This is a genomic window from Roseateles sp. DAIF2, from assembly GCF_015624425.1.
Lineage (GTDB): Bacteria > Pseudomonadota > Gammaproteobacteria > Burkholderiales > Burkholderiaceae_C > Kinneretia.
The window spans coordinates 2,402,715-2,459,974 of record NZ_CP049919.1 but is presented as its reverse complement, the minus strand read 5'-3'; the positions used below and the strand labels follow the sequence as shown (position 1 = coordinate 2,459,974).

Annotated in this window: 43 protein-coding genes, 1 tRNA gene and 2 pseudogenes (2 of these 46 cut by a window edge); 18 read left to right on the top strand and 28 right to left on the bottom strand. The window is 70.0% G+C overall.

Annotated features, from left to right (window positions below; all coding sequences use genetic code 11):
• The 5 genes and pseudogenes from G8A07_RS27865 to G8A07_RS11390 all read right to left on the bottom strand — a co-directional run.
• Positions 1-760, bottom strand: a pseudogene (locus tag G8A07_RS27865) (alpha/beta fold hydrolase) (its annotated part extends 32 nt beyond the left edge of the window); the annotation flags it as partial.
• A 123-nt stretch (positions 761-883) separates the two neighbouring features.
• Positions 884-2,335: pseudogene (locus G8A07_RS27860) on the bottom strand (M81 family metallopeptidase); the annotation flags it as partial.
• A gap of 15 nt (positions 2,336-2,350) precedes the next feature.
• Positions 2,351-4,063 (bottom strand): serine hydrolase, encoded by a 1,713-nt coding sequence (locus G8A07_RS11400; protein WP_195797103.1) that lies wholly within the window; start codon positions 4,061-4,063, stop codon positions 2,351-2,353.
• A 19-nt stretch (positions 4,064-4,082) separates the two neighbouring features.
• Complete coding sequence (locus G8A07_RS11395) at positions 4,083-5,423, bottom strand: MFS transporter (RefSeq protein ID WP_195797102.1); 1,341 nt, start codon at positions 5,421-5,423, stop codon at positions 4,083-4,085.
• A gap of 71 nt (positions 5,424-5,494) precedes the next feature.
• Positions 5,495-7,924 (bottom strand): TonB-dependent receptor, encoded by a 2,430-nt coding sequence (locus tag G8A07_RS11390; RefSeq protein ID WP_195797101.1) that lies wholly within the window; start codon positions 7,922-7,924, stop codon positions 5,495-5,497.
• Positions 7,925-8,156: 232 nt separating this feature from the next.
• Here G8A07_RS11390 and G8A07_RS11385 point away from each other — a divergent pair, with 232 nt between their 5' ends.
• From G8A07_RS11385 to G8A07_RS11375, 3 genes are read left to right on the top strand one after another with little or no spacing between them, the layout of a single operon-like run.
• A complete protein-coding gene (locus G8A07_RS11385) occupies positions 8,157-9,839 on the top strand; it encodes a serine hydrolase (RefSeq protein WP_195797100.1) in 1,683 nt (560 codons plus the stop codon).
• Entirely contained in the window at positions 9,836-11,350 is a 1,515-nt protein-coding gene (locus G8A07_RS11380; RefSeq protein ID WP_249937304.1) for a M81 family metallopeptidase, read from the top strand. Before G8A07_RS11385 ends, G8A07_RS11380 begins: the two co-directional genes overlap by 4 nt.
• A complete protein-coding gene (locus tag G8A07_RS11375) occupies positions 11,347-12,504 on the top strand; it encodes an FAD-binding oxidoreductase (protein WP_305798653.1) in 1,158 nt (385 codons plus the stop codon). Before G8A07_RS11380 ends, G8A07_RS11375 begins: the two co-directional genes overlap by 4 nt.
• Before the next feature lie 430 nt (positions 12,505-12,934).
• On the opposite strand, the gene G8A07_RS11370 is transcribed toward G8A07_RS11375, so the two are convergent.
• From G8A07_RS11370 to G8A07_RS11350, 5 genes are all read right to left on the bottom strand, one after another.
• Positions 12,935-15,976, bottom strand: a complete 3,042-nt coding sequence (locus tag G8A07_RS11370; protein ID WP_195797099.1) for a S8 family peptidase — start codon at positions 15,974-15,976, stop codon at positions 12,935-12,937.
• A gap of 25 nt (positions 15,977-16,001) precedes the next feature.
• Positions 16,002-16,652, bottom strand: a complete 651-nt coding sequence (locus tag G8A07_RS11365) for an NF038120 family PEP-CTERM protein (protein ID WP_195797098.1) — start codon at positions 16,650-16,652, stop codon at positions 16,002-16,004.
• A gap of 448 nt (positions 16,653-17,100) precedes the next feature.
• On the bottom strand, positions 17,101-18,087 hold the full coding sequence (gene dgcA / locus G8A07_RS11360) for an N-acetyl-D-Glu racemase DgcA (protein ID WP_195797097.1): 987 nt from the start codon (positions 18,085-18,087) through the stop codon (positions 17,101-17,103).
• Positions 18,077-19,117: a DUF1611 domain-containing protein gene (locus tag G8A07_RS11355; protein ID WP_195797096.1), complete on the bottom strand. Its 1,041-nt coding sequence runs from the start codon at positions 19,115-19,117 to the stop codon at positions 18,077-18,079. The genes dgcA and G8A07_RS11355 overlap by 11 nt, the downstream gene beginning before the upstream one ends.
• Before the next feature lie 38 nt (positions 19,118-19,155).
• On the bottom strand, positions 19,156-20,820 hold the full coding sequence (locus G8A07_RS11350; RefSeq protein WP_195797095.1) for a serine hydrolase: 1,665 nt from the start codon (positions 20,818-20,820) through the stop codon (positions 19,156-19,158).
• 202 nt (positions 20,821-21,022) lie between these two features.
• Here G8A07_RS11350 and G8A07_RS11345 point away from each other — a divergent pair, with 202 nt between their 5' ends.
• Both G8A07_RS11345 and G8A07_RS11340 read left to right on the top strand, forming a co-directional pair.
• On the top strand, positions 21,023-21,604 hold the full coding sequence (locus G8A07_RS11345; protein ID WP_249937303.1) for an RNA polymerase sigma factor: 582 nt from the start codon (positions 21,023-21,025) through the stop codon (positions 21,602-21,604).
• Positions 21,601-22,608 carry a FecR family protein gene (locus tag G8A07_RS11340; RefSeq protein WP_195797094.1) on the top strand — a complete coding sequence of 336 codons (1,008 nt, stop codon included), beginning with the start codon at positions 21,601-21,603 and terminating at the stop codon, positions 22,606-22,608. The genes G8A07_RS11345 and G8A07_RS11340 overlap by 4 nt, the downstream gene beginning before the upstream one ends.
• A 10-nt stretch (positions 22,609-22,618) precedes the next feature.
• Here the strand turns inward: G8A07_RS11340 and G8A07_RS11335 are convergent, their stop codons facing one another.
• The 3 genes from G8A07_RS11335 to G8A07_RS11325 all read right to left on the bottom strand — a co-directional run bounded on the left by G8A07_RS11335 (position 22,619) and on the right by G8A07_RS11325 (position 25,089).
• On the bottom strand, positions 22,619-23,572 hold the full coding sequence (locus tag G8A07_RS11335) for a sensor domain-containing diguanylate cyclase (protein ID WP_195797093.1): 954 nt from the start codon (positions 23,570-23,572) through the stop codon (positions 22,619-22,621).
• A gap of 93 nt (positions 23,573-23,665) precedes the next feature.
• Positions 23,666-24,538 (bottom strand): DNA ligase, encoded by an 873-nt coding sequence (locus G8A07_RS11330; protein ID WP_195797092.1) that lies wholly within the window; start codon positions 24,536-24,538, stop codon positions 23,666-23,668.
• A gap of 38 nt (positions 24,539-24,576) precedes the next feature.
• A complete protein-coding gene (locus G8A07_RS11325) occupies positions 24,577-25,089 on the bottom strand; it encodes a DUF4440 domain-containing protein (RefSeq protein ID WP_195797091.1) in 513 nt (170 codons plus the stop codon).
• A 119-nt stretch (positions 25,090-25,208) separates the two neighbouring features.
• Between G8A07_RS11325 and G8A07_RS11320 the strand changes: the two genes are divergently transcribed.
• Complete coding sequence (locus G8A07_RS11320) at positions 25,209-25,994, top strand: ABC transporter substrate-binding protein (protein WP_195797090.1); 786 nt, start codon at positions 25,209-25,211, stop codon at positions 25,992-25,994.
• Between the two features lie 4 nt (positions 25,995-25,998).
• On the opposite strand, the gene sbcB is transcribed toward G8A07_RS11320, so the two are convergent.
• Positions 25,999-27,444 carry an exodeoxyribonuclease I gene (gene sbcB / locus G8A07_RS11315; protein WP_195797089.1) on the bottom strand — a complete coding sequence of 482 codons (1,446 nt, stop codon included), beginning with the start codon at positions 27,442-27,444 and terminating at the stop codon, positions 25,999-26,001.
• Positions 27,445-27,527: 83 nt separating this feature from the next.
• On the opposite strand from sbcB, the gene G8A07_RS11310 reads away from it, so the two are divergent.
• Entirely contained in the window at positions 27,528-29,861 is a 2,334-nt protein-coding gene (locus G8A07_RS11310) for a penicillin-binding protein 1A (protein WP_249937302.1), read from the top strand.
• A 36-nt stretch (positions 29,862-29,897) separates the two neighbouring features.
• Here G8A07_RS11310 and G8A07_RS11305 read toward each other — a convergent pair whose 3' ends face one another.
• From G8A07_RS11305 to G8A07_RS11295, 3 genes are all read right to left on the bottom strand, one after another.
• Positions 29,898-32,249 (bottom strand): penicillin acylase family protein, encoded by a 2,352-nt coding sequence (locus G8A07_RS11305; protein WP_195797088.1) that lies wholly within the window; start codon positions 32,247-32,249, stop codon positions 29,898-29,900.
• A 96-nt stretch (positions 32,250-32,345) separates the two neighbouring features.
• Positions 32,346-33,350 (bottom strand): NAD-dependent epimerase/dehydratase family protein, encoded by a 1,005-nt coding sequence (locus tag G8A07_RS11300; RefSeq protein WP_213086267.1) that lies wholly within the window; start codon positions 33,348-33,350, stop codon positions 32,346-32,348.
• A 40-nt stretch (positions 33,351-33,390) separates the two neighbouring features.
• Entirely contained in the window at positions 33,391-34,536 is a 1,146-nt protein-coding gene (locus G8A07_RS11295; protein ID WP_195797087.1) for a beta-ketoacyl-ACP synthase III, read from the bottom strand.
• 265 nt (positions 34,537-34,801) lie between these two features.
• Here G8A07_RS11295 and G8A07_RS11290 point away from each other — a divergent pair, with 265 nt between their 5' ends.
• Complete coding sequence (locus G8A07_RS11290; protein ID WP_195797717.1) at positions 34,802-35,779, top strand: GMP reductase; 978 nt, start codon at positions 34,802-34,804, stop codon at positions 35,777-35,779.
• Here G8A07_RS11290 and G8A07_RS11285 read toward each other — a convergent pair.
• The 4 genes from G8A07_RS11285 to G8A07_RS11270 are packed head-to-tail and all read right to left on the bottom strand — an operon-like array spanning position 35,772 to position 38,350.
• On the bottom strand, positions 35,772-36,836 hold the full coding sequence (locus G8A07_RS11285; protein ID WP_195797086.1) for a cell wall metabolism sensor histidine kinase WalK: 1,065 nt from the start codon (positions 36,834-36,836) through the stop codon (positions 35,772-35,774). The two genes, G8A07_RS11290 and G8A07_RS11285, sit on opposite strands and share 8 nt — an antisense overlap.
• The gene (locus G8A07_RS11280) at positions 36,833-37,549 is read right to left on the bottom strand and encodes a response regulator transcription factor (RefSeq protein WP_195797085.1); all 717 of its coding nucleotides are present in this window, start codon (positions 37,547-37,549) and stop codon (positions 36,833-36,835) included. Before G8A07_RS11280 ends, G8A07_RS11285 begins: the two co-directional genes overlap by 4 nt.
• A 4-nt stretch (positions 37,550-37,553) precedes the next feature.
• Positions 37,554-37,856, bottom strand: coding sequence for a 4Fe-4S binding protein (locus G8A07_RS11275; RefSeq protein ID WP_195797084.1), 303 nt, complete (start codon positions 37,854-37,856; stop codon positions 37,554-37,556).
• Positions 37,853-38,350 carry a Spy/CpxP family protein refolding chaperone gene (locus G8A07_RS11270; protein WP_195797083.1) on the bottom strand — a complete coding sequence of 166 codons (498 nt, stop codon included), beginning with the start codon at positions 38,348-38,350 and terminating at the stop codon, positions 37,853-37,855. The genes G8A07_RS11275 and G8A07_RS11270 overlap by 4 nt, the downstream gene beginning before the upstream one ends.
• A 178-nt stretch (positions 38,351-38,528) precedes the next feature.
• Between G8A07_RS11270 and G8A07_RS11265 the strand changes: the two genes are divergently transcribed.
• Positions 38,529-41,345: a valine--tRNA ligase gene (locus tag G8A07_RS11265; RefSeq protein ID WP_195797082.1), complete on the top strand. Its 2,817-nt coding sequence runs from the start codon at positions 38,529-38,531 to the stop codon at positions 41,343-41,345.
• A 6-nt stretch (positions 41,346-41,351) separates the two neighbouring features.
• Here the strand turns inward: G8A07_RS11265 and G8A07_RS11260 are convergent, their stop codons facing one another.
• Positions 41,352-42,329: a D-isomer specific 2-hydroxyacid dehydrogenase family protein gene (locus tag G8A07_RS11260; RefSeq protein WP_195797081.1), complete on the bottom strand. Its 978-nt coding sequence runs from the start codon at positions 42,327-42,329 to the stop codon at positions 41,352-41,354.
• Between the two features lie 81 nt (positions 42,330-42,410).
• Between G8A07_RS11260 and galU the strand changes: the two genes are divergently transcribed.
• Positions 42,411-43,286 carry a UTP--glucose-1-phosphate uridylyltransferase GalU gene (galU, locus tag G8A07_RS11255; RefSeq protein ID WP_195797080.1) on the top strand — a complete coding sequence of 292 codons (876 nt, stop codon included), beginning with the start codon at positions 42,411-42,413 and terminating at the stop codon, positions 43,284-43,286.
• A 63-nt stretch (positions 43,287-43,349) separates the two neighbouring features.
• Here galU and G8A07_RS11250 read toward each other — a convergent pair whose 3' ends face one another.
• A complete protein-coding gene (locus tag G8A07_RS11250; RefSeq protein WP_195797079.1) occupies positions 43,350-43,577 on the bottom strand; it encodes a sulfurtransferase TusA family protein in 228 nt (75 codons plus the stop codon).
• A gap of 51 nt (positions 43,578-43,628) precedes the next feature.
• The gene (gene cysM, locus G8A07_RS11245) at positions 43,629-44,537 is read right to left on the bottom strand and encodes a cysteine synthase CysM (protein WP_195797078.1); all 909 of its coding nucleotides are present in this window, start codon (positions 44,535-44,537) and stop codon (positions 43,629-43,631) included.
• A gap of 78 nt (positions 44,538-44,615) precedes the next feature.
• Between cysM and G8A07_RS11240 the strand changes: the two genes are divergently transcribed.
• Both G8A07_RS11240 and G8A07_RS11235 read left to right on the top strand, forming a co-directional pair.
• Positions 44,616-44,700: transfer RNA gene (locus G8A07_RS11240), tRNA-Leu, on the top strand.
• Positions 44,701-44,880: 180 nt separating this feature from the next.
• Complete coding sequence (locus tag G8A07_RS11235; RefSeq protein ID WP_195797077.1) at positions 44,881-45,462, top strand: rhomboid family intramembrane serine protease; 582 nt, start codon at positions 44,881-44,883, stop codon at positions 45,460-45,462.
• A 4-nt stretch (positions 45,463-45,466) separates the two neighbouring features.
• On the opposite strand, the gene G8A07_RS11230 is transcribed toward G8A07_RS11235, so the two are convergent.
• The gene (locus G8A07_RS11230) at positions 45,467-46,351 is read right to left on the bottom strand and encodes an NAD-dependent epimerase/dehydratase family protein (RefSeq protein WP_195797076.1); all 885 of its coding nucleotides are present in this window, start codon (positions 46,349-46,351) and stop codon (positions 45,467-45,469) included.
• Positions 46,352-46,467: 116 nt separating this feature from the next.
• On the opposite strand from G8A07_RS11230, the gene G8A07_RS11225 reads away from it, so the two are divergent.
• The 6 genes from G8A07_RS11225 to G8A07_RS11200 all read left to right on the top strand — a co-directional run bounded on the left by G8A07_RS11225 (position 46,468) and on the right by G8A07_RS11200 (position 54,994).
• Positions 46,468-47,499: a CDP-6-deoxy-delta-3,4-glucoseen reductase gene (locus G8A07_RS11225; protein WP_195797075.1), complete on the top strand. Its 1,032-nt coding sequence runs from the start codon at positions 46,468-46,470 to the stop codon at positions 47,497-47,499.
• A complete protein-coding gene (locus G8A07_RS11220) occupies positions 47,499-48,227 on the top strand; it encodes a 2OG-Fe dioxygenase family protein (protein WP_195797074.1) in 729 nt (242 codons plus the stop codon). Before G8A07_RS11225 ends, G8A07_RS11220 begins: the two co-directional genes overlap by 1 nt.
• 171 nt (positions 48,228-48,398) lie before the next feature.
• Positions 48,399-49,508, top strand: a complete 1,110-nt coding sequence (locus tag G8A07_RS11215; protein ID WP_195797073.1) for a Glu/Leu/Phe/Val dehydrogenase — start codon at positions 48,399-48,401, stop codon at positions 49,506-49,508.
• 91 nt (positions 49,509-49,599) lie between these two features.
• Positions 49,600-50,637: a tripartite tricarboxylate transporter substrate binding protein gene (locus tag G8A07_RS11210; protein ID WP_195797072.1), complete on the top strand. Its 1,038-nt coding sequence runs from the start codon at positions 49,600-49,602 to the stop codon at positions 50,635-50,637.
• Between the two features lie 227 nt (positions 50,638-50,864).
• The gene (locus G8A07_RS11205) at positions 50,865-52,406 is read left to right on the top strand and encodes a methyl-accepting chemotaxis protein (protein WP_195797071.1); all 1,542 of its coding nucleotides are present in this window, start codon (positions 50,865-50,867) and stop codon (positions 52,404-52,406) included.
• Between the two features lie 107 nt (positions 52,407-52,513).
• Positions 52,514-54,994, top strand: a complete 2,481-nt coding sequence (locus G8A07_RS11200; protein WP_195797070.1) for a 2-oxoglutarate dehydrogenase E1 component — start codon at positions 52,514-52,516, stop codon at positions 54,992-54,994.
• Positions 54,995-54,997: 3 nt separating this feature from the next.
• On the opposite strand, the gene G8A07_RS11195 is transcribed toward G8A07_RS11200, so the two are convergent.
• The 3 genes in view from G8A07_RS11195 to G8A07_RS11185 are tightly spaced (at most 37 nt apart) and all read right to left on the bottom strand, a layout consistent with a single transcriptional unit that may run on beyond the window.
• Complete coding sequence (locus G8A07_RS11195) at positions 54,998-55,723, bottom strand: ABC transporter ATP-binding protein (protein WP_195797069.1); 726 nt, start codon at positions 55,721-55,723, stop codon at positions 54,998-55,000.
• 16 nt (positions 55,724-55,739) lie between these two features.
• Complete coding sequence (locus tag G8A07_RS11190; RefSeq protein ID WP_195796876.1) at positions 55,740-56,525, bottom strand: ABC transporter ATP-binding protein; 786 nt, start codon at positions 56,523-56,525, stop codon at positions 55,740-55,742.
• A gap of 37 nt (positions 56,526-56,562) precedes the next feature.
• On the bottom strand, positions 56,563-57,260 hold the 3' portion of the coding sequence (locus G8A07_RS11185) for an ABC transporter ATP-binding protein (RefSeq protein WP_195796875.1). 382 nt of this gene lie beyond the right edge of the window; the window shows 698 of its 1,080 coding nt (coding positions 383-1,080); its start codon lies off the right edge, out of view — the gene reads right to left on this strand; it ends in the stop codon at positions 56,563-56,565.

Genomic DNA, 57,260 nt, shown 5'->3' with positions numbered 1-57,260 from the left:
CATCGATCTCCTCGGCCACCTGGGCCACGAAGGGCGGCAGTACCGCGATACCCATGTGGTCGGCCCCCTCCAGCGCGCGCACGCGGCCGCGCGTCGACAGACCCGCATGCGCCTCCTGGTAGGCCGGCCAGCGCTGGTAGACCAGGTCCAAGCCCTCGACGCCGGCCGGCGCCGGCTGCTTCGGCGCCCACAGCACCACCAGCGGGCGATCGCCCAGATCGGGCGCCGTCGCGGCCTGGCGCCCCACCTGCTGCAGCCCCTGCACCTCGTAGAGCATCGCGTCCACCGCCTCGGGCGTGAAGGTGGACTTCATCTGCGCGGCAGCCTCGGGCATGTCGGCATACACCGCGTCGATCAGTGCGAACTCCGGCGGCGGCGCGCCACCCTCGCGCAGCCTGACGCGCTTCGCGCGCTCGGCGGCCATCTGCTCGGTCGGCGCCTCGTTGTAGAGCGCGAACTGGTCCGGATGGCTGGCATCCAGCATCATCAGACCGGCCACCTGCTCCGGGTAGAGACCGGTGTAGACACGCATCAGCAGCCCGCCCAGCGAATGGCCGATGAAGACCAGCGGGCCGCTTACCCCGGCCGCATCCAGCAGCGCATGCAGGCGGCGCGCATTGCGCTCGGCATCCAGCGGCCGCGCGTCGGGCTGGCTCCAGCCCAGGCCCGGGCGGTCATAGCTGCAGACCGGGTACTTGCGGGCCAGGGTGCGCTGCAGGCGCGCATAGAGCGGCGAGACGGTACCGGCGCCCGACTCGATCACGATGGTGGGCTGGCGCGCATCGACGGAGGCGGGGCCGCTCAGGTGCAGGTGCAGGCGCAGCCCGTCGATCTCGTAGAGCTGGCCCGGTGGCGGCACCGCCGGCCCGACCCAATGCGGGTCGGCCACGCGCGGCCAGTAGTCGAGGCCGCGCACACGGTAGGGCAAGTTCGCGAAGTCCATGTTCACCGTGCCGGGTGTGGTGACGTAGAGCACGGCCTTGGCCAGCGGCGCGAAGCGGGCATGGAAATGCTGGGCCGACTTGACGACGATCAGCTTCTTGTTGCCCAGCTCGATGCCCAGCCCGGTGAAGAGCTCGGGCGCCAGCACCTGGCTGCGCTTGCCGATCAGCGCGATGTCGATGCCCTGCTCCAGCCGGACCCAGACGCTGCGGCCCAGCGCCATGCGGTCGTCGGCCCCCATCAGGCCGGGCTGGGAGAAGTCCTCGACCACCGCCATCACCGTCGCGCGCAGGTCGATCGGATCGCCGGAGGTCGGCCCACCCTTGCCGCCCAGGCGCAGATCGACGCGCGCGCCGACGCCGGCATCCGCGCAGAGTTGCACCGCGCCCAGGTCCCAGAAGCCGCCGATCGCCACCTCGCCGATGCCCCGCGCCAGCAGCTCGCGCAGGATGAAGGTGCTGTCGCTGAGCGCGCCGCCGCCGGCGTTGTCGGCCATGTCGGCCAGCACGACCGGCCCGCCCTGCAGCGCAAGCGCCTGCGTCAGGGCCTGCTCGACCGTCAGGGCCGGCGTACCGGTCTGCTCGCGCAGCGACCAGAATTCCCGGCCCAGTTCCTCGGCCAGCGCGGCCGCCAGCGTCGGATCCTGGTCGGTCGTGACCCAGAGCTTGGCACCGGACTCCGGCACATCGGCCCAGGGGAAGCCATGGCCCAGCGAGACCGACAGCACGCCGGGCTGGCGCTCGACGGCCTGCATGCGGCGCACGAAGCCGGCCATCGGCTCGCGCGTCGTGTGCCACAGGCCCACCATCTTGCAGTCGAACACGGCCGCTGTCGGCTTGACCCGCCCCTGCGCCGCATCGAGCACGATGTCCATCAGCTCGCGCATGCGTTCCAGCGCGTCGGTGTGCGGATATTCCTTGTAGGCGATGATCACATCGGCCGAACGCTGCATCAGCGCGGTGTAGTGGCAATGCAGGTCCAGCTCGACGCCGATCGGCACCTCAGACCCGACGATCTCGCGCACGCGGGCGATCAGGTCGCCCTCGCAGTCGTCGTAGCCGTCGGCCACCATCGCGCCGTGCAGGATCAGGATCACGCCGTCGACCGGACCGGCCGAGCGCAGGTCGGCCAGGATGTCGTCGCGCAGACGCTCGTAGACCGCGCGCACCGTGCGGCCCAGCGGCATCGCGAAGGCGGTGGTGCTTTCGACCAGCTCGTGCCCCTTCTCCGCCAGCCATTCGCCCAGGGTCAGCGGACTGAGGCCGAAACCCTGCGGATCGCGCGTGCTGGCGTCGCCGCGGTAGATGCCGTATTCCTGGAAGCTGCCCCAGCCGGTCGGTGCGGCGGCGAAGGTGTTGGTCTCGGTGGCGAGAAAAGCGGTGAAGAACTTCATGATGGATGGCAATCCTTATTGGTCCACGCGCGTGAAGCGCATGTGGCGGGTACGGACGCTGTCGATCCGCAGGCCGACCACCCGGCCGCCCGCGCGGTCGAGGTTGACGACATTGCTGTTGGCCAGCGCGGCCAGCAGCGGGTCGGTCGGGACGATCAGCAGCACCTCGTCCGAGACGGGCTGCAGGCGAAAGCGCAGCTGGCCATGCCGGCCCTGCACGGTGAGTGTCAGCATCGCGCCCTCCATGGCGATCTGCCCGCCGGCATCGAGGTCGGCGCTGCGGTAGCCGCCGACCAACTGCGATGCGAGCGCCGCCGCCTCGGGCGCGGTCTCGGGCAGGCGCCGAAAGCGCAGCACCCGGCCGCCGTCGCGCACCTCCAGGCTGTCGGGCGCCTGCGCCGGGTCGACGCCGGCCAGCTCGACCTCGAAGGTGCTGGTCGCCATGTCCACGACCCCCAGCCACACGCTGCTCTCGCCGCGTAGGCGCAGCGGCAGCACGGAGCTGCCATGCACGGACAGGCCCAGCACGCCGGCCACCTCGCCGAAGCGCATCAGGCAGCCGCTCTCCGGCTCGTGATAGCGCTGGCCCAGCAGGCCCGGGAAGGCGCTGGCCGCGACTCGCGGCACCGCCGCCTCGGCGCTGATCGGCAGCTGCTCGGCCAGCAGCAGATCGATCAGCTTGAAGGCGATCGCCGCGGGGTTGGCCGCGCTGCCGTTGGTCATGATCGTGATGTCCAGGCCATGCGCGGGCACGGTGATCATCTGCGAGCCGCCGCCGAGGATGGCGCCGTTGTGGTGGATCACCTCGACGCCGCGATAGGGATGGCGGACCAGGCCGAAGCCATAGGGCGACACCTCGCCCGATTTCAGCGTGGTCGGCGCCAGCATCTCGGCCCAGCTCTGCGCGCTGCCGACCGTCTTGTGCTCGCTGCGCAGATGGGCCAGCCAGACCAGCATGTCGTCCACCGTCGAGACCAGCGAGCCGCTGCCCTCGAACTCGGTCGGATAAAGCGCGCGCGTCCAGCGCGCCCGCCCCCCCGCAGCCGCCACCGCGGGGCCCATGGCCGGCAGGTAGAGCCCGGCCAGGCCCTCGCGCACATCGAGCACGCTGGGGATCGATTCGCTGTCCAGCATGCCCAGCGGCTCGAAGATGCGCTGGCGCAGGAACTCGGCGAAGCTCAGGCCGCTGAGCCGCTCGACGGTCAGGGCCAGCAGGCGATAGCCGCCATTGCTGTAGATCATGCGCGAGCCGGGCTCGAAGTTGAGCTCGCTCTGCCGCGCCATCATCGCCAGGCTGGTGCCGGGCGGCTGCAGGTTCAGGCCGTTGGCCCAGGTCCACAGCTCGTCGTGGCCGCGCCAGCCGCCGGTGTGCTGCATCAGCTGGCGCAGGGTCGGGCCCGGGGCGCCAAGCGTCGGCAGCTCGGGCAGATGCTGCTGCACGGCATCGTCGATGCGCAGCTTGCCGTCCTCCGCCAGCAGCAGGATGGCCAGCGCGGTGAAATGCTTGCTGGTCGAGGCCAGGCGCATGCGCGTGCGCGGCGTGTTGGCCACGCCCTGCTCGATGCTGGCCAGGCCGAAGCCGCGGCGGTACAGCAGCTCGCCTTGCCGGCTGATGCCGATGACCAGGCCGGGCTCGTCGCCGCGGCACAGCGGCTCCAGCAGGGCATCGATCGCCTTGACCAGGTCGGCGCTGGAGGATGATGGTTGTTGGGTCGTCGAGGTAGACATGGGTGTTGGGAGCTGGTTGTCAGTAATCGGCGTTCATGGCCTTCAGCAGGCGAACGAAGGGAGCCTCGTAGGCGCGCAGCAGGCAGGCACCAAACAGGCAGCCGGTCAGGGTGATGGCCACGACGGCCATCGCCAGCCCGTTGGGCACATGCTTGACCGCGTCCGAGATCACACCGATGGCCATCGGCCCGAGCACGCTGAAGGGCAGGCCGCACATCACCAGCACGCCGACGATGCGAGAGCGCAGATGGGCCGGCGCGACCTGCTGCAGCACGTTCGGGAGCACGACGGAGCCGCAGATCAGCGGCACCACCAACAGGGCCAGCAGCACGAACACGTCGAACGACGAGCGCACGAAAAGCAGGCCGATCGAGACCAGCGCGGCGGCGCAGTAGCCCAGGGTCAGCACCCGCACAGCCGCCGCCGGACCGACGCGGCGGCGCGCCACGCGCATCGCGAGCACGCCCAGCGCGCCGCCGACCACGGTGCCCGCCATCACGGCCAGGCCAATGCCCTGGCCGAGCTCGGCCGGCTGGATGTTGAACTGGCGCGCCGCGACGATGGGGATCCAGCCGCCGACCGAGCTCAGCCCGACCGAGGCCAGGCCCGAGCCGATCACCAGGCCGGCCAGGGTGCGCCAATGGTCCCGCATGTAGTCGCGAAAGCTGATGCCGGTCTCGTCGTGGGCGGCGGTGGTGGTCGATGGAGAGGGATCATGGACGGCGGCCGCCGCGCCGCGCCCGCTGCGACCACTGCGGATGGTCAGCGCCAGTAGCGCCACCGGGATGCCGACCAGGGCCATCGCGAAGAAGGTCAGGCGCCAGGTCTCGTAGGCGTGCCAGTCGACCGACAGCAGGTGGCGCGAGTTCTCGACCGCCCGCACGATGCTGCCGCCCAGCACCGCGCCGAGGGCGCTACCAAAGACGGCCGAGATGCCGAAGATCGCATTCGCCAGCACGCGCTGGGCGCGCGGGAACAGGTCGGGGATCAGGCTGTGCGTGATCGGCCCCAGCCCCGCCTCGCCGACGCCCAGGCCGATCGAGGCGATGAACAGCATGCTGTAGTCCATCGCCGTGCCACGCAGCCCGGTCGCCGCGCTCCACAGCAGCACGCAGCCGGCCAGCACGAAGCGGCGGTCGAAGCGGTCGCTGAGCCAGCCCAGCGGCAGGGTGGCGAGGCCGGCGAACAGGATCAGCCCCGCGCCCTTCAGCATGCCGATCTGGGTGTCCGACAGCGACAGGGTATGGCGCATCGGCTCGGTCAGCAGGGTGATCAGCATGCCGTCGATCGAACCGAGCACGGTGGCGATCAGCAGCACCAGCAGCGCGTACCAGGAAGCGGCGCCGGCGCGCCGCTCCACCGGTGCGGATGTAGTAGGGGCGTGCGAGGAGGAAGCCGCCGGTTCGGCGGTCTGTGTCAGTAGAGCCATGATCAGAAGGGGACGTTGACGGCCACGCCGAGGGTGCGCGGTTCGACCACCACCGCGTTGCCGGCGGTCGCGGAGGTCACGGCGACCGCGGCCAGGCCACGGCTGTTGCTCAGGTTGCGCAGATAGGCGGAGAGCTTGAAGCGCTCGAAGTCAATGCCGGCCTGCAGGCCGTACACGGTGTAGCTCGGCAGCAGGTAGTTGATCGAGAGCGCGCTGTTGGGAAAGCCGGCATGGCGCTCGCCGACATGGCGCGCATTCACGCCCAGATAGGCCGGGCGGCCCACGAGCTCGAAGTTGTGCGTGGCGGACAGGGTGGCGGAGATGCGGGCGGTGTCGGGCAGGCGGTCGCCGGCATGGCCGCCCAGGCCATCTGCATCGGTGCGCAGCTTCGCATCGATCAGGGACAGCGAACCGTCGAAGCGCCAGGCCGCGCTCGGCTGCCAGCTCAGGGCCAGCTCGCCGCCGCGGACGCGCGCCTTGCCGGCATTGGTGAAGAAGCCGAAAAGCTCACCATCCCGCATCGTCTGCTGGATGTCGCTCCATTCGATGTCGTAGAGGGCGGCCTCGACCGTCAGCCGGCGCTCCAGCAGCACGGCCTTGTAGCCGGCCTCGTAGCTCCACAGGGAGTCGGACTTGAACATCGGCTTGACCGCCGGCGAGGTCGTCGGCAGCAGGCCGTTCGGCCCGCCGGGCCGGTAGCCGCTGGCGATGCGGGCGTAGAGCGAGCTCTGCGCATCGAGCTTGTAGCCGGCGGTGGCCAGCCAGGTGGTGGCGGTCTCCTCCGACTCGCCGCCATTGGAGGAGGTGCCGCCGGCCAGCAGGCCCGCGGAGGTGTTGGTGAAGCTCTGCTCCATGCGGCCGACGCGCACGCCGCCGGTCAACGCCAGCGCGGGCGTGGCATGCCAGGTCACATCGCCATAGAGCGCGAGGTCGTGATAGGTCGCGGGTTTCGTCGTCTCGTAGAGATTGAGCGTGCCGAGGCCGCTGCTGGTCATGTAGCCGAAGCCGCCGGCGACGCTGGAACGCTCGCGGTTGATGTAGAGACCGGCCAGCCATTCGATGTCGCGCGAGGCGCTCGAGGTCAAGCGGAACTCCTGACTGACGCGGTGCTGCTTGCCGCGGCTGTTGCCCCAGAACGCGGTGGCCGGCACGCCGAGCCGGTTCAGGATCGGCACATAGTAGGAGGAAGCATCGGTCACGCCATGCAGCTTCACGTCCTGCACCGAGGTGATGGCATTGAGCCGGGCCCAGCCCATGTTGTATTCGATGTCCATGCCCAGCAGCTGGGTGCGCGCGCTGCTGGGCTCGCGGGCGTCGAGCTTGCGCACCCGCTCGCCCAGCGGCGCCTTGCCGGTGACGAGATCCAGCTCTTCGTAGTCGTTGCCAACGCGCTTGGCTTCCTGCGAGGTGAAGGTCAGGCGCGCCGACAGGTGCCGGTTTGGCGTCAGCAGCGCCGAGATGCGTGCGCCGGTGGTGGTGCCGCGGTTGATGTTCTCCTCGACCACCCGCCCGACGGCGTCGTCATAGCCGCCGAAGCGCGTGGTGTAGGCGGCGAAGCGCAGCGCCGCCACATCGGTCTTCAGCGGCACATTGACCACGCCGTTGACCGTGTGGCCCATGCCGCCGTATTGGGTGGACGAGACCGCGAGCCGCGCACTGCCGGAGAACTCGGCGGTGTCGGGTTCGTTGGTCACATACTTGATCAGGCCGCCCATCGCGCCGGCACCGTACAGGGTGCCCTGCGGGCCGCGCAGTATCTCGATGTGGTGCAGGTCCAGCAGGCCCATGTCCAGCGGCGTGATCGCGCCCAGGCCATAGGGCGCGCTGGAGCCGGTAGCCACATCGTCGACATAGACGCCGACCGAGGCCGCGCCGACCGAGGCCGTCGCCAGGCCGCGGATGCTCAGCGCGCCGGAAAATGCGCCGCCATGCGTCAGCGTGACGCCAGGCTGATGAGCCACATAGTCGCCCAGCTCGCGGGCGCCGCTGCGCTCCAGCGCATCGGTCTGCAGCACGTCGACCTTCAGCGGCACCTCGCGCACTGGCTCGCGGCGACGCGAGGCGCTGACCATGACCGAGTCCAGGGTCGACACATCGGCGCGCGGCTTGGGATCCTCCGGCGGTGCGACGAACAGCACCATCGCGCCGCTCTCATCGCGCCTGACCTTCAGCCGCGTGCCTTCAATCAGGCGGGCCAGCGCCTGCTCGGGCGGCAGGCTGCCCTTCAGACCCTTGGTCGACAGGCCCTTGAGGTCGTCGACCTTGTAGAACAGCTGGACACCGGCCTGGGCGATGTACGCATCGAGCGCGGCCTTCAGGTCACCGGCGGCGACATCGAACTCGCGGTTCTGGGCCTGGGCCGCAGCGGCAACGGCCAGGGTACAGGCCAGGGCCAGACGGCGCAGGGTCCGGCCACGTACGCATTTCTTCATTGGGAATCCTTGGTTGGAAACGATGAACTGCTACCCAACAAAGACGGACGACTCGTCATCTTCCGGTAGCAATTCCTCCCCTCTCGGCGTAAACACCTAGGCCCTGCGCAGGGGCATACCGGAAACGGAACGCTCGCCCGTCTAGATAGAGGAGCGAGCGCTCGACAAGCTCGCTGCATCACCACCCTCCTCCGCCTCTCTCCACCGATCCGGTCCTCCACTCGATCACGCCATGACAAGCACCCACAGCTCCCCGCCTCCGACCGGCCTCGCGGCCATCGACGCCCTGCTTCAGCCCTTCAACCGCAGCGATGCGCCGGGCCTGGTCGTCGGCGTCGCACGCGCGGGCCAGACCCTCTACCGGCGCGGCGTCGGCCTCGCCAGCATTGAACAAGGTGTCGGCATGTCGCCGCGCACGCGTGTGCGCATTGCATCCACCAGCAAGCAGTTCACCTGCCTGGGCGTGCTGCTGCTGGCCGAGGACGGCCGGCTGGACATCGACGATCTGGTCTACCGGCACCTGCCCGAGCTGCCGGTGCTGCATCCGGCCGGGCCGACCCTGCGCCAGCTGATGCAGCACCTGGGCGGCTGGCGCACCGACCTGCCCACGGTCGCGCAGGGCATGGCCATCCTGCCCAAGGCGGACTGGAGCCAGCCGCTGCCCGATCCCAATCGCGAGCTCAACTTCGAGCCGGGCACGCGCATGATCTATTCGAACACCGGCTACCAGTTGCTGGCGCGCGTGATCGAACGCCTGAGCGGCCAGCGCTTCGAGGACTTCATGCGCGAGCGCATCTTCGCGCCGCTGGGCATGCACGACACCGAATCGGTGACCAGCGATCTCGACATCCGCCCCGGCATGGCGATGCAGTACCAGGCCCTGCCGGCCGCGGCCGGCGGCGGGCTGCAGCGCGGCATCTACCCCAGCGAGCTGCGCGGCAGCGGCTCGCTGGTCTCGACCATCGACGACATGCTGCGCTGGCTGGCCCATCTGCGCGGCCCGCACAAGACGGTCGGCAGCGCGGCCAGCTGGGCGCAGATGATCGAGCTGCCGCGGCTCTCGACCGGTCTGCGCCTGCCCTATGCGCTGGGCCTGATGCGCCACGACTATCGCGGCGTCGAGGTGATCCATCATGCGGGCGCGGTGATGGGCGCCACCTCGCAGATGATCACCGTGCCCGGGCATCAGCTGGACATCATGATCATGGTCAACGGCGCGCCCGTCTCGCCGGTGGCGCTGGGCTTCCAGATCATCGATGCGCTGCTCGGCGATGCCCTCGGCGCTGCGCCCGAGCATGTGCCGGCCGCGGCCCATGCGGCCCTGCTCGGCCGGCATTACCACGCCGCGGCGACCGGCGCGGTGTTCGGCTTCGAGGATGCGGGCGGCAAGCTCGCGCTCAACTGGCTGGGCAGCCGCGGCATGCCGCTGCGCAAGATGGGCAACGAGGCCCTGCTGCCCTGCGAGGACAGCGCGCTGAACCCGCTCGGCTTCGCGCTCGAGGAACTCGCCGGCGCGACCGCCCCCGAGATGCTGACCCTCAGCGACGGCGGCCATCTGCTGCGCTGCGCGCTGCTGCCCGAGCGGCCACCCAGCAGCGCCGCGCTGGCACCCGCGCTGGCCGGCCGCTACCGCGTGCCGGACCTGCAGACCGACGCCCAAGTCGAGATCGAGGGCGCGGGCGAGACCCAGCAGATCATCCTGCGCCTGCAGGGCGCCCATGGCCGCAGCGCCTATCGCCTGCAGCCGCTATCGTCGGAGGTGCTGCTGGCCCTGCCGGCCGATGCGCTGTTCGCGGGCATCGGCGGCGCCGGCATCATCAACATCGATCGCCAGGCTGGCCGTATCACCGGCCTGCGCCTGGACGCGCCGCGGCTGCGGCGCCTGCGTTTCATCCGCGAGGAGCCATCCGCATGAGCAACGATAAGAAGATGATGAAGATCTTTGCCGCCTTCCTGGCCACCGAGACCAATACCTATGCCGCGGCGCCGACCGGCTGGGGCAGCTTCGAGGAATACGGCATCTACCGCGGTGACGCCAGCACGCGCGACCCGCAGGGTCTGGGCGGCTCGATGGTCGAGCTGCGCCGGCTGCTGGCCGCCGAGGGCCATCGGCTGGTCGAGAGCCTCAGCGCCTTCGCGCAGCCGCTGGGCCGCACGGTGCGCGCGGTCTACGAGCGCCTGCGCGATGACATCCTGGATGACCTGCGTGCGGCCGGGCCGGTCGACGGTGTGATCCTGATCCTGCACGGCGCGATGGTGGCCGATGGCTACGACGATTGCGAGGGCGACCTGGCCGCCCGCGTGCGCGAGATCGTCGGGCCGACGGTGCCGATCGGCGTGGAGCTGGACCTGCATTGCCACTACACCGCGCTGATGCAACGCTCGGCCGACGCGATCATCGCCTACAAGGAATATCCGCATGTCGACGCGCTGCCGCGCTTGCAGGAGCTGCTGCGCATCGTGCTCGACACGGCGGCCGGCAAGCTGCGCCCGACCGCGGCGATGTTCGACTGCAAGATGGTGGGCCTGTGGCACACGACGCGCGAACCGATGGCCGGCTTCGTGCGCCGCATGCAGGAAGTCGAGCGCCAGCCCGGTGTGCTGTCGGTGTCGCTGGGCCATGGCTTTCCCTGGGGCGATGTGCCCGAGTCGGGCGCGCGGCTGTGGGTCATCACCGACAACGATCCGGCCTTGGCCGCGATCTTGGCGGAGCGGCTGGGCCGCGAGTTCTGGGCGCTGCGCGAGCAGACCGTGACGCCGATGCTGGACATCGAGACGGCGCTGGACCGCGCCGCGCGCATCGAGGGCGGGCCGGTCGTCATCGCCGACATCGCCGACAACGCCGGCGGCGGCGCGATGAGCGACAGCAGCTTCATCCTGCAGGCCCTGCTGGCGCGCGGCACGCAGGGTGCCGCGATCGGCGCCTTCTGGGATCTCGGCGCGATCCAGCTCTGCCGCGACGCCGGCGTCGGCGCGCGCATCGCGCTGCGCCTGGGCGGCAAATGCGGGCCGGCCTCGGGCATGCCGGTGGACCTGGAGGTCGTCGTCAAGGGCGTCGTCGACCAGCATGTGCAGATCGGCCTGAACTCGACCGACGAGATCGCGCCGCTGGGCCCCAGCGTCTGGGTGCAGGCGGCCAACGGGCTGGACATCGTATTGGTCAGCGTACGCAGCCAGACCTTCTCGCCGACGGTCTTCACCGGCCTGGGCATTGAGCTCGCCGCCAAGCGGCTGATCATCGTCAAGTCGACCCAGCATTTCCATGCCCAGTTCGCGCCGCTGGCCCGCGAGATCCTCTATGTGACGACGCCCGGCGCGATCGACATGGACTTCGCCCGCCTGCCCTACCAGGTGCGCGACCTCGACTACTGGCCGCGCGTCGCCGACCCGCATGGCTTCGCCGCCCGGGGCGAGGCCGGCACATGAGCCAGCGGCCCGAGATCGGCACGGCCGATTGCCTGGTCGTCGGCGGCGGCATCGCTGGCGCCTCGGTGGCGCGCTGGCTGGCACCGCATGCGCGCACCCTGGTGCTGGAGCGCGAGAACCAGCCCGGCTATCACGCCACCGGCCGCTCGGCCGCGCTGTTCATGGAGAGCTACGGCAATGCCCAGGTGCGCGCGCTGACGCGCGCCAGCCGCGCCTTCTTCGAGCAGCCGCCACCCGGCTATTCGGAGCATCCGCTGCTGACGCCGCGCGGCGCCCTCTTCGTCGCCACGGCGGCGCAGCGCGAGCCCTACGAGCGGCACTGGGAAGTGCTGCGCGGCATCACCCCGAACGCGCACCGGCTCTCGGTCGACGCGGCCTGCGAGATGGTGCCGGTGCTGCGGCGCGAACTGCTGCTCGGCGCGATCCACGAGCCCGAGGCGGTCGACATGGATGTGCATGCGCTGCATCAGGGTTTCCTGCGCGAGCTGCGCCGCGCCGGTGGCGGCCTGGTCTGCGATGCCGAGGTCACGGCGATCGAGCGCCAGGGCGCCGACTGGCGCGTGCATGCCGGCGGGCGGGTCTACCAGGCGCCAGTCGTGATCAACGCGGCCGGGGCCTGGGCCGACGAGATCGCGCGGCTGGCCGGCGTGCGGCCCATCGGCCTGGAGCCGCGGCGCCGCTCCGCCTTCATGTTCGCGCCGCCGGCCGGCATCGACAGCCATGCCTGGCCGCTGGTGTTCGGAGCCGATGAGGACTGGTACTTCAAACCCGATGCCGGCGCGCTGCTGGGCTCGCCGGCCAACGCCGACCCGGTGGCACCGCACGACGTGCAGCCCGAGGAGCTGGACATCGCGCTGGCGATCCACCGCATCGAGGAGATGACGACCCTGGCCATCCGCCGGCCCAGTCATACCTGGGCGGGGCTGCGCTCCTTCGTCGCCGACGGCGGCCTGGTCGGCGGCTTCGATACCGAGGCGCCCGGCTTCTTCTGGCTCGCGGGCCAGGGCGGCTACGGCATCCAGACCTGCGCCGCGATGGGCGAGGCCTGCGCGGCCCTGGCGCGCGGCCGGCCGCTGCCGCAGCGGCTGGTGGACTTCGGGCTCAGCGCGGCGATGCTGTCGCCGGTGCGCTTGGTGCGAACGGGAAGCTCCTAGCGAACGCAGGAAAGGAAAAGGCTCGTTGTTCATTGACTTGTGGGTCTTGATGAGCCCTACGCAGAGCCGGGTGGCGCCGGGACGCGGGCATGCGCATTTGCTCCGTGTCCCCCGGGCCGCTTTGCGGCCCTCCTCCTCGACCTGCGCAATTGCGCATGCCCGCATCCCGGCTTCTCCACCGCAAGTGGCTCGCGAAGAAAACCAGACGCAACGCCAAGCAGGAGGGTGGGCGGGCCTGATGCGGAGGTCGAGGAGGAGGCCGCGAAGCGGCCGGGGGACACGTAGCAGCAGGCCTGCCCGCCCTCCTGCGCTCAGACCTTCACCATCTCACAGCGTCATCAATTAGACGCACAAAGAGCCAACGAAAAGGGCCCCGCATGGGGCCCTCTCTCTTGCGCGACGCCGGCTCGCCGGAGCGAACCGGCCGCTGTCAGTTCAGCGGCTTCGCGCGCAGCAGCGGTGCCTGCGCCGGCGCGGCGGCGCTAGCGTCGATGAACACCGTGGTCGTGCCCAACACGGCGCTGGCCGCAGTCTCGCGGTACTCGACCACACCGAGGTGGCGGTTGCCCGCCGCGACGTTCCACGACAGACCCACCGAAGCGGTGCCGCCGGCCGTCGCGGTGGACGGGCCGAAGGCCTTCAGGCTGGCCGGCGTTGTGACGGCCGGCACCACCCACAGGTTGATCGTGAAGTTGGAAGCTCCGGCAACCGGGGCGTTGTAGCCGTCGGCGCAGACCTGGTAGTTCGCATCCGCCGTCGGGTTGTTGAGGATGACCAGCTCCTCGGAGGTCACCCCGCCGCTGGAGCCGACCTCAGCGCCGGCGCGCAGCACCCGCAGGTCGATGTCCCGCGCACCGCCGCCGCCGGTCTCGCTGTCGAACAGCTGCGCGCGCAGCTGCTTGGCGCCCGCCGGCACCGCGAACGGGAAGCACACCGACTGGTTCTGCGCCACGTTACCGGCCAGCCGGGTCGCCGCCACCATGCCACTGGCCTGGATGTTGAACGTTCCGTTGTAGCCGGTTGCCACCGTGAAGACCTTGGTACCGACGGGCCGCGTGTCGGTCACGCTGGCGCTGCCGACGAAGGTCAGCGGCCGCACCGTCACCGGGCTGCGCAGGTTGACGCCGTCGTCGCCGACGAACACGACCTCACCGAAGACCCAGGTGGCCGTGGCCGCCGTGGTGCGCGTCAGCTGGACCGTGAAGGTCTGCGTGGCGCCCGGAGCGATCACGAAGTTGGCCGGAGTAACGACGGTACTGAAGCCCGGCACGCTGGCGCTGGCCGTGTAGGTGCGCGGTGACGTGCCCTTGTTGGTCAGCCGGCGCGTGAAGGTCTGGATGCCGATGACGTTGCTCGCGGTCATCGAGGCCAGGTTCAGCGCCGTGCCGCTCAAGGCGCCGTTGCGATAGGCCAGATGATCGGCGTTCGTCTGGTCGAACACGACCTTGGTCGCCAACGCCTGGTTCGGGTTGATGTGGCCCGCGCCGAAGCCCCAGCGGTTGGCGTCGATCGCGCCGTTGGCCAGCTTCACGTTCTGCAAGGCGCTGGTCATGATCACCGACTTGATCGCATAGGGCGACCAGCCCGGATTGGCTTGCTTGAGCAAGGCGCCCAGGCCAGCCGAGTGCGGGCTCGCCATCGAGGTGCCGGAGATCATCTCGGCCCAGGGCGGAGGAATCAGCGTGCCGGCCGCGACGGCGTCGCGCTCGGCCTGCGTCAGATCGCGGTTCATATAGGCCGCGATGATGTCGGTGCCTGGGGCGGTGATATCGGGCTTAAGGATGTTCAGGTCGGCCAGGTTCGGGCCGCGCGACGAGGTCCCCGACATGACCGGCGAGACGACGCCGGCGACCTGGAAGCCGGCACCGAAGGCCGCCGTGCCGGTGGGCGACGAGGCCTCGGCGGTGACGGCGGCAAAGGCCGCCAGCGGCAGATGCACGGTGGGCAGCACGGCCGAGATCAGCGGCGTGGTGTTGGCCGACGCTGGCGTGTTCAGGATGATCACGCCGACGGCTCCGGCGGCCTTGGCATTGGCCACCTTGTTGACCAGCACATTGCCACCCCGGTCGCAGACCAGGATCTTGCCGCCGACCTTGGCCGGGTCGAGCAGCGCGGCCACGCCATCGGCAGCGCCGAGGCACAGCGCCTGGTTCGAGCCCTGGGCCGCCGGTGCACCGAAGCCAGAGTTGCGCGACCAGACCAGGGCTTGGGCCGACAGGCCGGTGCTCTGGAACGACGCGCCCTGCGCGGTGGCGCCGTTGCCGAGCGTGACGATCGCCTCGGTGTAGCGGTCGTGCGTCGAGTTGCCCACCGTCATCAGCCAGGGGCTGATGTGAGCCACCGTCGAGGCGCCGTTGACGTTGGAGTTGCCCGCCGAGGCCGACACGTAGACACCGGCGGCGGCGGCGGCGCGGAAGGCCGTCTGCAGCGCGTCGGCAAAGCTCGTCCGGCTACCGCCGATCGAGTAGTTGATGACATCGACCCCGTCGGCGACGGCCTGGTTGACGGCCGCCAGGGTGTCGGAGGGGTAGCAGCCCGTGTTCGGATCGTCCCGGCCGCCGGCCGCGGTGTAGCAGGCCTTGTACGAAGCGACGCGGGCACGCGGTGCGATGCCCGACATGCCGGAGACGGCGCTGGCGCCGCCGACCAGGGCCGAGACGCCCTCGTTGCCGCCCGAGGTGCTCAAGGTGTGCGAGCCGTGGCCGTCGCCGTCGCGCGGCGAATCGAGATACTCGAAGGCCCACGCGGAGTTGCCGTTGAAGCTCTTGTAGCCGGCGTTGAAGTAGCGGGCACCGATCAGCTTGTTGTTGCACATGCTGGGGGTGAAGCCGCTGCCGGCCTGGCAGGTGCCGGTCCACTTGGCCGGCGGCGGGCCGTAGACCACAGTGCCGGGCAGATGCGAAGACACCGGCTTGCCGGTGGCATCGACCTTGTCCGAGAACGACGGATCCTCGGGCCAGACGCCGGTGTCGACATGGCCGATGATGATGTCCTCGCCCTTCAGCGCGCGGCCGGTGCCGTCCAGCTTGGACCAGAGGCCATTGGGGCCGGTCAGGCCCAGATAGCTCGGCGTGTAGGTGGTGTCGAGCTTGCTCGGCTCGTCGGCGGTGATGGCCTTGACGCCCGGCGTCGCCAGCAGCTTCTGCAGCTCGACATCGCTCAGCTTGGCCGCGAAGCCGTTGAAGGCCACGCCATAGCGTTGATAGACCGTCGCAGCGGGGACGGCCGCCGTCACGCTGCCGGCCTTGCCGTTCAGGTAGGACAGATAGGCCACCACATGGCTGGCGTTGACGTTCAGCTTGGCGCCCGCGGCCGGACGCGTGGCCGCCAGGCCGCTGACGCTGCCTTCATAGGCGGCGGCCGGCGCATCGGCCAGCTCGACGATGTAACCCTTGCGGGGGGCGGACTGTGCGGCGGCCGACAAGGCGGCGGCGGCCAGCACAGAACCGATCACGACGTGATATCTGGTCATGGACTGATCCTCGTGGGTGGACTGGTCAGACGGATTGACGGCGGCGGGTGGCGGCCATCAGACCGATCGCGGCGAGCACCAGGCCGATCGTGCCGGGCTCGGGGACGCGCAGGTTGTCGATGCCGAACTGCGACAGCGACGCGTCGCGCACGCAACCGCCGAGGCCGTCGTACAGGCAGGCCGTCAGGGTCAGCGAGGTCACGGCGCTGCTGCCCAGCAGGTCGGTGTCGATCGAAAAGAAGCTCCAGACGCCATTGGCACCGGAGAGGCCGAAATCGAACTGGTCGGAGATGATCCCGGTCGCCGTCGTGGCGACGATCTGCAGCATGCCGGCGGCGGTTCCCGCCGCGATCGGCACCGGTGCGATGAAGGCCGCGTCGAGGCCCAGGAAGCGCCCACCGCCCAAGGCCAATGTGATGGCATCGTTGTTCAGCGCGGCCAGGAACTGGCCGGTGCTGTTGTCGGGCGCAATCGCACCATAGGCCAGGGCCGAATCGACGTTCGAGAAACCCTCGCCGGACGATGTCACCGTGATGCCGCCACTGACGATCGACGAACCGGAGAAGCCTTGCGGCAGGATGTCGTCAAAGGTGACGGGGCTGGCCTGAGTCGAGATGCTCGCACCGGCGCCCAGCGCCAGTGCAGCCAATGCGCGTTTCATCTTGATGCGGGTCATGGGCTTCCTCTCAATATGTGGCGATTGGATCCGTCCGGCATGCGCCGTCGGGCTTGGACACTACGCCGGGGCTGTTGTCGCCTCGATGTGGTAGCCAACTGTTGCCCGAGATTCGGTTTCGATGTTGCTCACCGCCCCCTGGATCAGGGAGATCGCTAACCCTAGGAGGGCGCGGCCGCGGGCCGTCTGCCTCGCGCTCATCGGGGTATCGCCCGCCTTGACGGTGCTCGTCTTGTCCCACTTTGAGACGACAGCGCGGGTCGGCATCGTGCCCGATCGGGCATACGGGATCGAGTCGAATCGATCGAATGTCGGGCCTGGGTCGCACCGCCGTCATTCGAGCCGCGGCTCGGCTCCGGATGGGCGGCGGCCCATGGCCGAGTGCTCCCGCACCAGCCATGACTGCGCCTTCCTTCCTGCTCCTACGTGCGAGCGGCCGGGTTCGCGCTCAACCCCAAAGCGCTGCCTCGGCCGCTTCCAGCATCGCGCCCTCGTAGCGCATCGCCGGCGCGCGATCCGCGCTCATCAGCATCGGGCCGTCGAGGTCCACATAGCTGCAGTCCTGCGCGATCAGATGGGCCGGTGCCATGGCCAACGAGGTGCCGCCCATATTGCCCACCATCAGCCCGAAACCCAGCGCCTTGGCCTCGCGGGCCAGGGCCAGCGCTTCGGTCAGGCCTCCGGACTTGTCGAGCTTGATGTTGACGTATTGGTAGCGGCCCACCAGCGCCGGCAGCGAGCTGCGGTCCACGCAGGACTCATCGGCGGCCAGCGGAATGGCGCAGACCAGCCCGTCGAGCTGGGCATCCGTGCCGCGCTCGACCGGCTGCTCGATCAGCTCGACGCCCTGGGCCTGCAGCTCGGGCAGGATGCGCTCCAGCAGCGCGCGGCTCCAGGCCTGGTTGGCATCGACGACCAGGCGCGCGGCCGGGTGCTCCTCGCGCGCGAAACGCACCATGTCGAGATGTCGGGTCGCATCGGCCTTCAGCTTGAGCATCGGCAGATGCCGCGCCGCGCGGATCTTGCGCCGCACATCGGCCTCGCTGCCCAGGCCGATCGTGTAGGCCGTCAGCACCGGCTCGACGCGCGCCAGCCCCGCCATCTGCCAGGCGCGCCGGCCGGCCTGCTTGGCGCGCAGGTCCCACAGCGCGCAGTCCAGCGCGTTGCGCGCCCCGCCGGGCGGCAGCCAGCTCATCAGCTCCGCGCTGCTCAGGTCGGCATGCAGGCGCGGCCGCAGCGCCTCGATCTGGGCCGTCATCGAAGCCTGCGTCTCGCCCTTGTAGGGCACGCCGGTGGCCTCGCCATAGCCGCTATGGCCGCGGCCATCGCCCAGGCGCACGACGAGGACCTTGATCTCGGTCATCACGCCGCGCGAGATCTCGAACGGTTCCTGCAAGGGCCAGCTCTCGCCGGTGAGCGTGCATTCAAGCGACATGATCGGAAAACTCCTGGTGGTGGTTGTGGTGGATCGCTTCGGCCAGCCGCTCGACGCCGCCGCCACGCATCGGGTCGACGACGGGCAGGCCCAGTTCGGCCTCGACGCGCGCGCGGTAGCTCAGCCATTCGTCCTCGCTCAGCGCGGACGAATTGATGCTCACGCCGACGCAGCGCACCGCCGCATTGGTCAGGCGCCCTGCCCGCAGATAGGCCTCGATCGCCTCGGCCAGCGGCGGCGTCGGAAAGTCGGGCAGGCTGGCGATATGCTGCCGGCCGGCGTGGTGGCACAGCACCAGCGCGTCGGGCTGCGAGCCATGCAGCAGGCCCAGGGTGACGCCGGCATAGGCGGGATGGAACAGCGAGCCCTGCCCCTCGATCACGTCCCAATGGTCGGGCTCGTTGTCCGGCGAGAGCTGCTCGGCCACGCCGGCGACGAAGTCGGACACCACCGCGTCGATCGCCACGCCGCTGCCCGAGATCATCACGCCGGTCTGGCCGGTGGCGCGAAAGCTCGCCGGCAGGCCGCGGGCCTGCAGCGCGCGGGTCAGCGCCAGCGCGGTGTACTTCTTGCCGAGCGCACAGTCGGTGCCGACGGTCAGCAGGCGCAGTCCCTTGCGCTTGCGGCCGGTGCCGGTCACGCGCGGCCAGGCGCCATGGCGCACATCGTGCAGCTGCACGCCGGCCGCGGCGGCGGCGGCGGCAAGCTCGGGGATGTCGCTCAGCCGCTGGTGCAGGCCGCTGACGATGTCCAGCCCCGCGCGCACCGCCTCCAGCAGGCTGGGCAGCCAATGCGCGGGCAGCCGGCCGCCGACCGGCGCGATGCCGATCAGCAGCGAGCCCGCGCCGGCCGCGGCCGCGGCGGCGATGCCCAGGGCCGGCTTGCCGGTGCTGACCCGGGCCTCGGGAAAAGCCAGTTCGCCCAGCACATCGTCGGGGCACCAGTCGACCACGCCGAGGGCGGTCTTGGCGTCGACGGCCGAGTCGACGTCGCCCAGGAAGATCAGATAGGGTTTGCGCAATACAAGCATGTCGGGAACATCCGAAAGAAGAAAAGGAAACCGGGAGCTCAATCGCCGCAGCGCTCGAAGGCCAGATGGCGGGTGCGCGGCGTGTCGAGGAAAAATCCGCTGACGCGGGCGGCCTCATGGCTAGCGCGCAGCACCGCATTGCCGCCTTGGGCCAGCGGCAGATCCAGGGCCTGGCAGCCGAACACCTCGGCCGACAGGGCCTGCAGCGCGAAGCGGTTGCCGCCATAGGCGGCGCGGATCTGCAGCAGCAGTCGCTCGCCGTCGGTCTCGATGCGCGCCTCGGCATCGAGATCGGCGCAGCGGTAGCGGCCGAGCAGCGACACGCCAGCCTGGGCCGGCGGGGTCGCGGGCAGCAGCTCGCAGCTTTCGCGGCGGCCGGAGACGATCAGGTCCAGCCATGGCGGCGGCACCTCGCCGGCCAGAGGCTCGGTCGGCAGCAAGAACTGCCCGATGCCGCCCTCCTCGAAGGGCTTGCACAGGTGCGCGCCCTGGTCGCGCAGCGGCATCGGGACGCCCTCCAGCAGGCTCAGACCGAGCGCATCGCCCCGGCCGGCGCGGGCGAAGCCGAACACCAGGCCGCTGTCGCGACCGCGGTAGCGCCGGCCCAGCAGCGGCGCAAAACGCTCGGCCGCGGCCAACGGCTGCGCGGCGCCGAGCTCCTGCTCGCCGAGCATCAGATCGACGATGCGCAGCGCCAGCTCGCGCGGGCTGCAGGGCGCGCCATTGCTGATGATCATGATGTCCAGTGCCCGGCTCGGCACGCTCAGCATCTGGCTGTTGCCGCCCATCACCGCGCCCGCATGGTGGATCACCTCGACACCGCGGTAGTCGTGCCGCATCAGGCCCAGGCCGTAGGGGCTGACATGGCCGTTGGCCAGCGTCGTCGGCGCCAGCATCTGCGCCCAGCTGGCCGCGCTGCCCACGATCTTCTGCGGCGCGCGCAGATGGGCCAGCCAGCGCAGCATGTCGTCGATCGTGGAGACCATCGCGCCCTCGCCGCGCAGCTCCTCGGTCGGGAAGATGCCGCGCCGCCAGCCGCCGCCCTCCGGCCTGGGCATGTGCAGGGTGGCGGTGCCCGGATGCAGCTCGAAATCGCTGGGCACCGAAGCGGTGTCGCGCAGGCCCAGCGGCGCGAAGATGCGCTGCTGCAGGAACCGCTCGAAGGGCTGGCCGGCCACCTCCTCGATCACCCTGGAGAGCAGCTGGTAGCCGCTGTTGCAATAGATCACCTCGGTGCCGGGCGCGAAGTTGGCCGCGCGCTGGCGCCGCTGCACGGCCCAGGCCACGCCGGCCGGCTTGATCGCCAGGCCCTCGGCGATGAAGCCGAGGTCGAGGTAGCAGCGGTAGCCGCTGGTATGGCTCATCAGCTGGCGCAGGCTCGGCTCCGGCCCCACCACGGGCAGCCCGGGCAGATAGCGGCGCACGCTGGCGTCGATGTCCAGCCGTCCCTCCTCGGCCAGCAGCAGCGCGGCCAGGCAGGTGAACTGCTTGCTGGTCGAGCCGATGCGCATGCGCGTCGAGGGCGTATTGGTCAGGCCCGACTCGACGCTGGCCAGGCCGAAGCCGCGGCGGTAGACGCAGCGGCCCTGCTGCGCCACGCCGACCACCAGGCCCGGCGCATCGCTGCGGCACCAGGGGGCGAACAGCGCATCCAGGGCGGCGAGGCGGGATCCGGAGGCATCGGGGGCTGGGGAGGTGGGCATGGAAGAAGAAAGCGTGGTTCTGCTGCCCTATCAAGACGGGGCAGGCGCGGATTTCCGCGCCACCCTCGGGTATCCACCTAGGCCATTCGGGCGCCCAGAAAATCTTTGCGGCGCGCATACCGGATTTCCGCGCCTGCTTCGTCTTAAGTTGCAGGCGGACCTCGTCCACAGATCGTGGCAAGCTCCGCCGGCATGAGGAGCCGTGTTGAACACCGATGAGTTGAACGCCTGGTTCGTGGACGAGGTGCTGCCCCAGGAGGCCATGCTGGAGCGCTTCCTGCGCCGCAACTGGCGCGATATGGACGAGATCCCCGATCTGCGCCAGGAGGTCTATGCCCGCGTCTACGACGGCTGCGCGCGCTGCAAGCCCGAATCGGCCCAGGCCTTCGTGCTGACGACCGCGCGCAATCTGCTGATCGACCGCGCCCGGCATGCGCAGATCGTCTCGATCGAGACCTATGCCGACATCGAGGCGCTGGTGCCGACCCTGGACGAGCTGAGCCCGGAACGCCACCTGGCCGCGCGCAGCGAGCTGAAGCTGCTGCAGCTGGCGCTGAACCTGCTGCCGGCGCGCTGTCGGGAGGTGGTCGAGCTGCGCAAGATCGAAGGGCTGTCGCAGCGGGAGGTCGCCTCGCGCATGGGCATCACCGAGGACACGGTGGAGCGCCAGGTCTCCAAGGGCGTGCGCGCCCTGGCACAGGCGCTGCAGTCCGCGGGGCAGGGCAGCAGCAACGCGGCGCCCGGCGTCGCGGCGCCGCTGCGAAAGGGACGGAAAACACAATGACAAAGAACCATCAACTGACTGAGATCGAGGCCCGTGCGGCCGACTGGATCGCCGAGCGCGACCGCGGCGAGGGGCAGCTGTCGCCCGCACGCCAGGCCGAACTGGACACCTGGCTGGGCGCCGCGACGGCGCACCGCGTCGCCTTCCTGCGCCTGGACCGGGCCTGGCAGCGTGCCGACCGCCTGCGCGCGCTGCAAGGCGCCGCGCCGGCCTTCAAGCCGCCCCCGCCCCTGCTGCCGCCGCGCCGCGCCGGCTGGGCCTGGCTGGCGCGGCCGCCGCTGCAGCATGCCGCCGCCGGCCTGGGCCTGGCGACCCTGGCCCTGGTGCTGGGGCTCAACTTCATCGGCCCGCGGCCGCAGACCACGGACTACGCCACCGCGCGCGGCCAGCGCGAGTCGGTCACCCTGGCCGACGGCTCGCGCCTGACCCTGAACACCGCCACCCAACTGCGCACCGAGGTGACGCCGCAGGCGCGCCAGGTCTGGCTGGACAGCGGCGAGGCCTTCTTCGACATCGCCCACGACGCGCAGCGCCCCTTCGTCATCCATGCCGGCAAGCAGCGGGTGACGGTGCTGGGCACCAAGTTCTCGCTGTTCCGCGACGGCGACAAGCTGCGCGTGGCCGTGCTGGAGGGCCGCGTGCAGGTGCAGGCCGAGCAGCACAGCGGCCGGGCCACGGTGCTGGCGCGCGCCGACACCGCGCTGGCCGAGGCCGGCAATCTGCTGGTCACCAAGGTCTCGCCGCAGCAGCTCTCGGCCAGCCTGGGCTGGCTGCAGGGCAAGCTGGTGCTCAACGAGGTCAGCCTGGCCGAGGCCGCGCGCCAGTTCAACCGCTACGGCAGCAAGCAGTTGGTCATCCAGGACGCGGCCGCCGCGCGCATCGTCATCGGCGGCGTGTTCGAGGCCGGCAATGTGGAGGCCTTCGCCCGCCTGCTGCATGCGGGCTTCGGCCTGCAGGTGCAGGTCGAGGGCGAGGAGATCCGGATCTCCAGCGCCGCGCTGTGAGCGCCGGGCCTCAGCCCGCCAGTTGCTCGTAGCCCCCGCTGGAGACGAACACCCGCACGCTGTCGCCGCCGGCGGCCTTGGCCTCGGCGCAGGCCAGGGTCGAGGCGCCGATCACCGCCTCGATGGTCTCGAGGCTGGGGTGGATCTGCACCACGCCGACGCAGGCCTTGACCCGGGTGCGGTGCAGGCCCCAGCGCAGGCGGTAGGCCGCGATCGAGGAGCGCAGCTTCTCGGCCACGATGCTGGCGTAATGCTGGTCGCAGTCGGGCAGCAGCACCGCGAAGCAATCCTTCTCCATGCGCGCCACCAGGTCCGACGCACGCACCTTGGTGACCAGCATCTGGCCCAGGCCGTAGAGGAAATGGTCGGCCACCTCGGGGCCCATCGACTGGATCACCTCCTTGAAGCGGTCCACGTCCACCCACAGCATCGACACCGGCTCATGGCGCCGGCTGCCCACATGCTCGGACAGGCGGCGCTCGAACTCGCGCCGGTTCGCCAGCTCGGTCAGCGGGTCATGTTTGGCGGTCCAGGTCGGCTGCAGGCGCAGCTGACGGGCCGCGGTCACGTCCTCGACGATCCACAGGGCCTCGCCCGAGGGCGCGTCCCAATGCACCGGGGTGGCCTGCAGCCGGCCCCAGAAGCGCGAGCCGTCGCGGCGCACATACTCGACCTCCTCGTCCAGCGGCCGGCCGGCGCCGAAGGCCGCGGCCTGCCGCTCCAGCATGCCGGCATGGGCCGTGTCAGAGACATGCACGGCGCGGCAGTCCTGGCCGCTCAGGTCGGTGTCGTCGCCATGGCCGAACAGGTGGTTGAAATGCTCGCTGACGACCTCGAAACGGGTGCCCTGCACAAAGCCCGCGGCCAGCGGCGCGCGCACCAGCAGGGCGCGCATGCGAGCGGCGATCAGCTCGCCGTTGTGATCGGCGGACTCGGGCTTGGACTGGCTGCTCTGCTGCGTCATCTGCGTCTCCTTGGGCCGGCGGCCCCTGGCACTATTGCAGGTGTAGCGCGTTTGCGCGCTGACGAAAACCCCGAAAGGCCCGGCCGACACCGCCTATTTTGCCGCCGCCGGCCCGTCCAGCTCGCGCAGGAAGCTGGCGAAGCGGGGCAGGCCCTTGTCCGTCAGGCCGCGATAGCGGTAGCTGACCAGGGCGCCGACGGGCGGCGGCGCGCGCCGCTGCGCCGCGCTGAAGCCGCTGCCCAGCAGGAAGACCTGGCCCGCCTCGTTGCGCACCCGCAGCGCGCCCAGCATGCCCGCATAGCGCCCCTCGCCCGGCAGATGGGCCAGCACCACCGCCTCGGCATCGTCCTGCGGCTTGAGCTTGAGCAGCACCTCGCGCCGGCCGGTCTGGTAGGGGGCCTCGGCCTCGTGCAGCATCAGCCCCTCGCCGCCCTCGCGCAACACCTCGGCCAGGCGTCCGCGCAGCGCCGCCTCGCTGGCCAGCCGCTGCTGCGGCACGGCCTGCAGGCCCGGCCAGCCGGCCGCGACCGCGATCTGCACCAGCCGTTCGGCCCGCTGCGCGAAACCGCCCTCGCCGCCCGGCAGCTCGAACAGCATGTAGCGGATCGCCTGCCATTCGGCCTCGCGCGGCCGGCGCCGCCGCACCGCAGCCGACAGCGCCTCGAAGCGCCCGCGCCCGGCCCACAGCTCGCCGTCCAGCGACTGACCGGCCGGCAGATGCGCGGTGAACCAGGCCGGCGCCGCGATCGACTGGCCGCCGCGGCTCAGCAGGCGCCGGCCGTCCCAGTAGGCGCGCACGCCGTCGAGCTTCTCGCTGACCAGGTAGCGCGACACATCGCCGAGCCGCTCGGGCGCCTTGTGCGCCAGCAGCAGCGCCGGGGCGTCCGCGCCGGCCGCACCGCGCGCCCACCAAGGCGCCGCCAGCAGGCCGGTGGCCAGCCATCCGTTGAATTGCCTTTTCTGCATGGCAGCGCTCCCTTGTGCCGCCGATGCTAGACCCTCGATCAGGGCGGCGCCAGCCCCTCGCAGCCCCGGCCGGCGGGCGCCAGGGCCTGGCGGTCGGCCGCCGGCAACGGCGCGCCGCGGTCGATCGCGATGCGCCAGCGGCCCGGGGCCTCCTGGCGCCAGACCGAGTTGAAGCGCGCCACCGGCTCGCCCTTGGCATTGCGCACCGGCCCGGTGGAATAGGCCAACTGGCCGTCGCCGGCAACGACGATCTGGTCCGGCTCCCAGGAGAACGGCGCCTCGGCGCCCTCGTAGAAGCCCTTCCAGGCCGCCACCACCGCGGCTCGCCCCTGGATCGGCTGGCCGCGGCCGTCGAAGAACAGGGTGGCCTCGGCCAGGTGCTGCTCGAAAGCGGCCAGGTCGCGCCGCGCCATGCTGGCCGCGAAGCCGCATTCGGCCGCCCGCACCTCGCGCTGCCAGCGCGATTGCTGCGCCTCGTTCGCCGGTTCGCCGGCCTGGGCCAGGCTCACACTGGCCAGCAGCAGCGGTAGCAGGGATAGGCGTCGTGTCATGGGCGAAGACTAGCCTAGCGGCGCGAGCGTGACAAAACTCACCGTTGCACGCGCAAATCCCGAGCCCGACACCCGCCGAGGCCGGCTACGCTCGCCGCGGCTCCATCGAATCCGTACTCGTGCCCCGCTCCCTCTTCCCCGTTTCCCCCTCCGGTTTCTCGCGACGCAGCGCCCTGCTGGGCCTGGCCGCGGCCCCGCTGGCGCTGCGCGCGCAAGCCGGCGCCGCACCGCGCCTGCGCCTGGTGGCCACCGAGTTCCCGCCCTACACCACCGCCGCGCTGGAGGGCGGCGGCATCGCCAGTGCGATCACCCGCGCCGCGCTGGAGCGGGCGGGCTGGGTCATGGAGCTGCAGTACCGGCCCTGGGTGCGCGCGCTGTCCGAGCTGCAGCAGGGCGCCTGGGACGGCGTGATCGGCGCCTGGCAGAGCCCGGAGCGTGAGCGCTTCATGGCCTTCCCGCGGCCGCTGGGCATCACCAACAAGATCGGTTTCCTGGCCCGGGCCGGCAGCGCGATCGCGGTGCACGACCTGAGCAAGCTGGCCGGGCTGAAAATCGGCACGGTGCGCGACTATGCCAACCCCGCCGCCTTCGAGCAGGCGAAACTGCAGCGCGACGAGGCTGTCGACGACCTGAGCAATCTGCGCAAGCTGCTGGCCGGCCGCATCGACCTGGCCCTGATCGACAAGGGCGTGGCCTTCCACCTGCTGCAGACCCAGTTGCGCGAGGCGGCCACCGCCCTGACCTGGCTGGAGCCGGCCGTGGCCGAGATGCCGCTCTACACCGCGCTGTCGCGCAGTAAGCCAGGTCTGCAGACGCGCCTGGCGGCCTTGAACAAGGGCTTGGCCGAGCTGCAGGCCAGCGGCGAGCTGGCCCGCATGCTGCAACGCAGCGCCCGCTGGTACTGACGCCCTATTCCGGCGCGATCTGCTCGGCGTACTCGTACAGCGCGCCGAGAATGTCCTGGCCGCGCTCGTCGTCTTCCGCCAGGGCCTCACCCAGCGCGTCGATGCGCTCGAAGAAGGTGGCCAGGGTCTGCGCCCCGCCCTCGCCCTCATGCAGGCGCGCGGCGCGATGCTCGGTCCAGCGCTGCGCCTCCGCCTCGCTCAGGGTGGCCGGAAAGTTGCGTGCGCGCCAGCGGAACACCAGCTCGTCCAGCCGCGCGTCGGCAAAGGCCAACCGGCCCTCGGCGGCGCGCTGCGCGACCTGCTCGGGCTTGAGCTCGCGCAGGCGTTGCAGCGCGCGGCGGTCCTCGTTGCCGACGAAGCCGCCGTACAGGTCCTCGTCCACATCCAGCGGCGGCAGCGCCTCGCGCTGGAACACGGCGCCCCACAGCCCGGCCAGCGCGCCGCCGCGCTCGGCCAGGGTCTGCGCATGGACCAGGCCCTGCTCGATGTCCAGCCCCCAGCGCTGGGCCATCGCCGGCGACAGGGTCTTCAGATTGCCGATCACGATCGGCGATTTGTTGATGTGGATGGTCTTGATCGGCAGCCGCGTCACGCCCTCCGGCAGCTCGGCCTGGCGGGTGAACATGCGCTGGCGCAGGGTTTCGGCGTCCAACCCGAACAGCTCGGCCGGATCGGCGGCCAGGTCCCAGACGATCAGCTCGTTCTTGTTGGTCGGGTGCCATGCCAGCGGCCAGACCAGCGCGATGCAGCCGCGCTCCGGGCCGTACATGCCGGAGATATGCAGGAAGGGCCGGTTGATGCCCATCTCGGCCTGCACCGCGTCCTTCTTGCGCAGCTTCAGGCAGAACTCGAACAGCTTGGGCTGGGCCGTTTTGATCAGCCGCGCCAGCGCGATCGTCGCGCGCACGTCGGACAGCGCATCGTGCGCCGCCTCGTGGCTCAGGCCGTTGGCCGCGGTCAGGTGCTCCAGCTTGAAGGAGGGCCGGCCGTCCTCATGCTTGGGCCATTCGATGCCCTCGGGGCGCAGCGCATAGGCGCAGCGCACCACGTCCAGCAGGTCCCAGCGGCCGCAGCCATCCTTCCACTCGCGCGCATAGGGATCGATCAGATTGCGCCAGAACAGGAAGCGCGTGACCTCGTCGTCGAAACGTATCGTGTTGTAGCCCACGCCCACCGTGCCCGGCTGCGCCAGCTGGGCCTCGATCGCGGCGGCGAACTCATGCTCGGGCAGGCCCTGCTCCAGGCAATGCTGGGGCAGGATGCCGGTCAGCAGGCAGGACTCGGGGTCGGGCAGGTAGTCGTCGGCCGGCCGGCAGTAGACCATCAGGGGCTCGCCGATCTCGTTCAGGTCGGCATCGGTACGCAGGCCGGCGAACTGGGCCGGGCGGTCATGGCGCGGCACGCGGCCGAAGGTTTCGTAGTCGTGCCAGAAAAAGGAAAACTCTTGCATGGCCGGCACAATAACCCAAGTGGTCGCTGGTCATAATCGGCGCCTTGCCCCCTTTGACCCCGACCTCGCGACGGATCCTCTCTTTGAACCCCTTTGCGCGCCTGCTGGCCCTGGTCCCCGAACCGCACCGTGACCTGGTGCGCCGTGCCCTGATCTTCATGGCGGCCGGCATCGCCGGCCTGCTGATGCTGGCGGCGGTGGCCGCGGTGCTGATCTATCCCAGCCTGCCCGACCTGGCCGAGCTGACCGACTACCGGCCCAAGCAGCCGCTGCGCGTCTATACCGCCGACGGGGTGCAGATCGGCGAGTTCGGCGCCGAGCGGCGCCGCTACCTGCCGCTGGACCAGATCCCGAAATCGATGCAGGACGCGCTGCTGGCGATCGAGGACACCGAGTTCTACGAGCATGGCGGCCTGTCCTACAGCGGCATCACGCGCGCCTTCCTGAACAATCTGTTCAGCTCGCGCAAGCAGGGCGCGTCGACCATCACCCAGCAGCTGGCGCGCGACTTCTACCTGACCAAGCGGCGCCTGTACAGCCGCAAGTTCATCGAGATGCTGCTGACCCTGAAGATGGAGGGCACGCTCTCCAAGCAGCAGATCCTCGAGATCTACATGAACCAGATCTTCCTGGGGCAACGGGCCTATGGCTTCGAGGCCGCGGCGCGGGTCTATTTCGGCAAGCCGCTGTCCGCCCTGAGCCTGGGCGAGACCGCGATGCTGGCCGGCCTGCCGCAGAACCCGATCTATGCCAACCCGGCCACCAACCTGACGCGCGCGACGCGCCGCCAGCAGGTGGTGCTGGCGCGCATGCATGAGCTCAAGCTGATCGACGATGCCCAGCTGGAGGCCGCCAAGGCCGAGAAGCTGCATATCCGCTCGGCCCAGGACCCGCGCCTGCATGCCGAGTTCGTCGCCGAGATGGTGCGCCAGCAGATCCACGAACAATATGGCGACGAGGCCTACACCCTAGGCCTGCAGGTCTTCACGACCCTGGAGTCGAACGAGCAGGCCGCCGCCTACCGCGGCCTGCGCCGCAGCCTGATGGACTTCGAGCGCCGCAAGCCCTACCGCGGCCCCGAGGGTTTCGTCGCGCTGCCCGACGGCGAGGCCGCGCGCGACGCGGCGATCGCCAAGGCCCTGGCCGAGCATCCGGACAACGACGAGTTGCGCGCCGCGGTGGTGATCGAGGCCTCGCCGAACAAGGTGCTGGCCAGCCTGCAGAGCGGCGAGGACCTGACGATCAGCGGCGACGGCCTGCGCGGCGCGGCCTCCGGCCTGGCGCCCAAGGCCAAGGCGGAGCTGCGCGTGCGGCCCGGCTCCATCATCCGCGTGCTGCGCGGCGCGCCCAGCAAGGCCGATCCCAAGGGGGCCTGGCTGATCACCCAGCTGCCCGAGGCCGAGGGTGCGCTGGTCGCGCTGGAGCCCGGCACCGGCCGCGTGCGCGCGCTGGTCGGCGGCTTCGACTTCGCGAAGAACCAGTTCAACCATGCCACCCAGGCCTTCCGCCAGCCCGGCTCCAGCTTCAAGCCCATCGTCTACTCGGCGGCGCTGGAGGCCGGCGTCACGCCCGCGACCCTGGTCGACGATGCGCCGATCGTGATCGGCGACTGGGCGCCCAAGAACTCCGACGGCCAGTTCGACGGCCCGATGACGGTGCGCCAGGCCCTGGCCCGCTCCAAGAACATGGTGACGATCCGGCTGCTGGAGAAGGTCACGCCGCACGCCGCGCGTCAATGGTCCGAGCGCTTCGGCCTGGACCTGGACAAGCAGCCCGACAACCTGACCCTGGCGCTGGGCAGCGGCGCCGCCACCCCGCTGCAGATGGCCAGCGCCTATGCGGTGTTCGCCAACGGCGGGCACCGGCTCAAGCCGCTGGTGATCGAGCGCATCGTCGACGCCAAGGGTCAGGTCTTGTTCGAGGCCAAGCCCGAGACGCCCAGCGAGGAGAACCGGGCGATCTCGGAGCGCAATGCCTTCGTGATGAGCAGCCTGCTCAACGAGGTGACGCGCAGCGGCACCGCGGCGCGCGCGCAGGGCGCGCTGAAGCGCGGCGACCTCTACGGCAAGACCGGCACCACCAACGACGCGGTCGACGCCTGGTTCGCCGGCTATCACCCTTCGCTGGCGGCCGTGGTCTGGATGGGCTACGACCAGCCCCGCAGCCTGGGCGACCGCGAATCGGGCGGCGGCCTGGCGCTGCCGGCCTGGATCGAGCTGATGGCCGAGGCGCTGAAGGGCGTGCCGGTGCGCGAGATCCAGCCGCCCGCCGAGGGCCTGCTGCGCGCGCCGCGCCCCGACGGGCTGGGCGAGGACTGGGCCTTCGAGGAATTCGCCGGTGAGGCCGGCATCAAGAGCATCGGCCTGGACCCGATCACGCCGGTCGTGCCGCCGGCCTCGGCGGCCAGCACGCCCTGAGGCGATCGGGGCGCGCGGCCGCCCTCCTCTTCTTCCCTACTCGCGGATCAGGCTGCGGCGCAGCGCCGGGTCGGCCTGGATCTCGCGCTCGCTGAAGGGCAGGCTGATCCACTGCTTGCGCGCGAACAGCCGGGTCTGGTCGGCCGCATGCGGCGAGGCCGGATCGGAGGACTGCGAGTAGGCCAGGATGGCCTGGGCCCGGGGGCCGTTGGCATCGAAGCCCACCACCTGCACATAGCTGGCGCCCTCCAGCATCTCGCGATGCCGCCCGTCCTCCGGCGCCCGGCTTTCCATCGCGTTGTAGATGCCCAGGTCCCCGCTGCCGCCATGCAGGCCGATCAGTTCCCCGCCGCGCGTCGCCCCCTGCACCTGGCCCCAGCGTCGGCCGTCCGCCCAGAGCTTGCTGTCGTCCACCTGTTTCACCGCCGCCCTCAGCGTGTCGGTCAGCAGGCTCGCCACCGCCGGGTCCTCGACTCTCAGGCCACTGGGCGTGCTAAGCGGCCGCGCCGGATCGAAGGGCTGGCGCCACAACCGGTCCGCCGGCTCGCCACGCTCGGCCAGTGTCTTGTCGAGCCTACTCACGAAGGCCTCGAAGTAGCCCAGGCCGATGCCGCTGTCGAGCTCGGCCTTGCGGTCCCAGGCGGCCAGGGCCGCGCAGGCTGCAGCCAGATCGGCCTGGCCGCGGCAGGCCGGCAGCAGATCATCCAGCCAGCGCTCCGCCAGGCCGGCCCGGTTCGAGAGCAGCAGCTGCTGAACCTGCTCCATGTCCAGGCGCTTGCCGCCTGCCAGCGCCTCGCTCACCGCGTTCAGGCCGAAGCGGGCGCGCTCGCGCAGCGGCCGGTCCTGGGCGCTGATCACCGGCGAGAAGCCGCGCAACGGCGCGGCCGGGTTGGCCTGCCAGGCGCTGTCGTTGGCGTTGTGCACGAAGTCGCGGCGCTCCAGCAGCGGCAGCTCGCCGCCGGCGTAGATGCCCGGCTGCGGGGCCTTCGGGTCGATCTCCCAATGGCAGTCCGAGCGCCCTTCCAGCATCACCACGCCGCTCTCCAGCAAGGCCGCATCGTCCGCCGACTGGCAGCGGCGCAGCCGCTCGGCCGGCAGCCGGGGCACCGGCGTGGCCGCCAGCATCAGCGCGCGGCCGGCCTTGTCCACCGCCAGGGTGTTGTTCCAGGGGTTGCCGACATTGCGCTGCACCGCGGTCTTCAGCTCGTCGAGGTTGCGCGCGCGGCTGATGCCGTACCACTCCTCCACCATCCGGTGGTTGTCCCAGTTCGCATCGCGCAGGGCGATCGCGGTCTGGCGGTCCTTCCAGCCGACCAGCCAGCCAAACTCGCTGCTGTAGAAGCTGCGCGACTGGGTCTGCAGCTTGCCGTCCGCGCCCTTGACGCTGATGCTCAGCTCGCGACGCTGCATCGGCTTGCTCTGCTGGTCAACCAGGTAGCGGGTCGGGTCGGCGGGATCCAGGCGCAGGCGGTAGAAACTGCTGTGCGCCGAGCTGACGGTGGTGTGTGACCAGGCGAACTCCGGCGTGAAGCCGATGCCCACCAGCGGCACGCCCGGCAGGGTCGCGCCCATCACGTCGAACTTGCCGGCGATCGTCGTGTGCAGCATGCCCATGCGCAGGATGCCGCTCCAGGGGAAATGCGGGTTGCCCAGCAGCAGGCCGCGCCCGTCGCGCGTTGCCTCGCTGCCCAGGGCCAGCGCATTGCTGGCGGTCGGGCGCGAGCGGCGCCCCAGGTCCAGCGGCGCGCCGCCCTGGTCGGCCTGTGCCGGCTCGGCCGTGGCGATGGCCTCGATCAGATCGCCGGAGCCGTTCAGGGTGCCATAGAAGCGCCACAGGCGGATCAGGTCGGCCTCGCCGATCTTGTTGCGCACCCAGGGCCGGTCGCGGCAGTCGGCCGGCAGATCGCTGCTGGCGGCCTGGGCCAGATGGCGGTTGTAGCCGGCCACCCAGCCGCGCATCAGTGCGCGCACCGGCGCCGACTGCGCCCGCAGGGCCGCCTGCACCGCCGGCTCGTCGTTGAGCAGGCGGAAGTAGTAGTCCGAGCCGATGTTCTCGCCCAGGCTGCCGGGCTCCGACCTGCCGGCGCCCAGATGGCGCGCGCGCTCGCCGGCCACGGTGACAAAACTCTCGGCCAGCACGCACAGGCCGTCCTGCGCCTGGGCATAGCCGACGCCATAGCCCAGGCCGGCCTCGTCGTCGGCCTTGACATGGGGCACGCCATAGGCGGTGCGCCGCAGCTCGGCGCTCAGATCGCCGCGCTTCTTGTCGTCGGAGCCGCCGCAGGCGGCCAGCAGCGCGGCGGCGGCCGTCGCCAGGGCGATCAGCCGCGGGCGCAGCAGGGTCCGGTCGGCCGGGCCGCCATTGATCACATCGATTCGCTTCATCATCACTTCCAGGGTTGCGGTACTGGAAATGCTGGGCCGCCGGCATGAAGCGCGGCTGAGCCGTGGCTGAAGCGGCGCTGAAGCCTTCGTGAAGACCGTTCAGGACAAGAGGCGCGCCAGCAGCTCGGCCTCGCGCGCCGGGCTTAGCCCGGCCTTGCTGAAGCCCTGCTCGCCCTCGGGCAGGCCGCGCCACCAGGCCAGCGTGTCGGCCACGGTCTCGGCCAGCGGCCGGATGCGCAGGCCGGCGGCCAGTGCGCGCTCGGTCGCCGTGTGCATGAAGGCGGCGTACTCGCCCTGCGCCGGCAGCCACAGCGGCAGCTCGGTCCAGGGCTTGACCTGGGCCGCCTGCAGCCAGGCCTCGTCGGCCCAGGCCCAGCGCGGCGCCACGCCGGCCGCCGCCGCGCAGGCCTGCAGCAGCGCGCCGCGGCGCCATTGCCCGGGGCCCGACACCACGTTGAAGGTCCCGCCCAGGCCGCGCTCCAGCGCGTCGAGCGCGAAAGCGGCCAGGTCGCGGGCGTCGATGCCTTGCAGCGCATCGTCGGCGCGGCCCGGCACCAGCACCGGCTCGGCATCCCGCGCACGCGCGACGCGGGCGGGCCAGTAGCTGAAGCGCTGGGTCGGGTCATGCGGCCCGACCACCAGGCCCGGCCGCAGGATCAGGGCCCGGTCCGGGCCGAGATGGCGCCGCACCGGCGCCTCGCAGGCGGCCTTCAGCGGGCCGTAGCTGGCGCCGTCGACCACCTCGGTGGCCGGATCGCTGAGCACACCCAGCGGCGAGCCCTCGTCGTTGGGCGTCGCGAAGCTGGCATAGGCCGAGATGCTGGAGATGTAGAGATAGCGCCCCACCCGGCCCGCCAGCAGCGCGGCGCTGGCCTCAACCTCGCGCGGCAGGTAGCCGCAGCAGTCCAGCACCGCGTCCCATTGACCCTCGGCCAGGGCCGACAGGTCCAGCCGGCGGTCGCCGCGGCGGCGTTCCAGCTGCGGGAACAGCGCCCCGGCGGTCCGGCCGCGGTTGAACAGGGTCAGGTCATGCCCGCGGGCCAGCGCGGCTTCCACCAAGTGCCGGCCGACGAACTGGGTACCACCGAGTATGAGCAGCTTCATGCCCCGATGCTAGCGACCCGGGCGGCCGCATGCCGAAAGTTCAGTCTTGCAGCGGCTTCTTGCGCAGCACCACACTGCCGACCGAATAGCCGGCGCCGAAGGAACAGATCACGCCCAGGTCGCCGCCGGCCAGGTCGGCGCGATGGGCGTGGAAGGCGATGATCGAACCGGCCGAGGCGGTGTTGGCGTACTCGTCCAGGATCAGCGGCGCGATGTCGCTGCCGGTCTCCGCGAGATCCTGGCCGACCAGCCGCTTGATCACCAGCTGGTTCATGCCCAGATTGGCCTGGTGCAGCCAGTAGCGCCGCACCGCGGCGGGGGCATGGCCCAGCGCGGCCAGGTGCGCCTCGATATGGGCTGCGGCCAGCGGCACGACCTCCTTGAACACCTTGCGGCCCTCCTGGCGGAAGGTCTTGTCGCGCGCGCCCGGATCGCTGTCCTCGCTGCGGTTCAGGAAGCCGAAGTTGTTGCGGATATTGTTGGAGAACTGGGTCGCGAGCTTGGTGCCCAGCACCTCCCAGGGCTCGGCGGCGACGGCGTCCTCGGCGCGCTCGACGATCAGCGCGGTGCAGACATCGCCGAAGATGAAATGGCAGTCGCGGTCCTTCCATTCCAGATGGGCCGAGGTGATCTCGGGGTTCACCACCAGCACGCAGCGGGCCGTGCCGGCGCGCACCGCGTTGACCGCCTGCTCCAGCGCGAAGGTGGCCGAGGAGCAGGCCACGTTCATGTCGAAGCCGTAGCCGCCGGCGCCCAGGGCCTGCTGGATCTCGATCGCCATTGCCGGGTAGGCGCGCTGCATGTTCGCGCTGGCGCACAGCACCGCGTCGATCTCATGGCCCTGGCGGCCGGCCTGGGCAAGCGCCTCGCGCGCCGCCTCGACCGCGATCTCGGCCATCAGCGAGAGCTGGTCGTCGGGGCGCTCCGTCAGGCGCGGGTACATGCGGGTCGGGTCCAGCACGCCGCCCTTCTCGATCACATAGCGCTGCTTGATGCCCGAGGCCTTCTCGATGAACTCGACGCTGGAATGGGTCAGCGCCGCGCGCTCGCCGGCCGCGATGGCCGCCGCATGCTGGGCGTTCTGCAGGTCGGCATAGCGGTTGAAGGCCTCGACCAGCTCGGCATTGCTGATGGTGTGCGGCGGCCGGTACAGGCCGGTGCCGCTGATGACGACTGCTGCGCTCATGGCTCGCTTTGTTCGGGCGGGGGCGCAAGTGTAGCCAGGGGGCCCATCGGGGGGCAAAGAGGACTTACCCAAACCGGGTCGCGCCATTGCGCGTAGAATCAATCACCGGGCCCAAATTTTGGCGCCCGGTTTTTTGTGTCCGCACCATGCCCCGCCGCATGGCCTCGCGCCGACACAAATAGATAGCCGGGTCTCCAAGTCAAGCGCTCGCAGCCCAGGTGGTGCACTGCATGCAACGCACCCCGACTTTGCGAACTTGGACACGATGGAAATCTTCGACTACGACAACATCCTGCTGCTGCCGCGCAAATGCCGCGTCGAAAGCCGCGCCGAATGCGACACCTCGGTGGAATTCGGCCCGCGCCGCTTCAAGCTGCCGGCGGTGCCGGCGAACATGAAGACGGTGGTGGATGAAAAGATCACCGAATGGCTGGCCGCCAACGGTTACTTCTATGTGATGCACCGCTTCGACCTGGACAACGTCCAGTACGCCAAGGCGATGCGCGACAAGGGCCTGTTCGTCTCGCTGAGCTCGGGCGTCAAGCCGGCCGACTATGCGGTGATCGACCGCCTAGCCGCCGACGGCGTGGGCGCCGACTACATCACGATCGACATCGCCCATGGTCATGCCGACAGCGTGCAGCGCATGATCGCCCATATCAAGCAGAAGCTGCCGAACACCTTCGTGATCGCCGGCAATGTCGGCACACCCGAGGGCGTGATCGACCTGGAGAACTGGGGCGCGGACGCGACCAAGGTCGGCATCGGCCCCGGCAAGGTCTGCATCACCCGGCTCAAGACCGGCTTCGGCACCGGCGGCTGGCAGCTCTCGGCGCTGAAATGGTGCGCCCGCGTCGCGACCAAGCCCATCATCGCCGACGGGGGCATCCGCCACCATGGTGACATCGCCAAGAGCGTGCGCTTCGGCGCCTCGATGGTGATGATCGGCTCGCTGTTCGCCGGCCATGAGGAATCGCCCGGCAACACCGTCGAGGTCGACGGCAAGCGCTACAAGGAGTACTACGGCTCGGCCTCGGACTTCAACAAGGGCGAGTACAAGCATGTCGAGGGCAAGCGCATCCTCGAGCCGGTCAAGGGCCGCTTCGCCGACACCGTGCGCGAGATGCAGGAAGACCTGCAGAGCTCGGTCTCCTATGCCGGCGGCCGCACGCTGGCGGATCTGAAGAAGGTGAACTACGTGATCCTGGGCGGAGAGAACGCGGGCGAGCACCTGTTCATGTAAAACGGACCGAAGCCTCGAAGCCCGGCTGGGCGTTGCGCAGCTCCAGCCGGGACCCATGGGCCTCGGCCACCAGCCGGCACAGGCACAGGCCCAGGCCCACGCCGCCTTCGCCGCGGGTGCGCGCCGCATCCGGGCGGTAGAAGGGCTGGCCCAGCTGGGCCAGCGCCTCGGGCGGCACGCCCGGCCCCTGGTCGCGCACCGTCAGCCGCAGGCCCGCGCCCTCGCGGCGCAGGCTGGCCACCACCGGCCCGCGCGCCGCGTCGTTGTGGCGCAGCGCGTTGTGGATCAGGTTGCGCAGCAGCAGCTGCACCCGCAGCCGGTCCAGGCGCAGCAGCGGCAGGCCCGGCTCGATCTGCAGCGCCAGCCCCTCATCCTCATGCACCTGCTCGCGCAGCAGCGCGGCCAGGTCGCAATCGGCCAGCTGCAGCGCGCTGTGGCCGCCGCCCAGGCGCTCGCTCTCCAGCAGCGCGCTGATCAGGTCGCGCATCTGCGCCAGCTCGTCCAGCAGCGCATCGCGCGAGGCGCCCTCCTGCACCAGCTCGGCATGCAGCCGGGCGCGGGTCAGCGGGCTGCGCAGCTCATGGCTGATCGCCAGCAGCAGCGCGCGCTTGCCGTCCAGCATGGCCTGGATGTCGGTGGCCATCTGGTTGAAGCGATGCGCGAGATCGCCAATCTCGTCGCGGTGGGGGACCTGCACGCGATACCGGAAATCGCCGCGGCCGAAGGCCTCGGCCCCGGCCGCCAGCGCACGCAGCGGCCGCACCAGGTGGCGGATCGCGCTGTAGGCCAGGCCGGTCACCAGAAGCAGCAGCGGCACCGCCACCCAGGCCGGATAGGCCTCCTGCAGCGCGCCGTAGCAGATCAGGCTGCCCAGCAGCGCCAGCAGCATGAACACCGCGATCAGGCGCGCGCCGAGCGAATGCTTGAAGCGCGCATGGTGGCGGTGCCAGCGCTGGTGCCAGCGTTGCCGCGCGCGCAGCTGCCATTGCCAATGACGCTGGTGGAACTGCCCATGGTGGCCGGGCCGCAAGCGCCGGTGTCGGCGCGCGCCCCTCATGGCCGCGGCTCCGCCGGCGGCAGCGCGAAGCAGTAGCCGGCATTGCGCAGGGTCTTCAGCGCCTCCAGCGGCTCCAGCTTGCGCCGCAGGCGGCTGACCAGGATGTCGACCGCGCGGGTGTAGAGATCATCGGCCTCCTGGCCGCGCAGCCGGTTCAGGATCTCGTCGCGCGAGAACACCCGGCCCGGCTCGCGCGCCAGCAGAACCAGCAGCTCATACTCGGTGCTGGTCAGCTCGACCGCGCCGGCCTCGCCCTGCACCAGGCGGCGCACGGTGTCGATCTCCAGCCCCTCAAAACGCAGCAGCGCGAGCGCGGCCGGGGCGGCAGCCGGCGGCGCGGGCCGCACCCGGCGCAGGATGGTCTGCAGCCGCGCGGCCAGCTCGCGCGGCTCGAAGGGCTTGGGCAGGTAGTCGTCTGCGCCCAGCTCCAGGCCGACCACCCGGTCGGTCAGGTCGCCGCGCGCGGTCAGCATCAGGATCGGCAGCTCGCGCCAGGGCTCGGTGCTGGCGCGCAGGCGCTTGCAGAACTCGAAGCCGTCCATCTCCGGCAGCATGCCGTCCAGGATCAGCGCATCGAAGCGCTCGCCGGCCAGGCGCTTGAGCGCGGCGCTGGGGCGGGTCTCGGCGCAAAGTTCGAAGTCGAAGCGCGCCAGGTACTGGGTCAGCGGCGCGGCCAGCGCCTCGTCGTCGTCAAGAAGCAGCAGTCGGTGCATGTTGTCAGCCATTGTGCCCGCGGCGCTGCTGCAGGCTGATGGCGCGCTCCGGGCAGGCCTGCACACACAGGCCGCAGCCGCTGCAGGCGTCCAGGTTGGGCGTCAGCGCCTGGCGCCAGCCATGGGCATAGCCCTTGAGCAGGCCGGTGATGCGCAGGCCCTGGCGCTGCTCGACCGGCAGCACGCCCAGCGCGAACACGCCCTGCGGGCAGACGCGCACGCAATCGCCCTTGCCTTCGCAGCGGTTGCGGTTGATGCGCGGCTCGACGGCGGCCTGCCAGGCGCGCGGCGCTGCGGGCGCGTTCACCGCTCGCCCCGGCGCTGACGCAGGCGGCGCAGCTGGAAGCGCAGGGCCTGCTGCTGCTCGAAGTCCAGCGCGTCGAAGAAATCGCCCAGCGCCGTCACCAGGGCCGGGCCGGCGCTGCGCAGCGCCTCCAGCCGCTGCTCCAGCAGGGCCTGGGCCCGCTCGCGGGCGAAGTTGTCGCCGGCCAGCAGCTCCGCCAGCTCGGGGCCGCCCAGCCAGGCCTTCAGCGCGCGGCGCTGGCGCTGGAGCTGCGCCAGCAGCTCGGCCAGGCGCTCGCGCTGCTCGGCGCCGAGGTCGAGGCGGGCGGCGATGCGCTCCAGCAGGGCATCGCCGGGATCGCCGGCAAGCTGTGCGGCGGCGTCGGCGGCGTGGCCAGCAAACCCAGCCAGAGGGTGGCCGAACCAAGCGCCATGACGGTGGTGCTCATGGTGAGGACGGGACGCGGAGTGGGCATGATGATGATGGTGGTGTTGACGCAGGCGGTGGAACAGGATCATTTCGGGGGGTCCTTCGATGGCGGGAAGCTTGTGCTTCGCATGATTCCGGGCCGCCCCGCGGCGCGCATCTCGGTGCGGTATCGCTGGGTTTCGTTTTGTATCCAGGGGCCACCTACAATCGGCGATCCCCGTCCGTTCCAATCACGCCCCGGGCACCGCTGCGTGCCCCGACCTTCCCATGACCGAACTTGCGAAGTCCTTCGAGCCCGCCGCCCTGGAAGCCCAATGGGGTCCCCTGTGGGAGGCCAAGGGCCTGTACAAGCCCACGCTGGACCCGGCGCGCGAGTCCTTCTGCATCCAGCTGCCGCCGCCCAATGTGACCGGCACCCTGCACATGGGCCATGCGTTCAACCAGACCATCATGGACTCGCTGACGCGCTATCACCGGATGCGCGGCTTCAACACCCTGTGGGTGCCGGGCACCGACCATGCCGGCATCGCAACCCAGATCGTCGTCGAGCGCCAGCTGCAGGAGAAAGGCCAGAGCCGTCACGACCTGGGCCGCAAGAACTTCGTCGCGCGGGTCTGGGAATGGAAGCAGGAGTCCGGCAACACCATCACGCGCCAGATGCGCCGCATGGGCGACTCGGTGTCCTGGGAGCACGAGTACTTCACGATGGACGAGAAGCTCTCGGCCGTCGTCACCGACACCTTCGTCAAGCTCTACGAGGAAGGCCTGATCTACCGCGGCAAGCGCCTGGTGTCCTGGGACCCGATCCTGAAGTCCGCCGTCTCCGACCTGGAGGTCGAGAGCGAGGAGGAGGACGGCTCGCTGTGGCATATCCGCTATCCGCTGGCCGAGGGCGCGGAATCGCTGGTGGTCGCCACCACCCGCCCCGAGACCATGCTGGGCGACACCGCGGTGATGGTGCACCCCGAGGACGAGCGCTATGCGCATCTGATCGGCAAGCAGGTCAGGCTGCCGATCACCGGCCGCCTGGTGCCGGTGATCGCCGACGACTATGTGGACAAGGACTTCGGCACCGGCGTGGTCAAGGTCACGCCGGCGCATGACACCAACGACTACCAGGTCGGCCAGCGCCATGCGCTGCCGATGCTAACCATCTTCGACCTCGAGGCCAAGGTCAGCAACGCCGAGGTGGGCGAGATCCCGGCCGAATATGTCGGCCTGGACCGCTTCGTCGCGCGCAAGAAGATCGTGGCCCAGCTGGAGGCCGAAGGCCTGCTGGTCGAGACCAAGAAGCACAAGCTGATGGTGCCGCGCTGCGCCCGCACCGGCCAGGTGATCGAGCCGATGCTGACCGACCAGTGGTTCGTCGCGATGAGCAAGGCCGGCGCCAACGGCAAGAGCATCGCCGAGGAGGCGATCGAGGCCGTGTCCTCTGGCGAGGTCAAGTTCGTGCCCGAGAACTGGGTCAACACCTACAACCAGTGGATGAAGAACATCCAGGACTGGTGCATCTCGCGCCAGCTCTGGTGGGGGCATCAGATCCCGGCCTGGTACGACGAGGACGGCCGGGTCTATGTCGCCCGCGACGAGGCCGAGGCACAGGCCAAGGCGCCGGGCAAGACCCTGACCCGCGACGAGGACGTGCTGGACACCTGGTATTCCTCCGCCCTGGTGCCCTTCTCCACCCTGGGCTGGCCGGCCAAGACGCTGGAGCAGGACCTGTTCCTGCCCAGCTCGGTGCTGGTGACCGGCTACGACATCATCTTCTTCTGGGTCGCCCGGATGATCATGATGACCAAGCATTTCACCGGCCGGGTGCCCTTCAAGCATGTCTACATCCATGGCCTGGTGCTGGATGCGCAGGGCAAGAAGATGAGCAAGTCCGAGGGCAATGTGCTGGACCCGGTGGACCTGATCGACGGCATCGAGCTGGCCCCGCTGCTGGACAAGCGCACCCAGGGTCTGCGCAAGCCCGAGACCGCGCCCAAGGTGCGCAAGGCCACCGAGAAGGAGTTCCCCGAGGGCATCCCCGGCTACGGCGCCGACGCGCTGCGCTTCACCTTCGCGGCGATGGCGACCCTGGGCCGCTCGGTCAACTTCGATTCCAAGCGCTGCGAGGGCTACCGCAACTTCTGCAACAAGCTGTGGAACGCGACCCGCTTCGTGCTGATGAACACCGAGGGCCAGGACTGCGGCCTGGCCCATGAGCAGGGCCAATGCCCGCCGGGCTACAACCAGTTCTCGCAGGCCGACCGCTGGATCGTCAGCGAGCTGCAGAAGGTGGAAGCCGCGGTGACTCAGGGCTTCGCCGACTACCGCCTGGACAACGTCGCCAACGCGATCTACTCCTTCGTCTGGGACGAGTACTGCGACTGGTACCTGGAGATCGCCAAGGTGCAGATCCAGACCGGCGATGAGAGCCAGCAGCGCGCCACCCGCCGCACCCTGATCCGCGTGCTGGAGACCATCCTGCGCCTGCTGCACCCGATCGCGCCCTTCATCACCGAGGAGCTGTGGCAGACCGTCGCGCCGATCGCCGGGCGTAAGGGCAGCGAGTACCTGGTCAACGCGCCCTACCCGGTAGCCCAGCCCGAGCGCATCGACGAGGCCGCCTGTGCCTGGGTGAAACAGCTGAAAGATCTGGTGAGCACCTGCCGCAGCCTGCGCAGCGAGATGAGCCTCTCGCCGGCCGAGCGCGTGCCGCTGCTGGCCTGCGGCGAGCTGGACTTCCTGCGCCAGGCCGCGCCGGCGCTGAAGGTGCTGGCCAAGCTGGCCGAGGTGCAGTTGATCGAGGACGAGGCCGCCTTCAACGACGCCAGCGCGATGTCACCGGTGCTGGTGCTGGGCGGCACCCGTCTGGCGCTGAAGGTGGAGATCGACGTCGAGGCCGAGAAGGCCCGCCTGGCCAAGGAGATCGCCCGACTGGACGGCGAGATCGGCAAGGCCACCGCCAAGCTGTCGAACGAGAGCTTCGTCGCGCGCGCGCCGGCGGCCGTGGTCGAGCAGGAGCGTCAGCGCATCGCCGATTTCAGCAACACCGTGACGCGCTTACGCGCGCAACTGAATCAGTTGCAGGCCCGCTGAAGCGGGTCAGCGCCACCGTGACGCGTCTGCGGGCTCAGGCAGATCGGCTGGGTAAGTAGGCCGGAACTCCGCCACCGGCGCCGGTGGCGCCGCCAGCAGCTCGTCCATGCGGCGCGCCACGCCCCAGGCGGCACGCACGCGCGACTCGCGCGTCGTGCTGGCCAGGCGCGGCGTCACCTGCAGGCCCGCCAGGCCATGCAGCGGCCGGCCGGGCTCCAGCAGGCCCGGCTCCAGGCTGTCGAACCAGGCCGCCAGGATGCGGCCGCTGCCCATCGCGTCGGCCAGCGCCTGCTCGTCGAACACGGCCGAATGGGCGATGCTGACCAGCACCTGCCCCTGCTTGGCAAAGCCCAGCACCCGCTCGCCGATCAGGCCGCGGTAGCGCAGGAAATAGCCCAGTTGCACGCTGACGCCGTCGCTCTGCTCCATCAGCTCGCGCAGCGGCAGCGGCTCGATGCCCCATTGCGCCCACAGCGGCTCGCTCTGGTGCAGGCTGGGGTCGTAGCCGATCACCCGGGTGCCGAAGGCCGGCAGCAGCTGGGCCAGCATGCGCGCGGCCGGGCTCATGCCGATCAGGCCGATCGTCGAGCAGCCCAGCTCGCGCCCGACCAGCATGCCGTCGCTGGCCTGCACCGGCACGCGCCGCAGCAGGGCCAGCAAGGCGCCGATCACGAACTCCGCCTCGGCGCTGGCGGTGGCGGTCAGGCTGCGCACCACCTCGATGCGCGCCGCCCGGCAGGCATCGATATCGATGTTCTCCAGCCCGGCGCTCATGCGCGCGACCACCCGCAGCTTCGGCGCCTGGCGCAGCAGATGCACGTCCAGCGGCACATTGGGCGGCAGCACCAGCCCCTGCACCTGCAGCAAAGCGGCCCGCAGCGCCTGGGCATCGGCCGCCAGCTCCGGCGCGTAATGCACGGCATGGCGCTCCGCCAGCCACTGCATCACCTCCGCTTCCAGCGGCTCAACAATCAACAGGCTCATGTTTCACGGCCTTGCAATCCCGAATTTCGATACTGGCGTCCATGCCACAATGAACGCGAGAAAAATGGAGAGTGTACGGAAATGATGGTGAACAAAGCGATCTTCCCCGTGGCGGGCCTCGGTACCCGGTTCCTGCCGGCGACCAAGGCTCAGCCGAAGGAAATGCTGCCGGTGGTGGACAAGCCCCTGATCCAGTACGCCGTCGAGGAAGCCTATGCCGCCGGCATCCGCGAGATGATCTTCGTGACGGGCCGCCACAAGCGACCGATCGAAGACCACTTTGACATGACTTTTGAGCTCGAGGTAGCCCTCGAACAAGCGGGCAAGCGCGAGCTGCTGGAGGTCGTGCGCAGCGTCAAGCCGGACGACATGGAGTGCATCTATGTGCGCCAGGCCCAGGCCCTCGGCCTCGGCCATGCGGTGCTCTGCGCGCAGCGCCTGATCGGCAACGAGCCCTTCGCGGTGCTGCTGGCCGATGACCTGATGGTCGGCCCGCAAGGCGGCTCGGGCGTGCTCAAGCAGATGGTCGATCAGTACGCCGAATGGCGCGCCTCGATCCTGGCGGTGCAGGAAGTGCCGGCCGAGCACACCAAACGCTACGGCATCGTCGCCGGCACCCAGGTCAACAACCAGCTGATGGATGTCAGCCGCATCGTCGAGAAGCCCGATCCCGATGTCGCGCCCTCGCGCCTGGGCGTGGCCGGCCGCTACATCCTGACGCCCGGCGTGTTCCACGAGATCGCCAACCAGCCGCGCGGCGTCGGCGGCGAGATCCAGCTGACCGACGGCATCGCCGGCCTGCTGCGCCGCGAGAAGGTGTTCGCCTACCGCTACGACGGCAAGCGCTACGACTGCGGCAGCAAGGAAGGCTTCCTGCAGGCCAATGTCGAGCTGGCGCTGGCCCATCCGCAGCTAGGCAACGGCTTCCGCGAGTACCTGCAGAATCTGGAAATCTAAGGGGCTCTCCCCCAAACAAAAAGGCCACCCGAGGGTGGCCTTTCTCATTGCAGGGCGCCGAGGTCAGCGGCGCTTCAGCACATGGATGAATTCGTCCGCCTGGGTGCTCTGCTCGACCAGTTCGTTGCCGGTCTGGCGCGCGAAGGCCTGGAAGTCGCGCATCGAGCCCGGGTCGGTGGCCACCACCTTCAGCAACTGGCCGCTTTCCATTTCGGCCAGGGCCTTCTTGGCCTTCAGGATGGGCAGCGGGCAGTTCAGGCCGCGGGTGTCGAGTTCCTTGTGTGCGTCCATGGCATCGGTTCCTTTATGGGGGCCGATTCTAGGCCCTGACCCCGACCTCGTTCAGGCCGGAAACACCCCGGTGGACAGATAGCGATCGCCACGATCGCAGACCACGAACACGATGGTCGCGTTCTCGACCTGGCGGGCGATCTGCAGCGCCGCCCAGCAGGCACCGGCCGCCGAGATACCGCCGAACAGCCCTTCCTCGCGCGCCAGCCGGCGTGCCATCTCCTCGGCGTTGCTCTGGCTCACATAGATCAGCTCGTCCACCGCCGAGGGGCGGTAGATCTTGGGCAGATAGGCCTCGGGCCATTTGCGGATGCCCGGGATGCGCGAGCCCTCCTCGGGCTGGGCGCCGATGATGCGCACCTTGGCGTTCTTTTCCTTCAAGAACTTCGAGGTGCCGGTGATCGTGCCGGTCGTGCCCATCGCACTGACGAAATGGGTGACGCGCCCGCTGGTGTCGCGCCAGATCTCGGGGCCGGTGGTCTCGTAATGGATGCGCGGGTTGTCCTCATTGGCAAACTGGTCCAGCACCCGGCCCTTTCCCTCGGCCTGCATCTTCTCGGCCAGGTCGCGCGCGTATTCCATGCCGCCGGAGCGCGGCGTCAGCACTAGTTCCGCGCCGAACGCCTTCATCGTCTGAGCCCGCTCGACCGACAGATCCTCCGGCATGATCAGCAGCATCCGGTAGCCGCGGATCGCCGCGGCCATCGCCAGCGCGATGCCGGTATTGCCCGAGGTGGCCTCGATCAGCGTGTCGCCGGGCTTGATGTCGCCGCGCTCCTCGGCGCGCCGGATCATGCTGATCGCCGGCCGGTCCTTGACCGAGCCCGCCGGGTTGTTGCCCTCCAGCTTCGCGAGGATCACATTGCCGCGCGAGGCAAGCTCTGACCCCAGGCGCTGCAGGCGCACCAGGGGCGTGTTGCCGATCACATCCTCAAGAGTCGGGTAGGGTTTGATGCTCATGCACCGATTGTCGCAGTCAAAACAAGCCATTGCATGGCATAATCCTTTGCTCTGCAGCGATAGTGCTTTGCCGAACTGGCCCGGGTGGCGAAATCGGTAGACGCAGGGGACTCAAAATCCCCCGCCGCAAGGTGTGCCGGTTCGAGTCCGGCCCCGGGCACCAGCGATCCGCAAGGCCGCGCAGAAGAGCCATGAAGCAGCGCCCCGCGGCGCCAGCACAAGCAAGCCGTTCGATCCGTCGAGCGGCTTTTTTGTTTCGGCTTGCGCATACACTCAGCCGCTCGCCGGTGGCATCGACGAACAGCCGGCCCACCACTTCTTTTCACGCGCCCGCTGCCCCGACATGCCCCACCTGCCCCCGGTAACCAAAGCCTTCATGCTGGCCTGCGTGGGCCTGTTCTGCGCCTTCCTCCTGCTGCCACCCTCGCTGCAGCTGTTCTTCGCGCTGTGGCCGGTGAACAGCGGCAACTTCCTGCCCTGGCAGCCGCTCACCTACGCCTTCCTGCACGGCGACGTGCTGCACCTGTTCTTCAATATGCTGGGCCTGTGGATGTTCGGCTCGGAGCTGGAGCGGGTCTGGGGCAGCAAGCGCTATATGCAGATGCTGGCCGCCAGCATCCTGAGCGCGGCCGCGATGCAGCTGGTCTTCACTCTGCTGATCGGCTCGCTCTCGCCGACCGTGGGCGCCTCGGGCGCGCTGTTCGGCCTGCTGCTGTCCTTCGGCATGCTGTTCCCTGACCGCATCATCATGCCGCTGTTCCCGCCGATCCCGATGAAGGCCAAGTACTTCGTCGCGATCTTCGGCGCGCTGGAACTGCTGATGGGCCTGTCGGGCCGCAGCGGCATCGCCCATTTCGCCCATCTGGGCGGCATGCTGGGCGCCTATCTGCTGATCCGCTACTGGCGCGGCAGCCGTCGCCGCTGATCGTTCAAGCCAGCAGGCCGTCGGCCGGCTGCGGGTAACGCAGCCTCAGCCTCAGCTCCTTCTTCAGCCGGCCGTTGTCGAGCCGGCGCGATTCGCTCCAGAAGCTCAATTGCAGCGGTGACATCCGCTCGGCCGCCTCGGCGCGCGTGATGCGCGGCGCAGGCGCCAGGCCGCAGAGCTTGGCCGCCAGATCGAAGTAATCGCCCATCAGCAGCTCGCTGTCGTCGTTGGCATGCACGACGCGCTGCGGCAGGCCGCGCCACAGCGCCGCCAGGCAGGCGCGCGCCAGGTCATCGGCATGGATATGGTTGGTGTAGACATCCTCGTCCCGCACCAGCACCGGCGTGCCACGCTGCAGGCGCTCGCGCGGATGGCCGCCGGCGCGGTCCGCGGCATAGATGCCCGGCACGCGCAGGATGCTGATGCGGCTGCCGAAGTTCGCGCCGAACCAGCGCAGCCGCGCCTCGGCATCGACGCGCCGGCGCCCCCGGTCGGTGGCCGGCGCGACCGGGCGGGTCTCATCGAAGCGCGCGCCGCCGGCATCGCCATAGACGCCGGTGGTGCTGGCATAGGCAATGGCGCGCGGCGCCCGGTCGCGCGCCAGCGCGCGCAGCAGGTTCAGCATGCGCGCATCTTCCGCGCCCTGCCCCGGCGGCGGCGCCAGGTGCAGCACCAGGTCGGCCAGCCCGGCCAGGCGGGCCAGGGTCTCGGGCCGGTCCAGGTCGCCCCACAGCGGCGTCGCGCCGGCCGCGCGCAGCGCCGCGAAACGCGCCGGGCTGGAGCTCAGCGCGAACACCGGCAGCCGCCCACCCAGCAATCTCAGCACACGCATCCCGACATCGCCGCAGCCGACGATCAACAGACGAGGGGGCTTGCGTCGCAGGGTCATGGGGGCAGGGCTTTCGGGGCTCGGGCAAAATAGAGGGCGAGTGTACGGCCCGCTCCGCGACGAGACGGGCCGCGTTTTTGTCAGCCACGCCTGCGTCCCGCAGCACCCTCATTGCCATGAATTTCCAGGTCACCGTCCAGCCCAGCGGCCGCGTCTTCGAGGTCGAACGCGATGAAACCATGCTGGGTGCCGCGATCCGCCAGGGCGTGGGCCTGCCCTATGGCTGCAAGGACGGCGCCTGCGGTTCCTGCAAGAGCCGGCTGCTGGGGGGCCGCGTGATCCACGGCGCGCACCAGCCCAAGACCTTGACGCCGGAGGAGGAAGCCGCCGGCCTGGTGCTGACCTGCTGCGCAACGCCGCAGACCGATTGCGTGCTGGAGGCCCGCACCGTGCCGGGCGCCGGCGAGTTCGCGGTGCTGAAGCTGCCCAGCCGCGTGCTAAGCCTGGAGAAACCCGCCACCGACGTAGCCGTCGTGCGCCTGCAGTTGCCGGCCACGCAGAACTTCCAGTTCCACGCCGGCCAGTATGTCGAGTTCATCCTGCGCGACGGCGCGCGCCGCAGCTACTCGATGGCCAACGCGCCGCACAACCTGGGCACGCCGGCCGCAATCGAGCTGCACATCCGCCACATGCCCGGCGGCAAGTTCACCGACCATGTGTTCGGCGCGATGAAGGAAAAGGACATCCTGCGCATGGAGGGCCCGTTCGGCAGCTTCTTCCTGCGCGAGGACTCGGACAAGCCGATGATCCTGCTGGCCAGCGGCACCGGCTTCGCGCCGATCAAGGCCATCGTCGAGCGCATCCAGCACCTGGGTCTGACGCGCCCCACCACGCTGTACTGGGGCTGCCGCAGCAAGGCCGACCTCTATCTGCACGACTGGGCCCTGCAGGCCGTCAGCGCGATTCCGAATCTCAGCTATGTGCCGGTCCTGTCCGAGCCCAAGGCCGAGGACGACTGGAGCGGCCGCACCGGCTTCGTGCACCAGGCGGTGATGGCCGATTTCCCGGACCTGTCCGGCCACCAGGTCTATGCCTGCGGCGCGCCTATCGTCGTCGAATCGGCGCAGCGCGACTTCGTGGCACAGTGCAAGCTCCCGGCGGACGAGTTCTACGCCGATTCATTCACCTCCGAAGCAGACAAGCATTGATGTTCGAGCCCCCTTATGTCGCCGTCGACCGTTTCGAGACCCAGCTCAAGGAGCTAGGTCATGCGGTGATCTCGCCCGCAAGCGTGCAGCGGGCCTTCGGCGTCACGGGGGAGCAGCTCGCCGCGCTGGAGCCGTTCTGGAACCAGCTGCCGCCGGACGGCTATCTGCGCGACGGCGGTCGTTATCGCTTTCGCCGCCACAGCTGCTTCGAGGCCGTCGAGGGTCAGGCCTTGCGCCAGGTCGAGCACCGCGCGCATTGGCAGCCGCTGGACTACAACGCGCTGCATGGCGGCATCGAGCGCTGGTTCGAACCGATGCAGGCGGAGGCCGTCGCCCTGCCCGCCTGGAGCGCGCTGATGCAGGGCCTGGCCGGCGTGGCCTCGGCGCTGAAGGGGGTTCAACCCTGGTTCATCGAGGCGCACCAATTCCGCATCGACACCACCGACGGCATCGGCCGCCCGACGCCCGAGGGCGCGCACCGCGACGGCGTCGACCTGGTCGCGGTGTTCCTGATCGGGCGCGAGGGCATCAAGGGCGGCGAGTCGCGCGTCTTCGAGGCCCGCGGCCCGCAGGGCCAGCGCTTCACGATGAGCGCGCCCTGGACTCTGCTGCTGCTCGACGACGAGCGCATGATCCACGAGACCACCCCGATCCAGCCGGCGGCCGAGCATGGCCACCGCGACACCCTGGTCGTGACCCTGCGCGCCGGCGGCTTCCAGGGGCCCTGAGCCTGCGCCGATGCAAGCGCGGCATGGCTCCATGTCCATGCCGCAGGGCCGGGCGCATCTCGCCCCGTTAAACTGGATGCCGGCCGCGCCACAAGCGCGGCTTGCGGTGCCCCGCCCCTGGCGGCGCGCGCCACCCCATTCACGCATCACGAGTGCCCTCTTCGCTCCGACATGAACGCGATCACCAACGATCTCGCGCGCGCCCTCGCGGCCGCCCCCGCTTCCTCGCTCCCCTCCTCCCTGTTCGGTCTGCCCGACCAGGCGCCGCATGAAAAGGTGCTGCTGGCCGCCGATGCCCAGACCGGCCTGCGCGCGATCCTCGCGGTGCACAGCACCGCCCGCGGCCCGGCCTTCGGCGGCTGCCGCTTCTGGAGCTACGACAACGAACTGGCCGCGCTGAACGACGCGCTGCGCCTGTCGCAGGGCATGAGCCTGAAGAACGCCCTGGCCGACCTGCCCTTCGGCGGCGGCAAGGCGGTGATCATCAAGCCGCAAGGTGACTTCGACCGCGCCGCGCTGTTCGCCGCCTTCGGCCGCGCCGTGCAGTCGCTGGCCGGCGACTACATCACCGCCGAGGATGTCGGCACCACCACCGCCGACATGCGCGGCATGCAGAGCCAGACGCAGTACGTCAGCGGCATCCCGCGCGATGGCGCCTTCGGCGGCGACCCCAGCCCCAAGACTGCCTACGGCGTGTTCGTCTCGATCGACGAAGGTGTCAAGCGCGTGCTGGGCCGCGCCTCGCTGGAAGGCAGCCGCGTCGCGATCCAGGGTCTGGGCGCGGTCGGCTGGCATCTGGCCGAGTATCTGCACCAGGCCGGCGCCAAGCTGGTCGTCGCCGACATCGACGCGGCCAAGGTCGAGCGCGCGCAGGCCCAGTTCGGCGCCACCGCGGTCGGCATCGAGGCCATCATCGCCGCCGAGGCCGATGTGCTGGCCCCCTGCGCCCTGGGCGCCGCGCTGAACGCGCAGAGCGTGCCGACCATCGCCGCCAAGCTGATCGCCGGCGCCGCCAACAACCAGCTGGCCACCGCGGCCGATGGCGATGCACTGCAGGCCCGTGGCATCGCCTACCTGCCCGACTACCTGGTCAACGCCGGCGGCATCATCTCGGTGGCGCGCGAGTACCGCGGCGAGGGCGAGGAGAGCGCGGTGATGGCCGAGGTCGGCCGCATCCGAGAGCGCGTGGCCGAGCTGCTGGAGCGCGTGCAGCGCGAGCAGAGCACGCCGGCCCGCGTCGCCGACGCCTGGGCGCGCGCCAAGCTGGTCAAGCCGGCCTGAGCGTGAACAAGGTCGCACGCCGGTTCGCCCCGGCGTGCGCTGTGCGCCGGATCCGGCCAGGCCCGCCATGCGGGCCTGCTAGGCTTGCGGGATGAATCACACCCGCTCGACCTCTTCTTTGTCCTCTTCCCTTCGCAAGACCCGCCGGCTGACCCTGCTCGCGGGTCTTGGCCTTTTCGGCGCCTTCGGCCTGTCCGCCGGCGCTCTGGCCCAGCAGGGCAAGCCGATCCGCCTGGTCGTGCCCTATGCGCCGGGAGGCCCGCTGGACATCGTCGCGCGCGCGCTGGCCGAGCGGGTCAAGGACAAGCTGGGCGTCGTGATCATCGAGAACAAGGCCGGTGCCGGCGGTAATCTGGGCGCCGACCAGGTCGCCAAGGCCGCCCCCGATGGCCAGACCATTGTGATGGGCGCCGTCGCGACCCATGCGATCAACCCCTGGCTGTTCGCCAAGATCCCCTACGACCCGATCCGCGACTTCACGCCGATCACCCTGGTCGCCCGCGTGCCCAATGTGCTGGTGATGAACGCCGAGGCCGCGCAGCGCCTGAAGATCGACAGCGTGGCCGACCTGGTCGCCTACGCCAAGAAGAACCCCGGCAAGCTGAACTATGGCTCGGGCGGCAACGGCAGCGCCGGCCACCTGGCCGGCGAGATGTTCAAGGCCCAGGCCGGCGTGTTCATGACCCATATCCCCTACTCGGGCGGCAACCCGGCCCAGCTGGCCCTGGTCTCCGGCCAGGTGGACCTGAACTTCGACAACCTGGCCAGCGCCTCGGCCAATATCAAGTCCGGCAAGCTGAAGGCGATCGCGGTCACCACCGCCAAGCGCGCCGCCGCCCAGCCGGAAATCCCGGCGATCGCCGAAAGTCCGGCCAATCTGGGCCTGGCCAAGTTCGACATCAACACCTGGTTCGGCCTGTTCGGCCCGGCCAAGATGGCGCCGGACACCGTCAAGACCCTGAACGCCGCCTTCGTCGAAGCCTTGAACTCGCCCGAGATGAAGACCCGCATGGCCAGCCTGATGGCCGAGCCGGCGCCCAGCACGCCCGAGCAGTTTGGCGCCTTCGTGCGTAGCGAGCTGGCCAAGTACGAGGGTGTGGTCAAGCGCTCCGGCGCCAAGCTCGACTGAGCGTTTTCGCGCTGCTCTCCCGACCCGGGCCCGGCTTTGCCGGGCCTTTTTCTTGGCCGGCCCGGCCCGCTTTCGTGAAAGGCGCCGCAAAGTCGGCGGCAACTGTCATCGAAATCCGGTGCCCGAGGAACTACCTTGTGACAAGACGTGAGCGGCCACGGGCTCGCCAGGTCTTCGCCGGCTGTCATCCGGCGTTCAGGGTTGTTGCAGCAGTAAGGGAGTCGGAAATGAAATTGTCGAACCTGCCTATCGGTTCGCGTCTGGCCTTGGCTTTCTCGGTCGTGATCGCGTTGTTGCTGGTGATACTGGGCGTGGGTTTCTCGGTGCTGAACGGCGTCGGGGACACGATGGACCGGGTGGTCGACGACCGCTACGCGCAGATCGCGCTGAGCAACCAGATCAAGAGCGTCGGCGACCGCGGCGCCCTGACCCTGGGCCGCATCCTGCTGGCCCAGGACGCCGAACGCCAGAAGCGCCATATCGACGAGTACGCGACGATCCGCGCCACCAACACCGAGAACCTGGCCCGCTTCGAAAAGCTGCTGCACACCGATGCCAGCAAGGCCATCTTCGAGGAGCAGAGCCAGGCCCGCAAGGCCTATGGCGCGGTGGTGCGCAAGATCTTCGACCTGCTGAACGCCGGCAAGCGCGAGGAGGCCATGGCGCTCTACCAGGACGAGCTGGCGGGCCCGCAGGCCCGCTACTACGCGCTGATCGACAAGATGGTCGACCACCAGGCCCAGGCCATGAGCGCCGATGTGGCCGAGGCCAAGAGCCAGTCGCAGACGGCCAAGCTGAAGATGATCGCGGCCTCGGTGCTGGCGGTGCTGCTGGGTGCCGGCACCGCCCTGCTGATCACCCGCTCGATCACCGGCCCGGTGCGCCAGGCGATCGAGCTGGCCGAATCGGTCGCCGCCGGCAACCTGACCTACCGGGTCCGGGCGGTCGGCAAGGACGAGGTCGGCCGCCTGATCGCGGCGCTGCAGCATATGGTGGACAGCCTGCACCGCATCGTCTCCGAGGTGCGCCAGGGCGCCGACACCATCGTCAATGCCGCCCACGATGTGGCGCAGGGCAATTCCGACCTGTCGGCCCGCACCGAGCAGCAGGCCAGCGCGCTGCAGCAGACGGCCGCGGCGATGGAGCAGCTGACCTCGGCGGTCAGGCTCAGCGCCGACAACGCCAGCCAGGCCAACAACTCGGCCCGCTCGGCCTCGGGCGTCGCCACCCAGGGCGGCGAGGTGGTGGGCCAGGTGATCGACACGATGAACTCGATCTCCGCCTCCTCCAAACGCATCGTCGAGATCATCGGCGTGATCGACGGCATCGCCTTCCAGACCAATATCCTGGCGCTGAATGCGGCGGTGGAGGCCGCGCGCGCCGGCGAGCAGGGCCGCGGCTTCGCGGTCGTGGCCTCCGAGGTGCGCAGCCTGGCGCAGCGCAGCGCGCAGGCCGCCAAGGAGATCAAGACCCTGATCGACGACTCGGTCGACCAGGTCGGTACCGGCAGCAAGATGGTCGAGCAGGCCGGCGCGACGATGCAGCAGGTGGTGGCCAGCATCAAGCGGGTCAGCGATGTGGTGGCCGAGATCACCGCCTCCAGCCACGAGCAGAGCAGCGGCATCGAGCAGGTCAACACCGCGATCGTGCAGATGGACGACACGACGCAGAAGAACGCCGCGATGGTCGAGCAGAGCACCGCTTCCGCCCGCGCGCTGCAGGATCAGGCGCGCCAGCTGACCGACGTGGTGCGCGCCTTCCAGCTCTAGGGCCCTCTCGGCCCGCCTCACCCCCCAGCCCACCAGGGCCGGCAGCCGCCGGCTCGGGCGGCGCCATGCCCGCGTGATCTACCGACCCAGACAGGGAGATTCCTTCAATGCCCCAGCATGACCTCAGCCCGGCGCCCGGCTCCGCCATCCAGCGCTTCATCGATGCCCATCGCGAGCAGGGCCACCGCTGCGCCGCGCTCGACCCGCTGGCGCTGGCGCCCACCGCCGATGCGGCCGAACTGCTGGCACCGGCGGCCTTCGGCCTGGCGCCCGACGATCCGAGCGTGCAGGGACTCGACCGGCGCCTGAAGGCGATCTACTGCGGCGCGCTGGCGCTGGATGCCAGCGCGCTGCGTGACCCACAGCGCCGCGCCTGGCTGCAGGCGCGCATGGAAGAAGAAGATGACGAGGCGCAGAACCATGGCGGGCCCCTGCTGGAACGCCTGCTGCAGGCCCAGGCCTGGGAGCACCATGTCGCGGAGCAGCACCCGCAGGCCAAGCGCTTCTCGCTGGAGGGCCACGAGGCCCTGCTGCCGCTGCTGGATGCGCTGCTGGCGCGCGCCGCGTCCCAGGGCATGCAGGAGGTCTTCATGGGCATGCCGCACCGCGGCCGGCTCAACCTGCTGGTCAACCTGCTGGGCCTGCCACCGGCGCAGGCGCTGGCGCATTTCGGCGCCGATGCGGACGCGGCGCATCGCGACCTGGTCTATCACCTGGGCGGCCGCAGCCGGCTGCGCACCGAGCGCGGCGAGCTGATGCTGACCCTGGCCCACAACCCCTCGCATCTGCAGAGCGTCTATCCGGTGGTGCTGGGCATGGCGCGCGCAGCGGCGCGCCGCCAGCGCCGCTGCGCCACCCTGGTGCTGCATGGCGACGCCGCCTTCGCCGGCCAGGGCGTCGTGATGGAGACCCTGATGCTGGCGCAGCGGCCCGGCTACTCGGTCGGCGGCACGGTGCATGTGATCATCAACAACCAGCTCGGCTTCACCGAGCCCAACCCGATGGATGGTCGCGCGGCGCGCTACTGCACCGATGTGGCCCGCATGATCGACGCGCCGGTGCTGCGCCTGAACGCCGAGGCGCCCGCTCTGCTGGCCCGAGCCGCGCGGCTGGCCCTCGACTACCGCCAGCGCTTCGGCGCCGATGTGCTGATCGACCTGATCGGCTGCCGTCGCCTGGGCCATTCCGAGCATGACCTGCCGGCGCTGACCAGCCCGCGGCTGTACCCGCAGCTGCAGCGCCGCCCCACGGTGGTGGAGCTGCAGGCGCGGGACTGCGGTGTGGGCGACGCCGACCTGGCGGCGCGGCGCCTGGCCTGGCAGCGGCGGTTCAGCACTGCGGACGCAATCCCGGGTGCCGGCCGGCTCGAGGCCAACCTACAGATGGCCCCGCCCCCCGCCGCGGCGGCGCCGCTATCCCAGCCGCAGCTTGCTGTCCTGCTACAGGCAATGACGCGGCTGCCCGCGCAGTTCGAGCCGCATCCGTTGATCGCCGCGCTGATCGGACAATGGCGGCTGGCGATCGACGCTGCCGAGCCTCGCATCGACTGGTGCCTGGCCGAGAACCTGGCCTATGCTTCGCTGCTGCACGCCGGCATCGACGTGCGCCTCTCCGGCATGGACGTCGGCCGTGGCACCTTCATGCATCGGCAGGCGGTCTGGCACAGCCAGAACGCGGAACATCCGGCGGTCTTCGTGCCGTTGCAGCAGGTAGCCCCCGGGACCGCCCGCTTCGAGGCAATCAACTCGCCGCTCTCGGAAGAGGCGGTGCTGGGCTATGAGTACGGCCACAGCGTGCAGGACCGGCAAGGCCTGACCCTCTGGGAAGCGCAGTTCGGCGACTTCGTCAATGGCGCCCAGGTCTTCGTCGACCAGTACCTGGCCGCCGGCGAGGAGAAATGGGGCTACCGTTCGGCCCTGGCCGTGCTGCTGCCGCATGGCTACGAGGGCATCGGCCCCGAGCATTCGAGCGGCTTCATAAGCCGCTTCCTGCAGCTGTGCGGTGCCGACAATCTGCGTGTGGCCTGCCCCTCGACCGCCGCGCAATGGTTCCATCTGCTGCGCCGCCAGGCCCTAGATCCCGAGCGCAAGCCGCTGGTGGTGATGACACCCAAGACCCAGCTGCACAAGGAAGCCGGTGCCCGCGCCAGCCTGGCCGAGCTGCTGGACGGCGGCTTCCGGCCGGTACTGGACGATGCCGAGGCGGCGCCCGCTCAGGTGCGCCGCCTGCTGCTGTGCAGCGGCAAGCTGTTCTACGCGCTGCAGCGCGAGCGCGCCGCACTGGGCGAGGACATGGCCCAGGGCCTGGCCCTGCTGCGTCTGGAGCAGCTCTACCCCTTCCCACACCAGGAGCTGGCCGCGCTGCTGGCGCGCTACCCGCGGCTCGAGACCCTGGTCTGGGCCCAGGAGGAGACCCGCAACCAGGGCGCCTGGGCCCAGGTGCGCGACGATCTGGCCGCGCTCTGCCCACCGCAAGCCCGTCTGGTCGAGGTGTCGCGCGCGGTCACGGCCGCCGGCGCCACCGCCTCGACCGGCCTGCACCAGCGGCAGCAGCGCGAGCTGGTGCGACAGGCCTTGGGTCTACCGTGAGGCTCATTCGCCGAGGTAAGCAGCCCGCACCTTGGGATCATTGAGCAGGGTCTTGCCCTCCCCCGTCATCGTGATCAGCCCGCTCTCCATCACATAGCCGCGGTTGGCCAGCTGCAGCGCCCGGCTGGCGTTCTGCTCCACCAAGAGCACCGTCACGCCCTGGCCGTGGATGTCGTTGACCACCTCGAAGATCTTGTCCACCATGATCGGGCTCAGGCCCATGCTGGGCTCGTCCAGCAGCAGCACCTTGGGCTGCGTCATCAGCGCGCGGCCCATCGCCAGCATCTGCTGCTCGCCGCCGCTCATCGTGCCCGCCAGCTGGTTCCTGCGCTCCTTGAGTCTGGGGAAGATGCCGAAGATGCGTTCGATGTCGGCCTCGATCTGGGCCTTGTCGTTGCGGATGTAGGCGCCCATCTGCAGGTTCTCGGTGATGGTCATGCGGGTGAAGGTGCCGCGCCCCTCGGGCACCATCACCAGCCCCTGCTTGACCAGGTCCCAGGCCCCCTGCCCCTTCAAGGGCTTGCCCATGAAGTGGATCTGCCCCTCGGCCACCGGCTGCAGCCCCGTCACCGCCTTCAGCGTCGTGGTCTTGCCCGCCCCGTTGGCCCCGATCAGACTCACCAGCTCGCCCTGGCGCACCTCGAAGTCCACGCCCTTGACGGCCTGGATGCCGCCATAGGCCACCTTCAGCCCGCTGACCTTGAGCAGGATCTCTTTGTTCTCAGCCATGTTCTTTGCTTCCTGTTCAGTGCGCGGCATGGCCTGCGCCGAGGTAGGCCTCGATCACCTTGGGGTTGCTCTGCACGTCCGCGGGCGTGCCCTCGGCGATCTGCTTGCCGTAGTCCAGCACCGTGACCCGGTCGCACAGGCCCATCACCAGCTTCACGTCATGCTCGATCAAGAGGATGGTGCGGCCGTCCTTGCGGATGCGGTCGATCAGCTCCCGCAGCACGACCTTCTCGGTGGCGTTCATGCCCGCGGCCGGCTCGTCCAGCGCAATCAGCTTGGGGTCGGTGGCCAGGGCCCGCGCGATCTCCAGGCGGCGCTGGTCGCCATAGCTCAGGGTGCGGGCCTTGAAGTCCGCGTACTTGCCGATGCCCACATAGTCCAGCAGCTCCTGGGCGCGCTGGGCGATCTGGCCCTCCTCTCGCTTGAAGCCCGGGGTGCGGAAGACCGCCCCCAGCAGGCCCGAATGGGTGCGCACATGGCGGCCCACCATCACGTTCTCCAGCGCGGTCATCTCGGCGAAGAGCCGGATGTTCTGGAAGGTGCGCGCGATGCCGGCCTTGGCCACCTGGTGCACCGCCTGCGGGGTGTAGGGGCTGCCGCCGAGCTCGAAGCTCCCGCCGTCCGGGGTGTAGAGACCCGTGATAACGTTGAAGAAGGTGGTCTTGCCCGCGCCGTTGGGGCCGATCAGGCCGTAGACCTGGCCGGCCTTGATCTCGATGCCCACGTCCGCGAGGGCCTGCAGGCCGCCGAAGCGCTTGGACACGCCCTTGACGCTCAGCACGGTATCCGTCGTTGTTGTCATTGCTGGTGCTCCTGGTGCTGCTGCTCGTTGCTCGTCATCACTTCTTGCTCGGCGCGCCCTTGCCATGTTCGGGCGAGGGCCACAGGCCGCGCGGACGCAGCAGCATCACGGAGATCATCGCCAGCGCCACCAAGAGCTGGCGCAGGATGGCGGCGTCCAGGCGGCCGTCGGTCATCTGCTGCAGCGGGCCGGCCACATAGCGCAGCACCTCGGGCAGCGCGGCCAAGAGCAGCGCCCCGAGGATCACGCCCGGGATATGGCCGATGCCGCCCAGCACGACCATCGCGACGATCATGATGGATTCCTGCAGGCTGAAGGACTCGGGGCTGACGAAGCCCTGGAAGGCGGCGAACATGCTGCCCGCCACGCCGCCGAAGGTGGCGCCCATGCCGAAGGCCAAGAGCTTCATGTTGCGGGTGTTGATGCCCATGGCCTTGGCGGCGATCTCGTCCTCGCGGATGGCCATCCAGGCGCGGCCGATGCGCGAGGTCTCCAGGCGATAGCAGATCAGCACGGAGCCGACCACCAGGGCCAGGAACAGGTAGTAGTACAGGGTGACCGAGGGGAAGGTGATGCCGAAGAACTCGTGCGTCTTGCCCAGGTCGAACCCCCAGAAGTGGATGGCGTCGATCTGGCCGATGCCGCGCGGGCCGTTGGTGATGTTGACCGGGTGCTCCAGGTTGTTCAGGAACACGCGGATGATCTCGCCGAACCCCAGGGTCACGATGGCCAGGT

Coding starts and splice junctions, on each gene's coding strand:
- G8A07_RS11285 (WP_195797086.1), bottom strand. CDS start 36,836: ATGAGGGGCGCGCGCCGACACCGGCGCTTGCGGCCCGGCCACCATGGG.
- G8A07_RS11195 (WP_195797069.1), bottom strand. CDS start 55,723: ATGGCTGAGAACAAAGAGATCCTGCTCAAGGTCAGCGGGCTGAAGGTG.
- G8A07_RS11270 (WP_195797083.1), bottom strand. CDS start 38,350: ATGATCCTGTTCCACCGCCTGCGTCAACACCACCATCATCATCATGCC.
- sbcB (WP_195797089.1), bottom strand. CDS start 27,444: ATGCAAGAGTTTTCCTTTTTCTGGCACGACTACGAAACCTTCGGCCGC.
- G8A07_RS11215 (WP_195797073.1), top strand. CDS start 48,399: ATGAACGCGATCACCAACGATCTCGCGCGCGCCCTCGCGGCCGCCCCC.
- G8A07_RS11280 (WP_195797085.1), bottom strand. CDS start 37,549: ATGCACCGACTGCTGCTTCTTGACGACGACGAGGCGCTGGCCGCGCCG.
- G8A07_RS11380 (WP_249937304.1), top strand. CDS start 9,836: ATGAGCAACGATAAGAAGATGATGAAGATCTTTGCCGCCTTCCTGGCC.
- G8A07_RS11295 (WP_195797087.1), bottom strand. CDS start 34,536: ATGAGCGCAGCAGTCGTCATCAGCGGCACCGGCCTGTACCGGCCGCCG.
- G8A07_RS11190 (WP_195796876.1), bottom strand. CDS start 56,525: ATGACAACAACGACGGATACCGTGCTGAGCGTCAAGGGCGTGTCCAAG.
- dgcA (WP_195797097.1), bottom strand. CDS start 18,087: ATGTCGCTTGAATGCACGCTCACCGGCGAGAGCTGGCCCTTGCAGGAA.
- G8A07_RS11325 (WP_195797091.1), bottom strand. CDS start 25,089: ATGACACGACGCCTATCCCTGCTACCGCTGCTGCTGGCCAGTGTGAGC.
- galU (WP_195797080.1), top strand. CDS start 42,411: ATGATGGTGAACAAAGCGATCTTCCCCGTGGCGGGCCTCGGTACCCGG.
- G8A07_RS11330 (WP_195797092.1), bottom strand. CDS start 24,538: ATGCAGAAAAGGCAATTCAACGGATGGCTGGCCACCGGCCTGCTGGCG.
- G8A07_RS11385 (WP_195797100.1), top strand. CDS start 8,157: ATGACAAGCACCCACAGCTCCCCGCCTCCGACCGGCCTCGCGGCCATC.
- G8A07_RS11205 (WP_195797071.1), top strand. CDS start 50,865: ATGAAATTGTCGAACCTGCCTATCGGTTCGCGTCTGGCCTTGGCTTTC.
- G8A07_RS11355 (WP_195797096.1), bottom strand. CDS start 19,117: ATGCTTGTATTGCGCAAACCCTATCTGATCTTCCTGGGCGACGTCGAC.
- G8A07_RS11350 (WP_195797095.1), bottom strand. CDS start 20,820: ATGCCCACCTCCCCAGCCCCCGATGCCTCCGGATCCCGCCTCGCCGCC.
- G8A07_RS11375 (WP_305798653.1), top strand. CDS start 11,347: ATGAGCCAGCGGCCCGAGATCGGCACGGCCGATTGCCTGGTCGTCGGC.
- G8A07_RS11235 (WP_195797077.1), top strand. CDS start 44,881: ATGCCCCACCTGCCCCCGGTAACCAAAGCCTTCATGCTGGCCTGCGTG.
- G8A07_RS11400 (WP_195797103.1), bottom strand. CDS start 4,063: ATGTCTACCTCGACGACCCAACAACCATCATCCTCCAGCGCCGACCTG.
- G8A07_RS11390 (WP_195797101.1), bottom strand. CDS start 7,924: ATGAAGAAATGCGTACGTGGCCGGACCCTGCGCCGTCTGGCCCTGGCC.
- G8A07_RS11305 (WP_195797088.1), bottom strand. CDS start 32,249: ATGATGAAGCGAATCGATGTGATCAATGGCGGCCCGGCCGACCGGACC.
- G8A07_RS11260 (WP_195797081.1), bottom strand. CDS start 42,329: ATGAGCCTGTTGATTGTTGAGCCGCTGGAAGCGGAGGTGATGCAGTGG.
- G8A07_RS11210 (WP_195797072.1), top strand. CDS start 49,600: ATGAATCACACCCGCTCGACCTCTTCTTTGTCCTCTTCCCTTCGCAAG.
- G8A07_RS11220 (WP_195797074.1), top strand. CDS start 47,499: ATGTTCGAGCCCCCTTATGTCGCCGTCGACCGTTTCGAGACCCAGCTC.
- cysM (WP_195797078.1), bottom strand. CDS start 44,537: ATGAGCATCAAACCCTACCCGACTCTTGAGGATGTGATCGGCAACACG.
- G8A07_RS11335 (WP_195797093.1), bottom strand. CDS start 23,572: ATGACGCAGCAGAGCAGCCAGTCCAAGCCCGAGTCCGCCGATCACAAC.
- G8A07_RS11365 (WP_195797098.1), bottom strand. CDS start 16,652: ATGACCCGCATCAAGATGAAACGCGCATTGGCTGCACTGGCGCTGGGC.
- G8A07_RS11230 (WP_195797076.1), bottom strand. CDS start 46,351: ATGACCCTGCGACGCAAGCCCCCTCGTCTGTTGATCGTCGGCTGCGGC.
- G8A07_RS11250 (WP_195797079.1), bottom strand. CDS start 43,577: ATGGACGCACACAAGGAACTCGACACCCGCGGCCTGAACTGCCCGCTG.
- G8A07_RS11370 (WP_195797099.1), bottom strand. CDS start 15,976: ATGACCAGATATCACGTCGTGATCGGTTCTGTGCTGGCCGCCGCCGCC.
- G8A07_RS11300 (WP_213086267.1), bottom strand. CDS start 33,350: ATGAAGCTGCTCATACTCGGTGGTACCCAGTTCGTCGGCCGGCACTTG.
- G8A07_RS11200 (WP_195797070.1), top strand. CDS start 52,514: ATGCCCCAGCATGACCTCAGCCCGGCGCCCGGCTCCGCCATCCAGCGC.
- G8A07_RS11340 (WP_195797094.1), top strand. CDS start 21,601: ATGACAAAGAACCATCAACTGACTGAGATCGAGGCCCGTGCGGCCGAC.
- G8A07_RS11225 (WP_195797075.1), top strand. CDS start 46,468: ATGAATTTCCAGGTCACCGTCCAGCCCAGCGGCCGCGTCTTCGAGGTC.
- G8A07_RS11290 (WP_195797717.1), top strand. CDS start 34,802: ATGGAAATCTTCGACTACGACAACATCCTGCTGCTGCCGCGCAAATGC.
- G8A07_RS11265 (WP_195797082.1), top strand. CDS start 38,529: ATGACCGAACTTGCGAAGTCCTTCGAGCCCGCCGCCCTGGAAGCCCAA.